This window comes from Collinsella tanakaei YIT 12063 (assembly GCF_000225705.1).
Classification (GTDB): domain Bacteria; phylum Actinomycetota; class Coriobacteriia; order Coriobacteriales; family Coriobacteriaceae; genus Collinsella; species Collinsella tanakaei.
This window is the reverse complement of record NZ_JH126467.1, coordinates 637,202-684,565: the sequence shown is the minus strand read 5'-3', so window position 1 is coordinate 684,565 and position 47,364 is coordinate 637,202. Positions and strand designations below refer to the sequence as shown.

The following is a 47,364-nucleotide window of genomic DNA, read 5'->3' as shown; positions in this document are numbered from 1 at the left end:
GGCTCCATCATAGGAGACGACGTCCTGCCGCGCGTCGCCGGCGGCCTGGGGGACAGGTCCCCCGCCGCGATGTACTTCCTCACCGTCGGGCCCGAGACGCCGGTCGCGGCGGCTATGCCGCTGACCGACTCGCCCCTCCTGGCCCTCCTCCTGATATCCTCTACCTTGTCCACGCCGATCATTTCCTTTCCGGACCTCCTAATGTCGAAATCGGATCGCATCGACAATTGTCGGTCCAAGGCGGCGGTCGGCGCGGGCCTTACCATTTCGGAAAATTTTCGTTTACCGGAATGGAAAGCGGCCTTTACCATTTTCGTAAATCAGACGTTACCAAATACAGCCCGGCCTCACCGGCTACTGGCAGGTGGGCGGGCGCTCGGACCTGGACTTCGACGACATGGTCGAGCTCGACCTGAAGTACATCCGCGAGCGCAGCCTTTGGGTGAACCTCAGGACCATCCTGCAGACCGTCAAGGTGGTCGTTACCGGCGAGGGGGCGTACTAGTGGGGCGCCCTCTAAAGATCGCGATGATCGGCCAGAAACACTACGGCAGTCGCGAAGGCGGTGTCGAGGTGGTGGTGACCGAGCTCGCGCGGCGCATGGCGGCGCTGGGCCACGAGGTCACCTGCTACGACCGCTCGGGTTCGGACGTCATGACCGGCGGCGCCGCGGACACGCGCGAGCGCGTCGTGGACGGCGTGAGGGTCGTGCCAGTCAGGACCATAGACAAGAAGGGGCTGGCGGCGCTGAGCTCCTCGTTCTTCGCGACGCTCGCCGCAATCCGCCAACGCCCCGACGTCATTCACTACCACGCCGAGGGCCCCTGTGTGCCGCTGCCCCTTGCGCGCATGGCGGGCATCCGCACGGTGGCGACCATCCATGGCCTTGACTGGCAGCGCGCAAAGTGGGGCAAGCTTGCCAGCGCGTACATCAAGCTGGGGGAGAAGGCCGCGGCTAAGAAAGCCGACGGCCTTATCGTCCTTTCAAGAGCTGCAGAGCGATATTTCAAGGATGCGTACGGTCGCGATTCGATGCTGATCCCCAACGGAATGGATCGAAAGTTTCCGAGTTCGGCGGACCTCATTGCGTCCGCGTGGGGCCTTTCAGAAGGGGGTTACCTCCTGTTCTTGGGTCGCCTGGTTCCAGAGAAGCGTCCCGAGTTGCTTATCGAGGCGTTCAAGGGGCTCGATACGGATAAAAAGCTGGTGATCGCTGGAGGAGGCTCGGATACTTCCGATTTTGAGTCGCATCTTCATGAGCTTGCTTCGGACGACCCGCGCATCGTGTTCACGGGTTTCGTGAACGGTGAGCCGCTTGAGGAGCTCTATTCAAATTGCTTCGCATATGTGCTGCCTTCAGATGTTGAGGGCATGCCCATGAGCTTGCTGGAGGCGATGGCGTACGGTCGATGCTGCGTGACGAGCGACATTCCCGAGTGCGCGGACGTGCTCGCCGGCAACGGCGTGACGTTTGAGAAGGGTAGCGCCGAGTCGCTGCGAACCGCTCTGCGCGCCCTGCTGGTAGACATCGGGCGCGCCGGCCAGCTTGGCGCCGCCGCGAGGGCGCACGTTGAGAAGACGTACACCTGGGATTCCGTTGTTGGGCGGACACTTGACCTGTATGAGGGAGTTCGACGATGAAGATAATCCTTGTTAACAAGTTCCATTATCTCAAGGGTGGATCCGAGACCTACTATTTCGGCCTTGCCGAGGGGTTAAAAGCCCTTGGTCATGAAGTCCATTTTTTTGCGATGGAGGGACCGGACAATGTTCCTTGCGAGGATGAAGATCTCTTTGTTTCCTCAAAGGACTACAATGGCCCTACTTCCTTTGCTCAGAAGATAAACGCCGCTGCTTCGCTGATATATTCTAAAGAGGCGAAGCATAAGTTCCAGGCACTCTGCGAGCGCGTTCAGCCAGATATCGTGCACATGAATCTTGTGCACCGTCAGATTACGCTTTCAATTTTGGACGCTCCCTATCTTAAAACGCATCATGTGCCCGTGCTGTTCACCTCGCATGACTACATCCTCGTCTGTCCGAGCTATGTGATGCTCGATGGCGCTAGCAACGTTTGCGATGCTTGCCTGGACGGCAAGTTTACTAATTGCTTTAAGCGAAAGTGTGTCAAGGGCTCTACCGCAAAAAGCGCCATGGGTGCGCTTGAGGCTGAGTACCTTAAGCTTCGCAAGTCATATCGTAAAATCGATCGAATCATCGCTCCGTCTGAGTTTATGAGAGGGAAGCTCATCGAGGGTGGCTTTCCCACCCAGCAGGTTGTTTGTATGCAGAATTTCGCCAAACAGGAGTTTTTGGATAACGCCTCGAAGGCTACCGACAAAACCAGCCGGGAAAACCCTTACCTGTTGTTTTTTTGGGCGCCTTTCTAAGGAGAAAGGTATCGATGTCCTCGTCGATGCGTTCATCGCGGCCATCCCATCGCTCCCCTCTAATGTCAGGCTTGTCATAGCTGGTGATGGGCCGGAGCGTGAGAGCATCGAGGAGAAGATTGCTTCTGCGGACTCTTGTATTAGAAGTCGAATCGAGCTTGCCGGCTATCAGGCCGGCAGCGCCCTTCAAGCATATGTCGAGGGAGCCTCTCTCGCCATCGCGAGCTCGCGATGGCGAGAGAACATGCCGTACTCCATCGTGGAGGCGTTCGCGGCGGGTACTCCGGTGATCGGCACGAATATCGGCGGTATTCCCGAGCTTGTGATCGAGGGGGAGACCGGATTTATTTGTGATCCGGACAGTTCACCATCTTTGACAGAGGCAATCATACGTGGCCTTGCAGCTTTCAATGATGAGGCTCGATACGCCTCCTTGCAGGCCAACTGCCGAGCATATGTCCTTGAACGTTGCTCACAAGGCAAGTACATGAAAGAACTTACGGCTCTTTACAAAGAGCTCATTGATAGCAAGAAGGGAAACTAAGCCCCATGGCAGAAAAGAAACTCAACGGTACCGTCATCGTCACGTACCGCTGCAACGCCCGTTGCACCATGTGTAACCGCTACAAGGCGCCTAGTCGCCCCGATGAGGAAATTACCCTTGAGACCATTAAGAAGCTTCCCAAGATGTATTTCACCAATATCACGGGTGGCGAGCCGTTCGTCCGAACGGATCTCAAGGACATCGTGCGTGAGCTCTACAAGAAGTCCGACCGCATCGTGATCTCCACCAACGGCTTCTTCACCGATCGAATCATTGATTTGTGCGAAGAGTTCCCTAAGGTCGGTATCCGCATTTCCATCGAGGGCCTCCAGGAGACAAACGATGCCATTCGTGGGATCCCGGATGGCTACAAGCGCGGTTATGCGACGCTTAAGAAGCTCGTCGAGCTCAATCATCCTGACGTAGGCTTCGGTGTGACGGTGCAGGACCTCAATGCCCCAGATCTTGTGCCGCTCTACAAGATTGCCAATGAGATGGGTATGGAGTTCGCAACCGCATCGCTCCACAATAGCTTCTACTTTGTCGAGGCCAAGAACATCATCCACGACCGTCCCATGGTTGCCAAGAACTTCGAGGCGCTCATCAATGAGCTTCTCAGAAGCAACGAGCCGAAAAAGTGGTTCCGTGCTTACTTCAATCATGGTCTCATCAACTACATCTACGGCCAGCCTCGTCTTCTGCCGTGCGACATGGCTTTCGACACGTTTTTCATCGACCCTTATGGTGACGTCATGCCCTGCAACGGCACCAAGGATAAGGAGGTTATGGGCAACCTCAACGTGCAGACCTGGGACGAGCTCTGGAACTCCGATGCAGCGGAGAGGGTCCGCTCCCACGTGCGCCATTGCGACCGCAACTGTTGGATGATCGGCTCTGCCTCGCCTGCCATGCACAAGTACATCTGGAAGCCCACATGGTGGGTGCTTAAGCACAAGGCCAAGGCTCTCTTTAGCAAGAAGCCTTACGACATGCACGAGCTCAAGATTGTTCGCGACTACGATGAGGGCCGTGTGACTAAGGAACAGCTTGACGCTTGCTCGACCTGCGACCTGTGCGCCAAGGTTAACGATGGTCTTTCGGAAGCGTCGAAGGCGGACGCGCACGTCTACGAAGCGCACGAGGCTTTGTAAATCTTCGAATAGCACAGTAATTAGAAGGGGGAGGACGATGGCGGTGCAGAAAGACAAGAGATACGCATCAATTGATGGCTTGCGATCCTATGCTTCGATTGGCATTATATCAATGCATGTTATGACGAATGGCCAATACGCTCTTCCCACTCCATTGAGCCTTTTGATAAGTCCGATGGGCGAATTTGTATACCTGTTTATGGCCGTCAGCGCTTTTTCGCTGTGCTGCGGCTATTACGAACAATTTATAAATGGCAGCTTTTCTATCAGCTCTTTTTATGGAAGGCGCTTTGCAAGGCTGGTGCCATTCTTTGCGCTGCTTTGTCTCATCGATTTTATTTCCCATCCAAGTTTTGACTCGCTATACGAAGTGTTCGCAAATGTAACGCTCTGCTTTGGCTTGCTACCAAACTCATCTATGTCTGTTGTGGGCGTTGGGTGGTTTATCGGTCTGGTGTTTGTTTTCTACATTGCCTTTCCGTTCTTCTGTTTTTTGATGGGGGACAAGAGGCGGGCATGGCTCGCGCTTGCTATCGCTCTCATTTATAACGTGGTCTGCCGGCTATATTTCTTCGATGCGAATCACGTCGTTGTCGGATATGATTTTAGAAGCAATATCTTATTCTGCAGCGTCTTCTTCATTGTGGGGGGATTGGTTTATCTATATCGTCCAGCCGAAGCGGGGAGAGCGGCGAACTCGATCAGGTTCCTTCTATTAGCAGTTGCGGCGCTCTCGTTTGCCATTGTTGCAGTCTTTGGTACAAATATTCTTCTGCTCCTCTTATTTGTTGTTGCCCTTCTCGTCTACGCAGTTATTTCTGAAGAGCCTAGCTGGCTTGTTAATAAATTCACCATCTTTGTAAGCGGTATCAGTTTAGAAATATACCTGTGTCACATGGCTGTATATAGGCTTTTGGACAAATTGCTACCAATGGATCAGCTGCCTTATGCCTTTGCGCTGTTTTTGGTGCTGGTGGGTGCGGTAGCTTGCTCGTGTGCATTTAAGCGGTTAAGCCGGTCTTTAATATCTGTGTTAGGGGATCGCTGCAAGAATGTGGCTTCAATCAAAGGATGAATACATGAAAGTTCTTTTAATAAACCCGATCATGTATACCAGCGAGACCTCTAGCGTTCCACGTACGGTATCGATAAAAGACTGCATGGCGTATGACTTATGCCTCGCTTTTAAAGAACTGGGTTGCGAGGTCACCCTTGTTGCTGCGGAGCCTTTCAAACCCTACGCTGAAGAAGAATACCCTTTTGAAGTCGTGTGGATGGATTGTCTCTGTCCGCGTATCTTCAAGCCTAATTGTTTGCCCTTTTTGTCAGGATTGAGAAAATTTCTTCGCTCCGAAGGCGACACTTTTGACTTGGTGATCTCGAGTGAGGTCTTTTCGATAAACAGCCTTATTGCTTGCCGTTCGCTAGATGGGAAAGTTGCAATATGGCATGAGTTGTCAAAGCATAATGCCATCTTCAAAAAGATTCCCTCTATTATTTGGTATAACCTTGTGGCTCGCTTTGCCATGCGAGATGCAACGGTGGTTGCTCGCTCAAAAGAGGCTCAATCATTTATTGCCCGCTATTGTAAGAATGTTTCGGGTAAGATCATCGAGCACGGCGTTAACCTGGATGTATTTACAACATCGGATGCCGTGCGGAATCAGTTTATAGTTTGTTCTCAACTCATTCCGAGAAAGCAAATTGATGGAATCATAAAGTGCTTCGCGGAATATACCAAGCATTACGATGCGAACACGTTTTTGTATATTGTCGGGGACGGCGAAGAAAGGGAAGCGCTTCAGATGCTGTCGCACGAGCTGAAGCTGGATGAGAACGTTGTCTTTACCGGAAAACTGCCGCACTCGGAGCTTTTAGGTATTTTGAATGCGTCATGGGCTCTTTTAGTAAATACATCAAAAGACAACAATATGGTATCGATCGTTGAGTCTATAGCTGTGGGAACACCTGTTGTGACGACCGACGTTCCCTTAAATGCCTCCTATATAAAAAGGGAGTCACTAGGAATCGTAAAGGCTCGATGGGGTGAAGACGATCTTAGAGAAATCGTCGTTAACCATGAGACTTTTCGGGCCAACTGCCTTCGCTATCGAAACGGTCTTTCAACGTCATGCAAGGCGCAAGAGTTTCTGAATCTGTGTGATAGATAATCGAAAGGTGCAATGTGTATTCGATTGCATATGTTGTCCCCTATTTCGGGAAGTTTCCTAAGGGATTTCAGTTTTGGCTCATGAGTTGTGGCTGCAACCCATCAATTGACTGGCTCATCTTTACCGACGATCGAACCGATTATGATTATCCCGATAACGTAAAGGTTACGTACTGGACCTTTGACCAAATGAGAACCCGCGTCCAGAGCATCTTTGATTTTCCCATTTCTCTCGAGCGCCCGTATAAGCTCTGCGACTATAAGCCGGCGTACGGGGAGATCTTCGAACGGGAGCTTCGGGGGTACGACTTCTGGGGCGATTGCGATATCGACCTCGTCTGGGGGGATATCAGAAAATTCTATACGGATGAAGTACTAGAGAATTATGAAAAGGTCGGCTTCAATGGCCACTCGATGTTATTCAGGAACACTCCGCAAGTTTGCTCCCGTTATCGCACCTGCGTCGAGGGCGCATTAAGCTATCGGGATGTCTTCAGCGTAGATCAGGGCTTCGCGTTCGACGAAACCGGGATGGACGCGATATATGAGGCACTCGGCATCCCCGTCTACAAGGAAATCGACTTCGCAAATCTCCTTAAGTACGATTACGGATTTTATCTTGATTGGCAGGATGAGGAAGATAGGGAGAAGAACGAGGCGCAGGTCTTTACTTGGTCCCATGGAGTCGTGACCAGGCACTACCTATATAAAGGACGCATAGAGACCAAGGAGTATCTATATCTGCACTACTGGTGCCGTCCGACGTCTTTCAGGATTCATGAATATGATCCCAACAGGCAATATCTGATCTACCCCGATGTCACGACTGACAAGCCCTTTCACATGGATGAGGAGCTGATACGTCGAAAGAGCAAGCGAAGCAAGGTGAAATACTACGCTAAGTCGATATGGTTCAACAGGCACAAGATCACGTTAGAGCGAATCGTTTTTAACGTGAAGGGAATGCTGGGTTATAAAAACGGGTGTTAAGTATGCAGATCTACAAAACCTTTGATACCCTCAGGCGCTATTGGCGGCAGATGAGGTTGATTACCATTAGAGATGGCTGGAAGAAGATGGCGTTTATGAAGCGCCATCATTACTTTGCATCTGTAGGAGAGAACTGCTATTACCAGTCGAACCTTCTGCCCGCGGAGCCGTTCCTTGTCTCGTTTCACGATAACGTGGCTGTCTCGGCGGGGGTTCGGATAGTTACGCATTCCGCATTGAATACGGTCTTTAATCATGCTGAGGGCAGCGATCGATATCTCTGCCGGTACGGCAGGGTCGAGATCGGGAGTAACGTTTACATCGGTGCTGATGCAATCATCAATTACGGGGTCACAGTTGGCGACAACTGCATCATCGCAGCAGGGGCAGTTGTGACCAAGGACGTCCCTTCCGGTTCCGTAGTGGGCGGTGTCCCTGCAAGAATAATCGGGACCTATGAGGAGTCAAGAAGAAAACTACTTGCCTTCTCGGAGCCCTATCTTGAAAAGGGATTGCGAGAGCCTTGTACGGTCGAAGAAATGGTTAGCTGTGAAAATGAATACCCTGATAACGGAATCCAGTCCAAAGAAAACCCGTATTGATAGGGTTGTCTGGGTGGACTCTCTGAAACTATTTGCGTGCCTGCTTGTTGTTTTCGGGCACTTATATATGTCAATGGCTTCTTCCGGACTGATGGATGGTGATAGCGCTGTTTATTTGCTGCCCATACAGACCGTCTACACTTTCCATGTACCGGTTTTCTTCGTTTGCAGCGGATTTCTTTATCAATACAACAAAGGAGGATCCTCCTTTTCGAGCCATTTGATGTCACTGAAAAGGAAGATTATCAACCTCGGCGTTCCCTACATAGTTTTTTCTTCGGCTACGCTGCTTTTGAAAAATGCATTCGCTTCTGAGGTGAACAATCAGGCAACGCCATTTCTTCGTACTATTTTGTTCGAACCTATCGCTCCCTACTGGTATCTCTATACGCTACTGTTGATCTTTTGCATCATTCCAAGACTTGGCAGCCCGCGTGCCATTTTGAAGTTGCTGGCCGTTTCGCTGGCCATCAAAGTGGTATATGTCTTGTTGCCAGAAACCATAGTGCTTCCAGACCTCATCGGAAAGGTTGCCTCAAATTTAGTATGGTTTTCCTTGGGGATGAGCTTGACGGTCGCCGGCTTTGGGAAACTTATGATGCATCGAGCGATGGCAATCGTGCTTTTCATTGCAGCGGCTGTCGCTTCTTTGGTGCTGTACGGCAAGGAGAATACGGATAAAATCACTCAATTCTTAATCGGGTTCGCTTTCGTATATTCCTTGGTGGATTTGTTTATGTCAATCGATGTAACCAATGAATCGCGGCTGCTCAGGCAGATGAGTGCTTATTTTTTGCCGATCTATGTATTGCATACGATTTGCGCTGCATGCATGCGCGCTATTCTTTTTAAATTTGGATTGGATTCCCTAGCGATCCATTTGACAGTCGGGTTTATAGCGAGCGTCTTTATTCCTGTCGCAATCTATGAAATTGCTGAACGTCGCTGGTGGCTGTTCATCTTGTTTGAGCCTACACGAGCCTTGAAAATGAAAAAGGGGGAGTGTAATGAGCGGGTTTAAAGGGCGAATACGTAGAAGCATTCAGTCTAGAACGCTTATTGGCGATACACTTTCTTACTGTTTAATACCTCTTGGGTTCGGAGACAAGTATTTAATCGGCTTAAACAGTATGTATAAGGCATATTCGTGGGTAGCAAAGAAGCTCGGCCCCTTTTATAAAGATTATCTCAATTCTGCCAGGTCATTGTCTGGGCAAACATCTTCTAGCGGCGGGGCAAGCAAGACCGTATGGGTATGTTGGTTTCAAGGGATTGAAAACGCTCCCGCTGTTGTTCGTCAGTGCTATGCTTCTCTTGAGGAATGGCTTAGCGATTGGGATATCGTGACGATCACTTCGGAGAATTATGACCAATACGTCTCCATTCCAGATTACATTGTAGATAAATGGAAGCGTGGGATTATATCCCATACTCATTTCTCTGATATCTTGCGTGTTGCGTTGCTTGTGGAACACGGCGGCCTTTGGGTTGACGCCACCACATTCATGACTGGGCCACTCCCAGATTACGTATTGGATAACGAGCTCTTTGTCTATCGCAACGGATGGATGGACAGCGACATGATCAACATGGAGAGTTGGTTCATTTATTCTAGGTTCGGTGGAAACCGTTTTCTCAAGCAGGTTCGAGACTTGCTATTCGAATACTGGAAACGCTATAGCTTCCTCAAGAATTATTTCTTATTCCATATGATTTTTCGCATAGTCGAAGATGAGAATAGGTTGGATTGGGAGAGGATTCCCTACTTCCATCAAATCGATAATCACCTACTGATGCGGGAGCTGCAACAACCATTCAACCGTGCCCGCATAGAGCAGATCAAGCGAATCACAACGGTTCACAAGCTTACTTATAAGTTACCGGAATGCGGTTCCAGCTGCACGGTACATCACTTAATGGAGATAAATGAGCATTTCAAATAGCGCTTCAGAAACAACTAGTGTATTGTCGGCTGGCAATCAAAACTCTCAATTAACGGGACCATTGAAGCCCAAGCGGTCATTAAAGCCCATTGCTGCGTTTTTCATTATTTCCGTTTTGATTTATATGGAACTAATTGGTGGCCGTAGCTTTTTCGATGAGGCTCTTTCGATCGTCTCCGTTCTCTATCTCTTATTTCTTGCTATCAGGGATGAGCTTTCACGTTATGACTCAGTTTCACTCTTCATACTCATGGTTGTCATCTTTATTGGGCTGGCTTCGAATGTTTTCTCTGGGATTAGCAGGCCGCTGACTTCCGTTCTCATCGATGTCGTCGCTGAGACAAAGGTTCTTTGGGCCTTTTTTGCAGCAAAATATATGTTTCGAGGGCAAACTGGAAAAACGTTTGCGACAGCCTTAGTCTTTTTGGCTAAGGCTTACATTATTTCAGCCTTTGTTTGCTCTATCGTCAGCCAGGTGGTTAATATTGGAATGACCGAATCGCAGCGATACGGTTTGCAAGGTTTTCGATTCGTATTTCCTTTCAGCTTTCAATTTATGGCTGTGTCGCTATTGGCAATTGCTATCCTGATAAAGGGGAACGCGAAGAATCGTAAAGTTTATTATGTACTGGCATCGATAAGTCTTATGTTGGCTACAAAAAGTGCGCCACTTTTATTCGGCTTGCTCTTTCTTGTTCTTTTATATTATTTCAATCACTTTAAAAAGCTTAATGCATTCGTTGTTGCATTGCTGTTCTTAGGTGTTATTTTTGTCGGTTCCTATCAGATTCAGACTTATCTCATGAACGTAAATGCTCCGCGTTACTTGTTTTTCCTTCATGGAGCTGAACTTGCGAATCGCTTCTTCCCATTAGGTGCTGGGTTTTCAACCTTTGGATCTGACCAGGCGGCTCGCTTATATTCACCTCTGTACTATGAATTTGGTTTCTCGTATCTTTTTGGTTTGAATCCTGAAGATGGTTCCTTCTTGAGTGATACATTTTGGCCGATGGCAATCGGCCAGTTCGGGTGGATTGCATTTGCCTTGCTCGTCATCCTGTACTTGAGGATAGTATTAGGGTTCAAGGGGCCCGTAAAGCATGAGTTTGAATCAAAGGCGTTCCTCTATGCCGCTTTTCTTTCGTATATGATCCATGCGGTTGGTTCGGCTATCCTATCTTCGTCTGCAGGGGTAATTGGTTTTATTGCCCTTGGATTGGTCTGCTCTTCTTACGATGACCAATTGATCGGCGGTAAGCGGCTCGGCAGGGTCGGAGGTATCTGAAATGAGCAGATATAGTTATCTCCTCAAAAATATCGGCCTTATGACCTTAAGTAATTTTGCAAGCAAAATTCTTGCGTTCCTGCTGGTGCCCCTTTACACAAGCGTGCTCTCGACATCAGAGTACGGCTTATATGATATCTACACTACTACGGCATTCTTGCTTGTACCACTCCTGTCCGGCGCCGTTTCCCAGGCAACTCTGAGGTTTTCTCTTGAACCTGACAAGGATCGTTGCCTCGTTTTTACGGAGTCAATGCGTTCCTTTGTAAAGGCAAGCTTGGTGGTGGTTTTCGCGATTGCCATTAATGGCGCTCTTAATGTTATTCCGCTGTTTAATGAATACCCTGTCTTTTTTGTTGTCTATTACGTCCTGTGCCTCTTGTCTGACATCCTTCTGTCTTTTGCAAGGGGCGTTGAGAGGATAGCCGACGTTGCTATTGCTGGGCTTTTAAGCTCGGCTGCCATTATCATTTTTAATATCGCGCTGTTGGTCGTTTTTCCTTTGGGTATTTCAGGGTACTTTATCGCCAATATCTCTTCTTTTGCGATTGTAATCGCGTATCTGACAATTCGATTGAAGCTGTGGAATTACCTTCGTGACGGTGATGTCAGGGAGCTTCGTTGCGAAATGCGCAGCTACAGCCGACCTCTTATATTTGATCAGATTGCTTGGTGGATTAACAACGTTTCTGATCGTTACGTTGTTGCTTGGATTTGTGGCGCGGCGGCAAACGGAATCTATTCGGTTGCCTTCAAAATCCCCTCAATCCTGAATGTCTTTCAATCGATTTTTAATCAGGCATGGACTCTTTCAGCGGTAAAGGAGCTGGATGAAACATCCGGCGAATTCTACTCCCGCATCTATTCAGCATATAATTGCGCGCTCGTGCTGTTGTGTTCCCTTCTTATTGCGGGGGATAAGCTGATTGCTAGAGTTTTATACGCCAACGATTTTTATCAGGCGTGGCGATATGCTCCTTTGCTAACAATATCGGTAGTGTTCAGTTGCCTGTGCGGTGTCTTCGAAGGTATCTTTGCGGCAGCTAAGGAGACAAAGATACTCGCAACGTCTACAGTTGCGGGGGCAGCGGTTAATATCCTGATGAATCTGGCATTGGTTGGAGTTACAGGGCCAATCGGCGCAGCTTTTTCAACCATGGTGTCTTATGGGCTCGTTTGGTTTGTCCGGTTAAAGAAGGCGAGCGGCATTGTCAGTCTTTCAATTAATCTTGGTCGCGACATAGCATCTTATGCGCTTCTGTTTGGCCAGTCGCTAATTCTATTCTTATCGCTTGGCAACCTGGTGGTCCTTGCAATCCAGATGCTCTTTTTTCTCTGCCTACTATTGATATACAGACACGATCTCTACAACGTTGCCAGTTTGCTTTTACGAAAGATTGGAAGGTAATGTTGCCGACTACTGGGGAGGGTTTTGTGGCAACGAGTAGGAATAGCAGCATTGAGCTGCTCCGCATCTTCGCTATTTTTGGAATTGTCACAATGCACATCAACGGAGAGTTGATGTCGTCTGCGCAGGGGTCTACGGCGGCGTGGATTCAACTTGAGAACAGTCTCTTTAACGCTGGCGTTTCTGTTTTCGTGTTGATTTCTGGATACTACGGTATCCGTAGGACATGGCATAAGGCAGCCGTGCTCGAAATTACCGCGATTGTTTATTCTGCACTGACGGCTCTCCTTTCGAGTATGCAGGGGGGGGGTACGTCACTGAAGGTCGTGTTGCAAGCCTTTATACCAATCTCCACCAATCAGTACTGGTTTTTGTCGTGTTATATGCTACTCATGCTTTTTGCACCATATATCAACGACGCCGTACAATGCTTAAGGAAAGATGACCTAAAGCGGTTGATCCTTTTAATGGTTGCCGTTTTCTATGTCCTTCCAACTGTGATCTACTATCACGTGTTGGGGACGGGGAAAAATGCAATCAACATGCTTACTTTGTATCTGTTGGGTAGTTATTTGAGGAAATATGCTTCGGACGAAGATGTATCTAATAAGGCACTTGTAGCTACATATGCTTCCTCAACCTTTGCTATCCTGCTGTTAAACTGTGCCGCGAGCGCAGTTACGGGATCTGTTCATATTCCCTTTGCCAGGGATTGCAGCATTTTCGTCCTATTGCAGGCTGTTTCTTTATTCATCATGTTCAAACGTTATAACTTTGCATCCGTCAGCGTAAATGGTGTTTCTAGACACGTTTTGGCTGCCTACCTGTTTGAGGGGGCGTTTAGGGCCTCTGTTCTTCCGTTAATCATTGATGTGGGGATGTATCAGGGTTCTGAAATGTGGCCCGCCTTGTCCATTCTCATTTCCTTGTTAACTATTACAGCGTGCGTATTGATAGACGTGCCCATTCAACGGGTTGTCGCATTGGTAGTCGACGTATTGCAATTTTTAGTTAATAGGGTCCTGCGCGCTGATTGACGTTCGCTCACAGTCCCTCATCGTTGTATTGCCAGCGGATACGTGATGACTCATCAATCATTAATTCCATTAGGAAAGGACTTCTTATATGAAGGCTATCATCCCCGCAGCCGGCCTCGGCACCCGCTTCCTGCCGGCGACCAAGTGCACCCCCAAGGAGATGCTCCCGGTGCTCGACAAGCCGGTCATCCAGTACGTGGTCGAGGAGGCGCTGGAGCCCGAGGAGGTCGACGGCGCCGTCATCGTGACCTCGCCCGGCAAGCCCGAGCTGCTCAGCTACTTCCAGCCCGACCGCTCGCTGGAGGCGCTGCTGCGCGAGCGCGGCAAGGACGGCTACGCCGACGCCGTGGCCCAGGCCGGCGACATGCCCGTGGACTTCCGCTACCAGTACGAGCCCAAGGGGCTGGGCCACGCCATCCGCTCGGTGGCCGACGCCGTGGCCGGCGAGAGCTTCCTGGTGCTGCTCGGCGACTACGTGGTCCCCTCGCGCGACATCTGCACCCGCATGCTCGAGGTCTCCCGCGCCCACGCCGGCGCGTCCGTGATCGCGGTGGCGCCCTGCTCGCCGGCCGACGTCTCGCGCTACGGCGTCATCGCGGGCGAGCGCGTCGACACCCTGGAGGGCCTCGGCGGGGTCGCCGACGACGAGCCCGGCGCGGTGTGGCGCGTCTCCGGCCTGGTGGAGAAGCCCGCCGCCGAGGAGGCCCCCTCCAACCTCTACATCGTGGGCCGCTACCTGCTCTCGCCCCTGGTCATGGACCTGCTGGCCGACCAGGAGCCCGGCAAGGGAGGGGAGATCCAGCTGACCGACGCCATGGCCCGCTCTCTCGAGCGCGAGGCCATGTACGCCGTGGTCATCGACCCGCTGTCCGGCTACGACACCGGCACCCCGTCGGGCTGGATCGCGACCAACGCCCTCATGGCCGCGGCCGACCCCCGCTTCGCCGAGGAGTTCTGGGAGGCTGTCGACGAGCGCGGGGGATTGGTCCGTCGCTAGGCGGCCTCGTCCAAACGCTCGTTCTTGAGCGCCAGAGCCTCTTTACCTTGCTGTGCATTGTCACGTTTCACGCGGTTGACTGGAACCTCTCTAGTCGACCGCGTTTCGCTTTTAGGGGAGGGGATTGAAGTATGCTAATGCGCAAAACTATGTTTTGGATCTCTGTTGCCTTGGCGATCGGAGTCTTTAGCATCATATTCGTTCTTACCGAACAGACCCCTGTTCAGACATCAGTGCTCTCGTCTGCCGTGAATGAAGCGGTTGTTGCCCACCATGACAATGGAATGGGCGACGGCGCTGAGGCTTCTTCCAGTGCCGGCCCCACTGCGTCCTTGGGTGTTATCTCTGATCTTGGGACGGCACTGCTTTCCTATGCCAGTGTTCGCAAATGGGCTCATACCGTTGAGCTTCTTGCTCTTGGTATTCCCGTTTCTTTGGCCTTCGTATTCTGGTGGGGAAGGCCACGCGGGTTGCTATCACGGGTTCCGCTCTCATTTCTGCTCTGCGTTTTCGCATCCCTATTCGATCAGACGCATAAGCTTTTCGTTCCCGGTAGGGAGTTCGACGCCGGGGACCTCCTATTTGATCTCCTGGGCTATTCGATTGCGATTCTCGCATGCTTCTCTTGCGAGAGATTGGCCTGGTCTTTAATCGATAGGCGATTTCCCAAGATACTTTGGCTTTATCTATAATCTTAATACCAAGAGTTTGATGGCTGACGAAGTGCGGGTATTCGGCTTGCACGGGTTGGTAGTGCCGCAGATTCTTCAAGTCGGGGCGCCCTGCGTAGTGAGCGCGCAGGGCGCCTCTGGCTGCGGTCTCCGCAACGCATAGACGAGGTGGATTTTCCTGGTGCTTGTGAGACCCTGCGCCACGACGCTCTGGCCTCGTTCAGTTTCCGTCTGAGGCATTGTTCTTCGATAGCTTGGCGCACGCAGCCTGGTTGAACCGTAGGTTGAAGGTGACTCCGCTGCGTTCGCGCTGATGCGGAAATCACGAAATGACCTGTACCCGCAGCGCGAAATAATAATCGACTCCTGCGAAAGCTGAGTATTTGAAGGGCTGGGACCGGCGAAACCAAATAGGTACACGCTCTCCATGGGTTCTAATGTAACGTGAATAGAGCGTAGACTTCTTTCTGAATGCGTTTACGCACTTCGTTGTGTATATAGGCTTTGTCAGTTAGCAACGTGGACCCAAGCAGGATTGACTCTTCGTAGCCATTTCCTGGTCTTCCCAATAGCCTTGCTGTTTGAATGTAGTTTTGTATGCGCTCCTCAATTCCAACAAAACCTGAATCATTGTAAAAGCAGTTTTCAACAAATATCAATTCTATCTGGTCTTCGTCTTCGATAGGAAATGGGGATATGCAGATTCGCCTATCTGGAAGCATGCTGTTTTCGTTGGCAGGTATAATTGTTGCTTGCAAAGAAAATGGCCCATCTGCATAACCAGGAAGATATTCTCCAATTTCTTCCATGAAGGTTCGGATGAAAAGCCTGTATGACTTTTCGCATTCGGGAAGTACGGTCTTGCACCATGATTCGAAGGTTTCGTCTGTATAGCTCTCCCAGACTCTGCAACGGCCTTTGGTAAGATTGTCAGGATTGGGGGGTAGGTACTGCAGATGGTTTTCTGGGCCGATCTCAAGCATCTTAACAAGATAGGGCAGCAGCGATAATGGAATGCTAGTTTCGCAAACTTTGATGTTGTAATTACTTTTTTCAGCTAGCAGCATGCTTAGTTCATCGGCGCTGCAATTTCGAAGATTTAGATACTCACGACTTCCAATGCTGCCTTCACGTAAAATGCGACTGCACCTGAGGGCCTCCTCTGTGAAAGCGGCTTTCATTCCCAATGGTTCGCTGAGAACGGGCTCTGCCGATTCGAAAAACCCTTCAAGGTCATCGACGATCATTGATAAAGCCATTTCCCTGGCACAATCGATGCCTTCGTAAAGAGCCCCAATCCGATAAGTATGAGCTTCGGGTCGATTGGACAGCCTTATCGAGAATATGGGAGTGGTGGAACCGTCAGGCCCTTTTATTACCGGCCCATGTTTATCGTCGGACAGCTTAACGAGTATGCGGTCGTCTCCGGGTCGTTTTTCTGATAGCACAATATGGGCAACTGTGGTTGTGGCACTGTAGCTAATCACCATTCGAATGGGGGCTTCGGGCGTGGAAAGTGTTCGCCAGAAAGGAATGTGTGGTTTCGCTTTTTTCAAGTAGCGATTCGTTATGTTTGTGTAGGTTGTAATGGCTTGGAGGGCGATTGTCGTTATGTCGGTTTTGCTGAGCTTTCCCTCCAGCTCATCGGAAAGGTTCATTCTTCCACGTAAGCAGTCCATATAGAGGCTTAAGTTGTTGTTTTCAAGTTGATCGAGGATTAGTTTTTGCTTGGTTGCGCTTGCTGTGCAACCGCAAAGTATCACAAAAAAGTTTTTCAGCAGCGGATCCCTCGAATGGTTTTTGCAGAACACCCTTACTTCCTCATCAGGCAGGCTGTTGAGGAAACTCGCTGCTAAGTATTCCTGTAGAACTGTATGAGAGAATCCAACCGCTCCGTCTGCTATGACGAGAAGGCCGGAATACTTGCCCATTTGTTCTATCAACTCTGCTTCGGTGGGAGCGCATTGCTGGAGCAAGTAGCTTCTGCATGGAAGAGCCTCCTGATTTATCAGGCATTCCAATGCGTAGTTTCCCAGCTCTCGCTGGAGGTAGTCAGCGTCTAGGTCGCAGTCGGGGTCTAGCTTCGCTTCAATTAAGGATGTGATACATGTGCTGTAGATCGCTGCAAGATTCCGAGGCGTTGCACCGTCTCCTTTGGTGTGAAGATACTCAATTAAACAGTTGAGATGCAGCGGGTTTCCCATAAGCTCACGACCTGCTTCGTTGAGTCTGCGCATGACATCCAGCGGTGAGCGTATGCCTCTTTCGCGAAGGTGGGAGATCACTTCATTTTCAGATAGACTCTGTAGGGACGCGCCTTCAATGCCGATTCGCTTGCGGTCGCTACTGAAGCGGGAGGAGCAGATGAGTCGTCCTTTATCGCTGTTAGCGAAACGAGCTAGCTCGGCCAGGAGGAGGTCTCTATCACATCGAGCTTCATCGAGGCCGTCAACGATGAGGCAATAGGAGGCGGGATTTTCCTTTATCAGTGATACTGATTCTTCGGTCGTGGAACCCAATAATTCTTTCGCGACGGCCTCTTCGAGGTTAGAGTATTGGCGCGACCATTTTCGCGCTTCGAGAAGCACTGGTATACTGTTATTTTTTCCGGTGATTAAGTCCATTGCCAGTTCAGAGGCTATTTGTTTCAGCAGTCTGCTTTTGCCCATGCCGGGGTCGGCGTAGATAAGCAGAGATCGCTCACATTTTAGGAGAGCCGACTGCAACAGGAGATCTCCTGATTCTTCCATTGTCATTTTCCTTGGAATCGCTGTTTCGCTGTAGCATTGGGCGAGCTCGTTGCAGTAATCTGCCAACTTCTTTTTCCAGATCTCGCAATTGGTTGGGTTGGATAGAAGGGCTTTGGCAAGATTGTCAAGTTTGTTGTTAGCGGCTTCGAACCCCTCAACCGCCTTCCTGTCTGCTAACGATTCTTCACCGACGGCCAAGATGGCGTTCGTTGAGTCCCAGAATTGCGAGACAAACTCATATGCGGGTTCGTCATAGCCCTCGCCTAAAAATGTGCGTATTGCTTCATCCTTGCTTATATCGAGCAGAGATCGATGGGCGAGCAGTTCTTTAACGAGGTGAGGGTTTTTGACTTTCTCTTTCAAATTAACACACGAATGAATAGCGGGAGCGCGCATGGTAGTTTCAGTTATATGGCGGATTATTGCTTGCCTTTTTGTCAGGTAGCTTATTTTGGTTTTAGCCCAGTCGATCAACCAAGAGAGCAATTCTTCTCTAAAGAAATCTAGCAAGCTTACGCACCTCATCATAGTTTTCGGAGAGACAGGTAGTTATTATTAAGGTAATTATAAAGTCCGAGCTTTTCAGAGAACGTCAACTTAATGATGGGTTGGCTGATTCCATGGGCTTCGCTTGCCCGTTTGCCATCGCCCTGTTTTTTTACCTGTTCTCATAGATTATTGCTTCTAAAGTGTGATGCCCCAACCGAATAGTACATGTTTGTAAAAAGGTTTTTCCAGACTGATCAGCAATGACGCTATTGTTGTGCGTTGTTAACATCTGTCGGTCGTTATCTAGCGGCGTTCTTTAAACTTTATATAGCATGAGGGGCTTGCCAGATGGCGAGAAGAAGATAATATCGCAACACTATTCTATTGAATGCAATAGTTGTCTGTATAGTAGTATTCAATATTGGCATTTTCTAGTAAAGTTGATCGGACGCACTATCAACCATCCTCTCATCCAAATAGGCACCATGCTGAAAAAGGCGCCAATTAATGGGGAGAGTCATGCTTCTGAGTGACAATTGAGCTCTCCTATGATGGCGCGTTTGCGGAAGAGTTTGGCTATGGGGGGAGTGGGTTGAGGCGGCGGCTTTTTGCGGGCGCGCCTTATACTATAGCCAGGCTTATAGAAAGGCGTTTTGTGCCTACGATTTACTTTGGCGATTTGGGCGGCGCTTTTTACAGCACGTCCGTTTGTATGAGCTGGCCAACGTAGGGACTTGATAGCAGCCGGCTGGGAGGTTTTGCCGTGGCATGCGGTTTTGCGCTGAACAACATTCTTGTTACCGGAGGGTGCGGGTTTGCGGGCCCCGCCTTTGTGCGCCATGTGGTGCGCGAGCATACGGGCGTGCACGTGACGGTTCTTGACGCGCTTACGTATGCGGGCAACCCGCAAAACATCGCTGGGCTGCCACGGGATCGCGTTGAGCTTGTGGTGGGCGATGTGTGCGATGCTAGGCTGGTGCGCGATTTGGTTGCCAAGGCGGACGCCGTGGTGCATTTTGCCGCGGAGACCCATAACGATAGGTCTATTGCAGACCCCGCTCCGTTTGTGAAAACCAACGTTGAGGGCACGTATACCTTAATTGAGGCGTGCCGGCAGCTTGACGTTCGCTACCACCATATCTCGACCGACGAGGTCTTTGGCGACCTTCCGCTTGATAGCCCGGCGCGCTTTACGGAGGAGTCTCCCTACAGGCCCTCGAGCCCCTACAGCTCTAGCAAGGCGGCTGCCGACATGCTTGTACGGGCATGGGTGCGCACGTACGGTCTGCGCGCTACCATCTCTATATGCTCGAACAACTACGGTCCCTACCAGCATGTGGAGAAGTTTATTCCCCGCCAGATCACAAACCTCATAGATGGGGTGCGGCCCAAGCTGTACGGCGACGGCAGGCATGTTCGCGATTGGATCCACGTTGAGGACCACAGCTCTGCGGTGTGGCAGATCCTTACGTGCGGCACCGCGGGCGAGACCTATCTTATTGGTGCTGATGGCGAGCGCGACAACCTGTCCGTTTTGCCGAGCTGCTGCGGGCGTTTGGGCGCGATGGGGATGATTTTGACTGGGTGCGCGACCGAGCGGGTCATGACCGTCGCTATGCGATTGACAGTTCTAAGCTGCGCCGTCTTGGGTGGACGCCTACCTATACGGATTTCTCGTCCGGCCTTGCCGATACTATAGCGTGGTACAAAGCGCATGAAGATTGGTGGCGTCCTGCCAAAGAGGCTACCGAGGCGCTCTATCGCGAGCGGGAGGATGTGCGCGCCGGCTGCTGCGGATGATTGCTCGCGCGGCGCCGCATCCCTGGCTCGCCTGGCGCCAGATGCAGGATATCACCATCAATCTGTACCATATGATGGATTTTGGCAACCGCAGGTTCACGGCGCGCATTGCCAATACGGGGGAAATCATCCACGCCATGGACGAGTTTGTTCTTGTTGCGGCGGGCGTCCAGAAGTTGTGATAGCGGAGGACTCGAACTCCGGCTATGAGTTTCACCGTGCCCTTTGCGAGAAAAGCGGTATTCGCTGCGTGAGCGCCGATTTCTTTAGCTGGGAGCAGTTCTTCACAAAGGAGCTTATTAAGGTAACGGCAGACACGTATTTGGCGTACAGGAAGAAAAGCCTCAATACTGCCTACCATCAGCCGAAGGAGATGGCGGCGTTCAAAAAGGCGTTGCCCGATTTGGGGCTCTAGTGGCTCTAGTGGCTCTAGCAATCGATAGCTTCACTTTGATCTGCCTGCTGGCTGGTCTTAGCAAAGAAAAACCGTCCCACGTGAAGAACACAATTGATTCAGATGCCTTTTCTCAAGCAAAAATCAAAGCTGATGTCGAGCGCGTGCTTATGTGCTCTTGTTTCTGCGGTTTCATAATCTTCAACAAAAGATGTAAGGTCAATTGCGGTCATGTGTTCTCCCTTCTTGCGGGTAGGTACCGTCTCACGGTGTCATCTCACCAGTGTAAAGAGTTTGCATATATGCCGCCGTATGGGTGCGCGCTGGTATCATGTTTCTGTTACCGCGCATGCGCGGGTAGCGGCGAGATTCCACGGCGGCGAGGTCGCCATGGTTGCGAATCGCCAAGGCTGCTGGCATGTGCGCGTGCCGTATCAAACGGAAGGATTTCATCTATGAAGTATTTTGGCACCGACGGCTTCCGCGGCCGTGCGAACGAGGGCCTCAACGTTGACCATGCATTCAAGATCGGCCGTTTTGTAGGCTGGTACTACGGCGCCCGCCGCGGCAAGAAGGCCCGCGTCATCATTGGCAAGGACACGCGCCTTTCGAGCTACATGTTCGAGTCCGCGCTGGTCTCCGGCCTGGTCGCCAGCGGTGCCGACGCCTATATGCTGCACGTCATCCCCACGCCCGGCGTCTCCTATGAGGTTGTCGACGGCGGCTTCGATTGCGGCGTCATGATCACCGCCAGCCACAACCCCTACACGGACAACGGCATCAAGCTGGTGAACCATGAGGGCTACAAGATGGACGAGGACGTTCTCGAGCTCATCGAGGACTACATCGACGGCAAGAGCGAGGTTCCGCTGGCTACCGGCGAGAACATCGGCTGCACTGTGGACTACATGCAGGGCCGTAACCGCTACATCGCCAGCCTTATCTCTAGCTGCGGCTTCTCGCTGCAGGGCATGAAGATCGGCTTGGACTGCGCCAACGGTTCGGCCTCCAGCGTCGCCCGCCCTGTCTTCGACGCCCTGGGTGCGGAGACCCACGTGATCAACAACGCCCCCAACGGCTACAACATCAACGTCGCCTGCGGCTCCACCCACATCGAGGGCCTGCAGCGCTTTGTTGTTGAGAACGGCCTGGACATTGGCTTTGCCTACGACGGCGACGCGGACCGCTGCCTGGCCGTTGACGAGCGCGGCCACCTGGTGGACGGCGACCTGATCCTGTACGTGTGCGGCACCTACCTTAACAAGTACGGCCGCCTGGCCAAGTCCACCGTGGTTCCCACCGTTATGGGCAACTTCGGCTTCTTCCGCGCGCTGGAGGCCGCCGGCCTTAACTACGAGAAGACCGACGTGGGCGACAAGTACGTCTACGCCTGCATGCGCGAGAACGGCTACAACCTGGGCGGCGAGCAGAGCGGCCACATCATCTTTGGCGACCTTGCCAAGACCGGCGACGGCATTCTCACCTCGCTGCGCATCATGGAGGTGCTGCGCGCCGAGCGCGAGAAGCTCTCCGAGCTCACCCGTCCGGTGAAACTCTACCCGCAGCAGCTGGTGAACGTGCGCGTCTCTGATAAGGACGCCGTCATGAACGGCGAGGACATCAAAGCGGCCATCGCCCAGGCGGAGGAGTACCTCGAGGGCAACGGCCGCGTGTTTGTGCGCGCATCCGGCACCGAGCCGCTGGTCCGCGTGCTTACCGAGGCTCCGGACGAGAAGCTCTGCACCAAGGCGGGCGCCATTGTCTTGACTGCGCTTGAGAAGTACAAGCTCGACGAGTAGCGAGTTTGGCGTATAGCACGGCCACCTTCTAACTTGCTTGGGGCTCCTGCGGCGATGTCGCGGGGGCTCTTTTGTTTGCGAGGGGTTTGCGCTGGCATGGGCTTTGCGTGGGCGAAGGCCTTGCGCGGCGCGCGAAGCCGCCGAGGGGTGCGTGGATGCTGGCATGCGCTATGGGGAGCGCGAGCGGGCTTATTTCACACTATTGTTACAAGTGCCAGTGCACAATATGAATTGTTGTGGATGACACGTGCATCATGGCATAATCTCACATTGGATTATTCTGATTTCCAGATGAGGGGGATTATGTCGACATACGTACTTACAACCTGCTCAACCGCGGATTACGAGCGCGATTTCTTTGCGCAGCGCACTATACCATATGTTTGCTTTCATTACGAGATGGACGGCCAGGAGTACGTGGATGATCTCTACGAGTCCACCACCCCCGCAGAGTTCTATGGTCGCTTGAAGGCGGGTGGCCAATCCAAGACCTCGCAGGTGGGAGTGGGCGAGTACCAGGAATTCTGGGAGCCCTACCTTGCCCAGGGCCTGGACGTGGTGCACGTGACCCTTTCTTCCGGCATCTCCGGTTCCTATAACTCTGCCTGCCTGGCCGCCTCCGCGCTTGCGGAGCGCTACCCGGATCGCACTATCAAGGTTGTCGACTCCTTGGCTGCGAGCTCTGGCTTTGGTTTGCTGGTGGAGTACATGGCGGACCTTCGCGACCAGGGCGCCACGCTTGACGAGCTGGTCGACTGGGCGGAGACCAACAAGTACAAGCTCAACCACTGGTTCTTTGTGAGCGACCTCGACTGCCTTAAGCGCGGTGGGCGCGTGAGCGCTACCAGCGCCGTGCTCGCGACCGCGCTGAAGATCTGCCCGGTGATGGATATCAACAACCAGGGCAAGTTGGTTCCGCGCGAGAAGATCCGCACCAAGCGCCGCGCTATCGCCGAGCTGGTGCGCGTTATGGCCGAGCGCGCCGACGGCGGGCAGGATTATGACGGCAAGTGCTGTATCTGCCACTCCGACTGCCTGGAAGACGCGCAGGCGTTGGCCGGTCTTATCGAGGAGCATTTCCCCAACGTGAGCGGCGGCGTCTCGATTCACAACATCGGCGCCGTGATCGGCTCGCACACGGGCCCGGGCACCGCCGTCGTGTTCTTTATGGGGCAGGTCCGCGGGGAGTAGACGGCTCGCCGCTTGAGACCCTCCTCGACCAAAGATTGAGAAAGAGGTTTGCGCAAGAAGAAGCGCGAGCTTATGGCGCGAGAAGCGTTGCAAAAGAATCGACCCCGCTCGTCCGGAAAAAGACGAGCGGGGTCGTTTGCGTTTGGAGCCTATGAGACGCAGCGCCGTGCATTGCCGTAGCGGTCGCAGCGCCTGCACTGGTTGTGGCTGTGCACCGGTTGCGACGCGCGCTTACACGAACTTGTCTGCGATTGCCGCGATCACCGGCAGCAGCGCCAGGCCGGCCTTGCCCTTGCCGCGGGGGAAGAAGAAGCCGCCGGGACGGCTCTTGCGCAGGCGCTGGCGCGGGGAGTGGGCCTTGGCCAGCTGCTCGTCCGGAATAGGAACGTCCGCGCGGGCGCTCTCCATGGGGTTCTCCGCGCTCGCCTTGATGGGGTCCAGGATGGGGCCTTCTGGCGTGGCGCCCATCTCGCGGTAGCGCTTCATCATGTCCGCCTGCAGCTGCTGGGCCGAGGGCGGGGTCCAGATGACCGCGTTGGCGCCCGCCTCGCGCGTCTCGCGGATGGAGAGCGAGGAGCGGCCGCCGGATGCGATGAGCGGCATGTTGGGGTAGTGCTCGCGGAGCTGGCGCAGCACGGCGGGGGTGTCCTTGCCGGCGGCGACGTTCAAGATCTTGGCGCCGGCCTTGACCTTGGCGTGTGCCACGTCATCGCAGCGCACCACCGTGGCGATGACGGGGATGTCGACCATGCTGGCGATCTGCTCGACCATCTCAGGCGATGCGGGGGAGTTGACTATGACGCCCGCAGCACCCTGCATCTCCGAGACAGCGGCAAGCTGCACGGCGCGCTTGCCCGCGGTGGTGCCGCCGCCCACGCCCACGAAGACCGGGCACTCCGCCACGGTGAGCAGCGCCTGCGTGATGGCGGGCTGCGCGGTGAAGGGGTAGACGGCGAAGATGGCGTCCGCGTTGGAGTTGCGGATGACGGCTACGTCCGTGGTGTAGAGCATGGACTTGATGCGACGGCCAAAGAGTGTGAAGCCGCTGCACTCGTCCATCTCATCCGGAACGCTGAGCGCCGCCTTGCGGAGCCTGCCCTCGATGGGCGCGGGCTCGAGCGGCAGCACGCCGCCGGGGGTGATGGCGGTGACGGGTTCGGCGAACTCCTCGGCGAATTCGACCTCTGAGAAATCGATGGTGGCCTCGATGGACTCCGGTACCTCTGCGGGCACCTGCACGGGAGCATCGGGACGGGGGTCTGGCACGGGAGCGCCTGCGGCTGCCGTGGAGGCCTGCGGCTGTTGGGCGCTGGTCGCCTGCTTAGTCGCATCCATGGAATCCATAATCGTCCCCCTTCATGGTGATAAGGCGAAATGTGCCTTGTGGTAACACGAAATAACGCTCGAGATATTACCCGAGACGCTGTAGCTTATACCGATTTGGCTTTCGAGTCCACGGCTATTTCTTAGATGTGGATGCGGCAGGCGGGGAGCGGTCGCCTCCAGCGCGGGCGCGGTTGGGGGCGCTGGGCGCGCGGGCGGACGGGTTCCGGCCGGCAGCTGTGGTGGATTACGGAGGACGGAGCTCTCGCGGGCGGAACCCGCGCCTTGCGATGGATACCGCTTTGATGGTTTTAACGCACGGCGCGCGTATATCTGTTAAGCTTTGCAGACAGGCGCGATGGTTGCGCTTTGATGGAACTGTGCGATTAGATTGGCGGTGCCGATATGGATGTCATGACCATTGTGGGTCCGGTTGCCCTTTGCATCGGCGCTATCGCCGCTGTCGCGGCGCTCTATGCACTCTTCACCTTTATTAAAGACCGCCGCAGGGAGAAGCGCGAGACGCACGCTCCCCGTCATCGCAAACAGTAGGCCGTCGTCGCGGAGTTGACGGCGCCTTTGCCTGCCGGCGCGAACTCGCTTGACCAGATGGTGCGCTGCTGCGGGTTGCCGGAGTCGCCCTGCCTCCCCGAGTGTCAAATAGTCGCTTAGTGCGGAATCCAGTTGGGACAAATATTGAGTTAGTGCGGGGCTTAGGACAAATAGTCGCTTAGTGCGGACCCCAGCGTGAAAAATAATGCGTTAGTGCGGAAGCGAAGAGATGTAGCAAGGGTACCTTATGAATAGGCCGCTCGCATCGCCCAAGCTAGAGGGCTCAGGCGATGCTGCCTGATGAATAGGGAAAGCTTGTTGGAGCCCCTCCAGTCCGCACTAACGCACTATTTGACCAAACTTCCGCACTAAGCCCTTTTTTGACACGCTGTCCTTTCCGCACTAAAGCGTTATTTGGCACAGCAAGAAGGATGTGGCTGGTTTTGCCGGTATGGGAAGGGTATCACAGCGATGCATGCGGTTATGCACGCTCCCGTGCGCGTGAGGTCCTTGCGGTAAATAGCTTGTGCCCGCGCTAAGGCGGGCACAAGCGGTGGGTTGCGAGCTTTAAGGCGGCTTCGCCTACGCTTTCTTGATCGCGGCGATAAAGAAGCCCTCGAACAGGCGGGTGGGGCGCACGGTGATGGTGCCTTCCAACCCGTTCGGCAGGCAGGGAAGGGCGAGCTCCGGGTTATCCGGAGCGGCTGCGAGCGCTTGAGGGTCGAGCGGGACCAGCTCGCAGTCGCGATGGCGCTTGAGGACCGAGGCGAGCATGAGCTCGTTTTCCTCGGGCAGGATCGAGCAGGTGGAATAGATGAGCGTGCCGCCGCGTTTGAGCACGGTGAGGCCGCGGTCGAGTAGCGCGCGCTGCGAACGGGTCACCTTCGAGAGCAGTTGCTGGGTGATGCGCTTCTCCGCTTTGGGATCGCCTGCGCGCACGGTGCCCGTGCCGGTGCAGGGGGCGTCTAGCAAGACCTGGTCAAAGCTGAAGAACTCGTCCAGCTTGCGAGCGTCGACGCGCATGATCTGCAGGTTGGTAACGCCCTGCTTATCCATGTTGTACTGCAGCTTCTCCGCGCGCGGCACGTTGAGCTCGCAGGCGCAGATGTGCGCCGCGCCGTGGGTGAGGGCGGCGATCTGCGAGGTCTTGCCTCCGGGTGCGGCGCACATGTCGAGGATGTCCGCCCCCTCTCGCGGGGCGAGCGCCAGCGGGGGCAGCATGGACGAGAGGCTTTGCAGGTAGATGCCTCCCTTTCGGTAGATGCCCATGCCCCAGACGTCGCGCTCGCTGGGCGCGTCCACCACAAAGGCGTCCTTATACCAGGGGACGTGTTCGTAGGGGATGCCCGCCTCATCGAGCGCGGCGGCGACATCGTCCGCGCTCGCCTTGAGGGTGTTGGCGCGCAGGGTGGTGGGCCGCTGGGCGGCTTGCTGGTATCCGTCGAATATCTGGTTCGCGATGTCCTCGCTGTATGCGGCCTGGACCTGCTGGACAAGGAAGGCGGGGATGCCGTCTGGTGTGCTCATGGTTATCTCCGTAACTAAAAAGGCGCCCCGGTTTGGGGCGCCTTCTATTGTGCCAGAAAGCAGTTTGAATGTGCGGCGGGGCCGGGGGGCGCGGTGCTCTTGGAGCGGCGCGGGCTACATGAGCGCGCCGGCGACTATGAGGGCGACCGCGACGGCGATGGCTGCGAAATCGAGCGCCTGCAGGGGGTAGCGCTTATAGGAGCTCTCACGCGTGCGCAGGTAGAAGCCGCGCTGCTCTGCCGCAAGGGCCGTGGCGTCGGTCTTGCCTACGGACGAGATAAGCAGCGGAATGCACAAAGGCAGCATGAGCTGGAGCTTCTTGATGGGGTTCTTGGTGTCGTACTCCACGCCGCGGGCGGTCTGCGCCTCCATGATGGCGTTCATCTCCTGGCCAAAGAGCGGGACAAAGCGAAGCGCCGTGGTGAACGCGAAGGCGTAGCGGTACGGCACGTGCAAGATCTCCACGCAGGCGTTCGCCAGGTCCGTGAGCTTGGTGACGGTGAGCACCAGCACTAAGGGCAGCGCCACGCCCAGCAGGCGCAGGCAGGCCTTTGAGCCGGTGACGAGTCCCTCGCTGGTGACAAAGCCCACCAGGCGCTCGCCTCCCTGCACAAAGATCATCTGCAGCACCAGCATGATGGCGGCGAGCGGCAGAAGCACCTTGAGAAGCGACGCCAGGCGGCTGAAGACGCCCGCATAGGCGCCCAGCGCCAGAGTGATGACAAGCAGCCCCACCAGCGCGGGGTAGGAGGCGGCTAGAAACGTGGCGATGATGATGCCCGATGCGAGCGCCAGCTTGGCGACGGGGTTGAGGCGGTGCAGCACGGTGGCGCCCGGTACGTAGTCGATGACGTTAACCACGCTCGATCAGCTCCTTTGCGGTGTCGACTATCTGGGAGACCTCGGTGATGGAGGCGAAGGCGGGCGACACGGTGTGCGCGAGCGCCTGGGAGAGGGCGACCACCTGAGGCGGGGTGATGCTCGCCTCGCGCATAAGGCCGGTGTTGGCGAAGACCTCCGCCGTGCGCCCGCGCTCCAGGATGCGGCCGTTCGCCATGACCGCCAGGCGATCGGCGAAGTCCGAGACAACCTCCATGTCATGGCATACCATCACCACGGCGCAGCCGCGCTCGGCCATGTCGCGCACCGTCTGCATGACCGTCATGCACTCGCGGTAATCGAGGCCGCTGGTGGGCTCGTCCAAAAGCACCAGCTTGGGCTCGATGACCACGACGGACGCCAGGGCCACCATCTGCCGCTGGCCGCGCGAGAGCGAGAAGGGGGCCTGGTCCGCGGGCAGGCCAAAGCGGTCGATGACCGCCTGCGCGCGCTCGAGGGCGTCTTCGCGCTCGACGCCGTGGAGCTCGAGGCCAAAGGCGACCTCGTCCAAAACCGTCTGCTTGCAGATCTGGCGGTCCGGGTTTTGGAACATCGTGGCCACGTTGGCCGCGAGTGCGGAGACGGGGGTCTCGCGCGTGTCCATCTCCGCGACCGTGACTGAGCCAGATGACGGGGTGAGCAGGCCGTTGATGAGCTTGGTAAGGGTGGTTTTACCGGCGCCGTTTTGGCCCACCACGCCCACCAGCTCGCCGGGGTAGACCTCCATGGCGAGGTCGCGCACGGCGGCGCCGCCGGCGGGGTAGGAGAAGCTCGCGTTCTCGATGCGAAGCACCGGCTGGGCGCCCCGGGCGTGCGGGCGTGCCGGCGCATGGGGAGAGGGCTGCAGCTCGCCGGCACGGCTTTGGTTGGGGGCGGCGTGGCCGTCCAGCGCGCGGGCGATCATATCGGCCGCTTCCGGAACGTTGAGGCAGGGGGCCTGGTCTACGGCGAGCAGGTTTTGGGCGCGCATGCTGTTGTAGACGCGGGTGACGCGCGGGCTGTCGACGCCTATGGCGCGCAGGTCCTCCGCGTGGGCGAACACCTCGCGCGGGGTGCCGTCCAGGGCCACGGAGCCCTTGTTCATCACGATGACGCGCTCGCAGAACTCGGAGAGCAGGGCGACCATCTGCTCGATGACCACCACGGTGACGCCCGCCACGCGGTTGACCTCGCGCAGCGTCTCGAACACCATGCGCGAGCTCACCGGGTCCAGCGCCGCGGTGGGCTCGTCCAAAACAAGCACGCGGGGCTCCAGGGCCAAGATCGCCGCGATGGCGACCTTTTGCTTCTGCCCGCCGGAGAGCGTGGCGATCTCGCGGTCGCGCAGCTGCTCTATTCCTACGGTGGCGAGCGCGCGCTGGATGCGGCCCTCTATCTGGTCATGGGGCACGCCGAAGTTCTCCAGGCCAAAGAGCATCTCGTCCTCAACCACGGAGGCGACCATCTGCGCGTCGATGTCCTGCGCCACGGCGCCCACCACGCGGGCGATGTCCGTGAGGCTGATCTCGCAGGTGTCGCGTCCCTCCACGCGGGCGGCGCCGTAGAACGCGCCCCTGTAATGGTGGGGGATGGCGCCGGAGAGCACGGCGGCCAGCGTGGACTTGCCGGCGCCCGAGGGGCCTATGACGCCGACGAACTCGCCCTGCTCGATGCAAAGCGAGACGTCGGTAAGCGCCCGGGAGGCCTCCTGGCTGTAGGAGAAGCTGACGTTTTCTAATTGGATGATTGGTTGCATGAGGTCTTCCTGGTGATGACGAACGAGCTTAACCGCGCTTGAGGACGGCCTTCAACGGGGTGTACAGCGCTTGTACCACGATAGCATTGAATACGGCCGTGCCCAGCACAACGGGGATTTTTGCGGTGACGGTAACAAGGGCGGCCCCCATAAGGACGGTGCCCAGCCCCGCGAAGAGCGCGCCGGAAACCAGCGTAGTCACAAAGCCGGCGATGAGCGGGGTGATGCTTCTGCCGGCGGGCGCGACCTCAAGGCGGCAAAGCAGCGCCATGACCAGGGCGCCCGCGACCTCGGTTACAAAGTTGAGGCCGGGGACCGACGTGCTGAGCTGGATCACCGCGGCGGAGATGAGGCCGTAGAGCACCGACTGGGTGAGGTTGGCGCGGGTGAGCAGGATGGCGAGCGAGTAGGCGGCGATGATGAACTGCGGCTTGATGCCGGTTATGGCAAGCGCGTTGCCCAGGGTGAAGTTGAGGATGAAGCCGGCTGCCAGCAGGACGGATAGCAGGACGATGGCGGAGATGTCCAGCGCGCCGCGGCTGGAGGCGGCGACGGTGCGGGTGCGGGGTTTCTGGTCCATGGTGTTTCCTCTCTTGGGTTTTTCGTCCGCATTCGCCCGGGGTCCTTGGGTGGGGAGGCGGCATGGCGTCTTGGCACGGCGGGGCCTATACCGCTTGCGGGCGGATGCTTTTGGTGCGTATTTGATTTGCGGGTGGTTTTTGGCGCGGCAGCGCTTGGAGAAAGTGCGGGCGACGATGCTGCGGTGCCTCGCCGACCGCGAGGATGGAAGGGCGGTTGGGTGGGATGAATCGAGGGGAGGGCGAAGGGCCTTTGAGGGCTAATCGTCCAGCTTAAGAGCCTTCTTGATGGGGATGTAGAGGGCCTGAACCAGGATGGCGTTGAAGACGGCGGTGGCGGCGACCACGGGCAGCATGGCGGCGGCGAGCTCTCCAGCGGCGCCCACCATGGCCATCTTGATGAGCATGAAGATCACGCCGGAGAGCAGGGTGGTGACAAAGGTGCCGACCAGCGGGGTGACCTTGGCGGCGCCGCCGCGCATGCCGGCGCGGACGATGACGGCCATGACCATGGCGGAGATGCCCTCGGCAGCGAAGTCGATGAAGGGCGAGGTGGTGGTGATCTGGATGACGGCCGCGGAGATGAGGCCTATCACCAGCGCCTGGCCGATGTTGGGACGGATGATGAGGATGGTGAGGCAGAACGCGGAGATGATGAACTCGGGGCTGATCATGCCGGCGGACATGGACGAGATGGCCTTGCCCACGGTGAAGTTGAGGATGAGGCCGGCTGCCAGCAGGATGGCGAGCAGGACCAGGGCGCGGATATCGAGCTTGCCGTGGTCGTTGGCGGTGACGGTGCGGGCGGCGGTGTTCTGGGACATGGTGTGCTCCTTTTGGTGCGTGCGCGTTTGCGCCGGTGGTGCAAGGTGGTTGCGGGTGCGCCGCTTGCGCGGGGCCGCGGTGCCGGTGGGCTGGTGGGGGTGGAGGCGCGCGATGCGCGGTGCCGGTCGATGTGGTTGCCGGGGTAAGAAAAAAGGCCCCCGGTCAAACCGGAGGCCTAAAAAGTTCGCTGCTAGAAGATTCTGGCGCGATAGGACTCACCGTCGACCGACAAAGATCGCATCGCGCCACCACCAGTTCATCACGGAGTTGTTGGCTGCGTTGATCATGTCGGCATCTCCTTTCGCGGAATCGAGGTTTGGGGCTGTCCCCATTTGTTGGAAGGAACTATAGCATAGCGGCGGGCGGGCGCAACGCAATTCGTTTTCTCGTTGCGAGTTTGTTACGGCGCGGTCGGGCGGCCATGCGGCGGTCGGGCTGCCATGCGGCGGGCGGGCGGACGCGGCTACTCGGTGAGGTTCGAGAAGCCGTCGATGATGAGGTCCAGGCACTGCGGGATCACGCGGGCGCTGAAGCTGCCGGCGTTGCTGTGGATGAGCTCGCCGTCAAACTGCATGCCCATGGAGGGGCTACAGGCGACGTGGGCCTCGCGGGCCTGGAACATGGTGAACTGCGGGCGCCCTATGGCCTTTCCGGTCTTGTCCAGCACGCCGGCGATCAGCGTGGGCAGAAGCTCCACAGTCTTGGCGGGCTCTATGACCACGATGTCGATCATGCCGTCGTTCATGCGGCAGTCCGGGAACAGGTTGATCTCATTTTGGATGACGGCGGTGTTGCCCACCATGCAGCCTATGCCGTCCAGCTCATGGACCTCGCCGTCGCACTCGATGGTGAAGTGCGCCACCTGCGGGGAGGGCGTCGCCAGCGCGGAGAGCATGTAGGCGATCTCGCCCATGTCGCCCTTGGTGGACTCCGCCTTCTCCATGATTGCGGCGTCGAAGCCCGTGCCGGCGATGATGATGAACGCGTGGCTGCGCTCCGTGCCCTCCTCGTCCGTCCAAGAGATCTCGCCCATGTCCACCTTGGCGGTCTTGCCGGCATGGCAGGCGGCGGCAAGGGCCGCGGCTTCCGGCGCGTTGCCGATGTTGTTGAAGAACAGGTTTGCGGTGCCGGAGGGGAACACCAAGATGGGCACGCCGGTGTTGCGCATGTGGTTGAGCACGTTGGAGACGCTGCCGTCGCCGCCGGATACCACCACGCGGTCGAATTGGCCTACGTCCGCGGTCGCGTCTTCCGGCTCCATGCCATCGCCCAGAAAGCGCATGACCACCTCGTCCCCTGTCTGGGAGAGGAATTGGGCAAAGGTGAAGATCTCGTCGGACTTGGGTCCTGAGGCGAGGTTGTGAATGATAAGACAGCGCATGCGGAATGTTCCTATTCTTGAGCGAAGCCGAGTATAGTTACAGTGTCGTAATCCTACCCCCGCGAGCGGGGCTCAAACCACATCTATGGGTGAGGCATGTATATCTCCACGTATGAAGAACTGTCGGCTTTTTGCGAACGCGCGGCGCGCTTCGACGCCATCGCGGTCGATACCGAGTTTTTGCGCGAGCGCACCTATCATCCGCGTCTGTGCCTGGTGCAGGTCGCCACGCCGGACGAGTGCGTGGTCATAGACGTCATCGCCATCGACAACCTGGCGCCTTTAGCGATCCTTATGCGCGATGAGGGCACCGTCAAGGTGTTCCACGCCTGCTCGCAGGACATGGAGGTGCTCAACTACACCCTGGGCGCCCTGCCCGCCCCCATCTTTGACACGCAGGTGGCAGCGGCGTTTTTGGGCGAGCGCATGCAGGCCTCGTACAACGGCATGGTGCACGCGTTTTGCGGCGTGACCCTGCCCAAGAGCGAGTCGCTGACGGACTGGTCCCGCCGTCCGCTCACCCCCGAGCAGATCGAGTACGCCCTGGACGACGTGCGCTACCTTATCAAGGCCTACGACGTGATCATGGAGCGTCTGGATAAATCCGGCCGCGCGTCTTGGGTTTTGGACGAGATCAAGCCGCTGACCGACCGCTCGCATTACGTGGTCGATCGCCGCGTCGCCTTCAAGCGCGTCAAGCGCGTCAACTCGCTTACCCGCCGCCAGCTTGCCGTGGCGCGCGAGCTCGCCGCCTGGCGCGAGGCCAGGGCTGAGTACTCCAACATTCCACGCAAGTGGCTTATGTCCGACGAGGTCTTGATCGCGCTGTCGAAGCGCCCGCCGCATGACGCCGCCTCGCTGCGCCGCGTGCGCGGAACCGAGCAGCTGTCTGACGCCGACGTGGCCGGCGCGCTTTCCGTTATCGCCCGCGGCGAGAGCTGCCCGGCGGACAAGTACCCCTTTATCGCCCGCACGCATAAGCCCGCATCGCCCGAGCTCGAGAGCGTGATCGACCTTATGTACGCGCTGATTCGCCTGGTGGGGGAGCGCTCCGGCGTGGCCACCGCCATGATCGCCTCGCGCGACGATTTGGTCGATTACGTCGACCACCCGCAGGATAGCCCGCTTCGCGAGGGCTGGCGCTTCGAGCTGGTCGGCACCCTGATCGACGACCTGCTGAACGGCGACATCGGCCTTACCGTGAAGGACCGCGCGCTCGAGATCTTATAGCGCCCGCGTTTGGGGCGCGACGAGCGCTATCCGGTGCGGCACGGCCCCGCCGCGTCCGCCCCGCGGGGTTTTGGGCTTCTGGTACGGCTCCTTGCCCGCATGCATAACTTGGGATGGCTGGGTATAAGCGTACCCATGTGAATATCCATGTGATCGCGGCCGCCGGCGTGCGGCCCAGGTTTATGGCAAGGAGCTTTTTCGCAAATGTATCCCATGTATTACGGCTTTGGCATGGACCCGGCGTATCTGGCGCTGGTCATTATCTCGCTGGTGCTGGGCGGGCTTACCCAAAGCTACATCAACTCGACGTATCGCAAGTGGTCGCGCGTGCCCTCCGGTGGCGAGACGGGCGAGCAGGTGGCGCGCCGCATGCTCGACTCGCTGGGCTGCGGCCGCGTTGGCATCCGCGGCGTCTCCGGCCACCTTACCGACCACTACGACCCGCGCGACAACAATCTGTACCTGTCGCGCGAGAACCTTTCCGGCGGCTCGGTCGCAAGCGTCGCCGTGGCGTGCCATGAGGCGGGACACGCCGCCCAGCGCGAGCACGGCTATGCCATGATGAAGTTTCGCTCCGCCCTGGTGCCGGTGGTCAACTTTACCCAGAGCATCTGGATGTTGGTGCTGCTGGCGGGCGTTTTTATGAACATCGCAGGCCTCACCACGCTGGCGATCGCCCTGTTCTCGTTCTCCGTGCTGTTCCAGATCGTGACGCTGCCCGTAGAGATCGACGCGAGCCGCCGCGCGGTTGCCTACATCGAGCAGTCCGGCATGGGCGAGGTTAACGTGCGCGGCGCCAAGAAGGTGCTGACCGCCGCGGCGCTCACCTACGTGGCCGCCGCGCTGACGAGCGTGCTGCAGCTTCTCTATATCATGGGCCGCACGCGCGACGACGAGTAGGGGAGCGTCTGGCGGCGCCGTCACCGCGGGCTTGCGGGCGGTTTGCGACGCGGTCCTGTGGCTGCGGGCTTTTCCGCGCTTTGCACATAGATGCTGCTTGCGGGCGTCCGAGTTTCGGGCGCCCGTTTTTTGTGCGCGCCCGCTTTGCGGCGGGTGCGGAGTTGGCCTTGCAGTTTTGCTTTCTGGTCTGTTCGCCGTTATGTACGTTGCGGCGCCCATCTTTGAGTTGGGTGCCCTTTTGTACCTAAGACCGTGCGTGGGTTGTACGTTTGGGCACCGGGTTTCGTTCTGGGTGCCCATTCGTGCAATAGCGTTGCTTGGGTTGTGCGTTTGGGCACCCAGATATGGGCCGGGCGCCCAAACGTACAAACACGCGGCCTCATGCGCACGAAAGGGCATCCGGTTTAAAGCTGGGTGCCCAGACGGACGTCGCCTTGCGCTTCGTAGACCGCCGTTCCGCGCGCGCATCGTTCACATCGGAATCGTCTGCAGCATCCGCAGCGGCTTGCCTTGTTAGATGTCTTTTTCAACATATGTCCGGGCGAGGCGGTAGACTGGGAACCATAAAGCGACGCCCCCAGCGGGCGCCTCGATGCGCGCGAGGGATCGGCGCGCGCGGAGGCGCGGGGACGCATTGATGTGCAACAACGTGAAAGGAGGGCTGCCCATGGATGGTTGGAACCTTACCGGAGCCTCGAGCGCGCCGGCTAAGGAGGAAGACGCCGTCTCCGTCTCGCAGGCGATCGACATCGCCGCCGGGGCGCTGGACCGCATTCCGCAGCTGTGCGTTTTGGGCGAGGTCACGGGCTTTCGCGGCCCCAACGCCCGCAGCGGCCACTGCTATTTCCAGATAAAGGACGATTCGTCCGCCATGGACTGCATCATCTGGAAAGGGACCTATCTTAAGCGCGCGTTCGATTTGCGCGACGGCATGCAGGTTCATCTCACGGGCTCGTTCAACCTTTATAAGGCCCAGGGCAAGATGAGCTTTGTCGCCCGTTCGTTCTCGCTTGCGGGCGAGGGCATGCTGCGCCAGCAGGTGGCGGCGCTGGCCGAGAAGCTGCGCCGCGAGGGTCTTATGGACGAGTCCCGCCGCCGCCGTATCCCCGCTTTTTGCTCGCGCGTCGCCGTGGTCACGTCGTTGTCCGGCGCCGTTATCGACGACGTCAAGCGCACGCTGCGCCGACGCAACCCGCTGGTGGAGCTTATCTGCGTGGGGTCCAAGGTGCAGGGCGAGGGCGCGCCCGAGGAGCTTATCGAGGGGCTCCGCCGCGCCGCGGCGATCACGCCCGCGCCCGATTGCATCCTGCTGGTGCGCGGCGGCGGGTCGTTCGAGGACCTTATGACCTTTAACGACGAGTCGCTCGCCCGCGCGGTGGCGGCCTGCCCCGTGCCCGTGGTGACCGGTATTGGGCACGAGCCGGATACCTCCATTTGCGACATGGTGGGCGACCGCCGCTGCTCCACGCCTACCGCGGCGGCGGAGTCCGTGGCCCCCGCCATCACCGAGCTCGCGGAGCTTCTGGCGGCTCGCGAGCATCGTTTGGTCCAGTCGTTCACGTCCATGGCCGCCTCCGCGCGCGCGGACCTGGACGCCTCCTCGATGCGCGCCGGGCGCGCCATGACGCAGTGCCTGGCGCAGATGGATGCCGCGCTTGCGGCCTCCGCGTCGCGCCCGTGCCTCATGCGGCCCGCGTTTATGGTCGAGCAGCGCTCGATGGACCTTGCGCGTTCCGCGGAGCGATTCTCGTCCGCGCTCGTCCAATCCCAACAGCGCTACGCCCGCGAGCTCGATGCGTTGTCGCCGCGCCTGGCCGCGTCCACGTCCGGTTTGGCCGCGAAGCGCCACGCGCTGGAGCTGGCGGCCTCTAGGCTTTCCGCGGCGGGTCCCGCCATGCTGAGCGAGCCGGCGGCGCGCCTGGCGCAGGGCGCCGCCAAGCTGGACGCGCTCTCGCCGTTGGGCGTGCTTGCGCGCGGTTACTCCATCGCGTACTCGCAAGATCGCGTGGCGACGTCCACCTCCGCCTTCGCCCCCGGATCGCGGCTGCGCGTTCGCTTGGCGGACGGCGACGTGTACGGCACGGTCGACCGCGTGGAGCCGTCCGGCACCGTGGACTAGCGCTGCCTGCCGGTGCGCCCCGCCGGTCGAAGCGGTTTGGGGCCCGCGTAGGCCCCCGAAGCCGCGCGTTGCCCGGGACCCGCATCTGGCCGCGGCCCGTGTTGGCGCTTGAAGGGCCTTTGTATTGAGAGATAATCGGTAGCTAGCAGATGATTGTTGGCTAGCAGATGGTTGATAGGAGAAAAAACCATGGCACAGAACAAAAGCGTTGAGGAGCTCAGCTACAAAGAGGCCTCCATCGAGCTGGAGGGCATCATCCGCAACCTTGAGTCCGGCGACCTTGAGCTCGAGGAGTCCCTGGAGGGCTACACCCGCGGCGCGGAGCTGCTCAAGAGCCTGCGCGCTCGCCTGGCCGCCGCGGAGCAGAAGGTCTCCGTCCTCATGAAGGATATCGACGGCGGAGATACCTTGGTCGCCGGCGAGTCTGCCGACACCACGGACGGCCTTAGCTTCTAGAATAGGGGCGTGGCGCCCGCGCCGCATACGGCACCATCGACCAAACCCGCTTAGAGAGGAACCGCTATGGACGATTGCATCTTCTGCAAGATCGCAGCTCACCAGATCCCTTCCACCGTTGTGTATGAGGACGATAAGGTTATCGCCTTCGATGACCTGGCACCTCAGGCGCCGGTCCACACGCTGGTCATCCCCAAGGACCATTACGCCAACATCATCGACGGTGTACCGGCGGACGTGCTGGCAGCCATGGTCAACGCCGTTTCTGAGGTCGCCCGCGCCAAGGGCCTGGACGACGGCTTCCGCGTGATCGCCAACACCGGCGAGGTCGCCGGCCAGACCGTTCACCACTTTCATATGCACGTCCTCGGCGGCAAGCCCTTGGGCGAGAACCTGGTCTAAAGACCCGGCTCAAGCGTGTGGCCCGGCATGGTCTTAAGCACATGGTTCGCTAGTCCATGGGCCACAGTCAAGCATTCCGCCTAAACGTGCCGCGCTCCAATCGCCGTATGGCGTATGATTAGGAACGGTATGCAATAGGCATGTCGCCCCGCGGGGCGAAGAGATTACAAGATGGGAGACACATGAACGTTCTCGTTGTCAATGCTGGTAGCTCCAGCCTGAAGTACCAGCTTCTCAACACCCAGTCCGGTGAGGTCTTTGCCAAGGGCAACTGCGAGCGCATCGGCATCGACGGTTCCTTCATTGGCCACGAGGAGAAGGGCGCCGGCAAGTCGACCCTGGAGGTCGCCCTGCCCGATCACCGCACTGCCATCAAGCACGTGTTCGAGATCCTCGAGACCGTTGACGCTCCCGTCGAGGGCATTGGCCACCGCGTCGTCCAGGGCGGCTGGTACTTCCCCGAGTCCGCCGTGGTCACCGATGAGACCCTGGCCCAGGTCCGCGAGGTCGCTCCGCTGGCCCCGCTGCACAACTATGCCGAGGCCGACGTCATCGAGATCTGCCGCGACATGTTCCCCGAGCTGGGCAACGTCATCGTCCCCGATACCGCGTTCCACTACAACATGCCCGAGCGCGCCTGGCGCTACGCCCTGCCCCGCGACGTGGTCGAGAAGCACCACGTCCGCAAGTACGGCGCCCACGGCACCAGCCACCGCTTCATCTGGCGCACCGTCAACGAGTTCATGGAGGGCAAGGCCCACAAGCTCGTGAGCTGCCACCTGGGTTCCGGCGCTTCCCTGTGCGCTATCGAGGACGGCCACTGCATGGATACCACCATGGGCCTCACCCCGCTCGACGGCCTGGTCATGGGCACCCGTTGCGGCACCCTGGACCCCGCAACCGTCTTCTATCTGAGCCGCGTCGGTGGCTACAGCATCGACGAGATCGACACCATGATGAACAAGCAGTCCGGCCTGCTCGCCGTTTCCGGCGTCTCCTCCGACTCCCGCGACGTCTGCGAGGGCGCCGATAAGGGCGACGAGAACTGCGAGATGGCGCTCGAGATGTTCTCCTATCGCGTGGGCCAGCTCTTCGCCGAGATGGCTGCCTCCATGGGCGGCGTCGACACCATGGCCTTCACCGCGGGCATCGGCGAGAATTCCGTTGAGCTGCGCCAGCGCGTCGCCGACAAGCTCGCCTGGTTGGGCGTCGAGATTGATCCCGAGCTCAACGCCGTCCGCTCCGATGACCCGCGCGTCATCTCCACGCCCAACTCCAAGATCACCTGCCTGGTTGTCCCCACCAACGAGGAGCTCATGATCGCCCTGGACGTCGAGGCCCTGCTCGGCTAATCGCCTTCTTTTATAGCGACCTATTCGGCCCGTCTCCGGTATACACGCCGGCGGCGGGCCTTTTGCGTGCGTTCAGGCAGCTATTCTGTGGATTCTCGCGGGTGCTGCGACCTTTTCTGTTGAGTTTCGAATGTATGTCATAGAGAATTAGTAGGATTAACCGCGGAAAAAGCGGATACACTGTTACCAATATCTGCCGAATGTTGTAGATAAACGTTCAATCAAGCGAAAGGATTCTCAATGACTCTTTCCGAGCACAGCATCTCCCGCCGTAGCGCCGTCGCTGCCGGCTTGGGTATCTTCGCTTCTCTTGGCCTTGCTGCTTGCGGCTCCTCTGAGACCGCGGGCTCTGCCCCCGCTTCCTCCTCTTCCACGGACGAGCAGGTGGACGAGACCGTTCAGATCGACGCGGACGCCTACGACCAGCTGATCGACTCCATCCCCGCCGCTGACGACGCCAAGATCGCTGCCAGCACCTGGGCTACCAAGGTGAAGGATGCCGGCGTCCTGCGCGTGGGCGGCGTTCAGACCTCCATGCTGTTCAGCCTGCTCAACGAGAAGGACGGCGTGCTGCGCGGCTTCGACGCCGGCTTGTCGCAGATGCTTGCCCGCTACATCATGGGCGACGCCGCCAAGATCGAGGACACCCAGGTCACTTCCGACACGCGCGAGTCCGTTCTGCAGAACGATCAGGTCGACGTGGTCTTCGCCACCTACTCCATCAACGACGACCGCAAGAAGGTCATCTCTTTCGCCGGTCCGTACTACACCACCCAGCAGTCCATTTTGGTGATGGCCGACAACAAGGACATCAACTCCGTGGACGACCTCGCCGGTAAGAACGTTGCCGCCCAATCCGGCTCCACCGGCCCGGCCATCCTGGAGGAGTTTGCTCCCAAGGCTACCGTCCAGGAGTTCAAGACGGATGAGGAGGCTCGCACCGCGCTGTCCCAGGGCCGCGTCGACGCCTATGTTATCGACACCAACATGCTGCTGGGCAGCATGGTTCGCCAGCCCGGCAAGTACCGCCTGGCGGGCGACCCCTTTGGCCCGGTGGACGCCTACGGCATCGGCCTGCCGCTGGATTCCGACGGCGTTGCGTTTGTGAACGAGTTCCTCCAGAAGATCGAGGACGAGGGCATGTGGGCGGACCTCTGGCAGGTCTGCATCGGTGACCGCGCCGGCATCGACGACGTTCCCGAGCCCCCTGCGATCGGCGCATAGCGCTCGCTGAAAGCACATCTTTGCCCGCATCATCGCGGGCGGTGTATTGACGAGTATGGGCCTTCCGCGCTTGCGGTGGGCCCATGTATGTATAAGGAGGGGATACATGGGGATTTCCGAGCTCTTGTCCACATACGGGCAAGACTACCTCAACGGCCTTTTGGTGACGTGGGGCATGACCGCGGCCTCGTTCGCCATGGTGATGGTGCTGGCCGTGCTCATCACCGTTATGCGCGTGTCGCCCTTTAGGCCCTTGCGCATGGTGGGAGACCTGTACGTGCAGGTGTTTCGCAACATCCCGGGCGTGGCGCTGCTCATCATCATCGTCTACGCCCTGCCCAACCTGCGCGTCGTGCTCGATTACCGCACCTGCGTGGTGGCCACCACGGTGCTCATGGGTTCGGCCTTTGGGTCGGAGAACTTCATGAGCGGCATCAACACCATCGGCGTGGGGCAAATCGAGGCCGCTCGCTCCATCGGCCTCTCCTTTGGTCAGATCCTGCGTAAAATCGTGATTCCGCAGGCGCTGCGCACCACCGTGCTCCCCATGACCAACCTGCTGATCGCCGTCATGCTCACCACCGCCCTGGGATCCCAGGTACCGCTTAACCCGCGCGAGCTCACCGGCGTGGTGTCCTTTGTCAACACGCGCGCCACCGGCGGCATCCTGGCCTTCCTTATCTCCGCTCTGGCGTACGTGGGGTCCGCCTTTGTGATCGGCCTGGTGGGTAACCGCATCGACAAGAAGGTGAGGATCCTGCGATGAGCTCACACGGAAACGCAACCTCTATGCGCGATGCGCTCTACGAGGCCCCGGGTCCCAAGACCAAGCGCAAGATCATGGTGGGCACCGCCGTGTCCGCCGTGGTGGTCGCCTGCATCTTGCTGGCGATTTTGGAGCGCTTCTACGCCACCGGCCAGTTGGACCCGCGCTACTGGACGTTCTTTCTCGAGTGGTCTACCTGGCGCTTTTTGCTGCAGGGATTCGCGGGCACCGTCCGCGTGGCGCTTACCGCGGGCGCCATCTCGCTGGTGCTGGGCATGTTGCTCATGCTGGGCCGCGTCAGCAAGATCAAACCCCTTTCCGCCGCTTGCCGCGTGGTCATCGACTTCTTTCGCGGCGTTCCCAGCCTGCTATTGATCTACTTCTTCTTTTTGGTGGTTCCGCAGTACGGCATCAAGATGTCCTCTTTTTGGATGCTGACGCTGCCCGTGGCGCTCGCGGCCTCCGGCGTTTTGGCCGAGGTCTTTCGCGCGGGCGTCAACGCGGTGCCCAGGGGCCAGGTCGAGGCGGCTATGTCCATCGGCCTGTCGCCGGCCAAGACCATGCGCAAGATCGTGCTGCCCCAGGCCGTCCGCTACGTCATCCCTTCGCTGATCTCGCAGCTGGTGGTCGTTGTCAAGGACACCACCGTCGCCTACGTGGTAAGCTACCCGGACCTCATGCAGAACGCGCGCGTGCTCATCACCAGCTATGACGCGCTGGTCTCCGTCTACTTCACCATCGCCCTCATCTATATCCTCATCAACTACGCCATCAACAAGGCGTCCGTCGCGGTGGCCAACCGCACCGGCGTCAAGATCATCCGCTAGGCATTCTGGAACGGAAGAGCTATGACACAGCAAATCTCAACTGAACCCATCATCGAGCTGCGCCATGTGGACAAGCACTACGGCGACCTGCACGTCCTTAAAGACATCAACCTCACCGTCCATAAGGGCGAGGTGCTGGTTGTGGTGGGTCCCTCGGGCTCGGGCAAATCCACCATGTGCCGCACCGTCAACCGCCTGGAGACCATCGATTCCGGCGAGATCCTCATCGAGGGCGAGCCGCTTCCGCAAGAGGGCCGCGAGCTCACCCGTATGCGCGCCGAGCTTGGCATGGTGTTCCAAAGCTTCAACCTGTTCGCCCATATGAGCATCTTGCAAAACGTCACCTTGGGTCCCATCGAGGTCTTAGGGATGAAGAAGGACGAGGCCGAGGCCCGCGCCATGGAGCTGCTCGCCCGTGTGGGCGTGGCCGAGCAGGCTGCCAAGTCGCCCGCCCAGCTCTCCGGCGGCCAGCAGCAGCGCGCCGCCATCGCTCGCTCGCTCGCAATGCATCCCAAGGCCATGATGTTCGACGAGCCCACCAGCGCGCTCGATCCGGAGATGATCAACGAGGTCCTGGACGTTATGGTGGAGCTTGCCCGCGGCGGCATGACCATGGTGGTTGTCACGCATGAGATGAACTTCGCGCGCCGCGTGGCGGACCGCGTGGTCTTTATGGCGGACGGCCAGATCGTGGAGGAGGGGACGCCGGCGGAGTTCTTCGACCATCCCAAGACCCAGCGCGCCCGCGACTTCCTGGATTCCATCAAGGGCCACTAGCTTTTGCGCCCGCTTGAGGCTTGGCCCGCGCGAGCGCCTGTCGCAGTCCGGGCCGCACAAATCCATTGTTTGCTTTCTACTTGCATGGAGGTACTCCCAGCATGACTACTTTTGCGCCAACTATGACTACCGCGTCCAGCGCGAACGGCGCGCCCGGTGCGGCCGACGCGCCCTCCAAGCGCCCCGTGATCCTGGTCGCCCCGCGCTGGCAGGAGATGGAGCGCACACTGGAGGTTCCCGAGCAGCTTGCCCCGGAAGAGGCCATGGCGTGCGTCTTTGCCGACGCTATCCTGGCCGCCGGCGGCCTGCCGCTGATGATGCCGCTTACCGATGACGACGACGTGCTGGAGACCATGCTCGCCATGTGCGACGGCGTCGCCGTTCCCGGTGGCCAGGACGTGAACCCGGCACTTTGGGGCGATGAATCCCCGTATGATGAGTCGCTGCTGTGCGGCGTTCGCGATGCGTTCGAGCTCAAGCTGGTGCGCCGCGTGCTAGAACTTGACAAGCCGCTTTTTGCCACTTGCCGCGGCATGCAGCTGCTCAACGTGGCCCTGGGCGGCAGCCTGTGCATGGACGTGCCCGGCATCGCCCCGCTTGAGGGCACGGGTCTGTGGCGCCACGCCATGGTGCTGACCGATCCCGCGCACCCCGTGGACGTTGAGGACGGCACGCTTCTGGCCCGCTGCATCGGTGGCGCCGGGCAGATCCAGGCCAACTCGAGCCATCACTGCTGCGTGGACAAGATGGGGGAGGGCGTCCGTCTGGTCGCCCGCGCCACCGATGGCATCCCCGAGGCGATCGAGGTGCCGTCCGCCCGCTTCTGCCTGGGCGTGCAGTGGCACCCCGAGTACACCTGGCAGCGCATTGCCACGGACTTCGCCATTTGGCGGGCGTTTGTGGAGGCGTGCAGGTAGGGGTGCGTGCCGGTAGGGACGCGTTGGCGGTTGCGGCAGCGTCGGCGCTGCGATGGGGATGCATCGCGCGGCTCGTCCTCGTCCAGAGACGCATAGGTAGATGCATGCGCGAACCCGTGGGGGCATGCATGAAAAAAACGGAGGCCCCGTCTATGAGGGGGACCTCCGTTTTTGGTAGCTATCGAGCGTGGTTTCCGCGAAGCTAGTCGCGCTCTAGACGCGATCGCGCGGGCGGATGCGCTAGTTGGCCATCTGAGCCTGGACGGCGGTGATGGCGACAACGCCCACGATGTCGTCTGCGGAGCAGCCGCGGGACAGGTCGTTCACCGGCTTGGCGATGCCCTGCAGGATGGGGCCGTAGGCCTCGGCGCCGCCGAAGCGCTGGACCAGCTTGTAGCCGATGTTGCCGGTCTCGAGGTTGGGGAAGACCAGGACGTTGGCATGGCCGGCGACCTTGGACTCGGGGGCCTTGAGCTGGGCGACGGAAGGAACGATGGCGGCATCCAGCTGCAGGTCGCCATCGATGGCGAGCTCGGGAGCCTTCTCCTTGGCGAATGCGGTTGCCTCCTGGACCTTCTTGGCGGTGTCGCCGCCGGCGGAGCCCATGGTGGAGTAAGAGAGCATGGCGACCTTGGGCTCGACGTCGCCCATGAAGGTCTTGAAGGAGTTCGCGGAAGCGATGGCGATCTCGGACAGCTCGTCGGAGGTGGGGGCGATGTTGAGGCCGCAGTCAGCGAAGACCAGGGTGCCGTCTGCGCCGAACTCGGGGGTCTTGGTGCACATGATCATGAAGGCGGAGACCAGCTTGGTGCCGGGGGCGGTCTTCAGGATCTGAAGCGCGGGGCGCAGGGTGTCCGCGGTGGAGTGGCAGGCGCCGGAGACCAGGCCGTCGGCGTCGCCCATCTTGACCATCATGGTGCCAAAGTAGGTGGCGTCCATCACCTGGGCGCGGGCCTGCTCGATGGTGACGCCCTTCTTGGCGCGCAGCTCGGCGAACTTCTGCGCGTACTCCTCATGCTTCTCGGCGTTGCGCGGGTCGATGACGGTGGCGCCGGGGACGTCGATCTCGTCCGGGTTTCCCAGGATGACCAGGTTGGCGAGGTCCTCCTCGACGATCTTCTTAGCAGCCTCGATGGTGCGCGGGTCCTCGCCCTCGGGCAGGACGATCGTCTTCTTGTCTGCCTTTGCCGCATTCTTCATACGGGTCAGAAAGTCACTCATCATTCTCCTCAAAATCTAGAGCGCCCTTGTGTCCAGTTGTTGTTCGGCTTGCCATCCCGCCCGCGTCGGGAACGGTGGTCTGCGCTGCGCGTCGCATTCAGCTAGGCATGTTGAGCTTTCCTTGTGTGACGTAGGTTATTATACGGCGGCAAGCGCTATAATCGCTCTGACAATACGCACAACTGTGCAACACGTAATTCGAGCGCCCGCCTTGCTGCGGGCCTGTCCAAGGAGTTTCGATGCAGATCACCTCTGGTCTTCCGACTGGCTTCAACCCGCATGAGTACGACATGATCGTTGTTGGCGCAGGATACGCCGGCGCCGTGTGCGCCCGCCGCCTTGCCGAGACCGTGGGGTTCCGCGTCGCCGTCCTTGAGCGCCGCGACCATATCGCGGGCAACGCGTACGATTATTACGATGAGAGCGGCATCCTCGTCCATATGTTTGGTCCGCACATCTACCACACGTACAGCGAGCGCGTTCATTCCTTCCTGTCCCGCTTCACCGAGTGGACGGACTACCAGCACAAGGTGCTCGCCAACGTGCACGGCACCCTGATGCCCGTTCCCTTCAACCACCAGAGCCTCAAGCTTGCCTTTGGCGAGGAGCGCGGCGAGCAGCTCTACCGCAAGCTGGTGGAGACCTTTGGCGAGAACAAGAAGGTCCCCATCATGGAGCTGCGCGTGAAGAACGACCCCGACCTGCAGGAGGTCGCGGACTACGTCTACGAGAACGTCTTTTTGCACTACACCATGAAGCAGTGGGGCCAGACGCCCGACCAGATCGACCCTTCCGTCACCGGCCGCGTGCCCGTGTTTGTGGGCGATGATGACCGCTACTTCCCCCAGGCTCCCTACCAGGGCATGCCCAAGGAGGGCTACACCGAGCTGTTCGCCAACATGCTGGAGCACGACCTGATTGACGTCTTCTGCGAGGTCGACGCGCGCGACCTGCTCACTATCGACGAGGGCCGCGTGCTGGTCAACGGCGAGGTCTACGGCGGCGAGGTTGTCTACACCGGTCCTTTGGACGAGCTGTTCAACCTGGACCTGGGTGCCCTGCCGTACCGCACCCTCGACATGAAGTTCGAGACCCTGGACGTGGACCAGTTCCAGCCCGTGGGCACCGTCAACTACACCGTGAGCGAGGACTACACCCGCATCACCGAGTTCAAGAACATGACGGGCCAGGTTGTCCCCGGCAAGACCACCATCATGAAGGAGTACAGCCACGCCTACGAGCCCGGTAGCGGCCAGACCCCGTATTACGCGATCATCGACCCCGACAACCGCAAGCTGTACGAGCGCTATCTTGAGCGCGTCTCCAGCGTGACCAACTTCCATCCGGTGGGTCGTCTTGCCGAGTACCGCTACTACGACATGGATGCGGTGACCAATTCCGCCCTCGAGCTTTCGGACGAAATCATTTCCTGCCATGCATAACAACCAAGACCGGCACTCCGTCGAAGCCGGGACCCACAAGGTCTTGAGCTTCGGCATCCCCAGCTACAACGCCGCCGCGGATATCGACCGCTGCGTGGAGTCCGTCCTTGAGGGCAGTGATTACGCCGCTGACATCGAGATCATCATTGTCGACGATGGCTCTAAGGACGAGACCCCGCAGAAGGCCGACGAGTGGGAAGCGCGCTATCCTGGTATCATCCGCGCCGTGCACCAGGAAAACGGCGGCCACGGCATGGCCGTGCTTGCCGGCCTGCGCAACGCTACGGGTACCTACTACAAGGTGGTCGACTCGGACGACTGGCTGGATGCCTCCGCGCTCTCTACCATGCTCTCCATCTTGCGCGGCTTCGAGGAGCGCGACACTCGCGTGGACCTCTTCATCTCCAACTACGTGTACGAGAAGGTGTATGAGGGGACCCGTACCACCATCAGCTACAAGACCGCCTTGCCGCGCAAGCGCGTTTTCTCTTGGGATGAGATCGGTCGCTTCCTGCCTAGCCAAAACCTGCTGATGCACAGCTTGTGCTACCGCCGCGACGTGCTTTTGGACGGCGACCTGCCCTTGCCCGCGCACACGTTCTACGTGGATAACATCTACGCCTACGTGCCCCTGCCGCGCTGCAAGACCATCTATTACGCGGACATCGACCTGTACCGCTACTTTATTGGTCGCGAGGGCCAGAGCGTCAACGAGGCCACCATGGTCAAGCGCTTGGACCAGCAGTTCCGCATCACCCGCATCATGATGGAGGCCTACCATCTCTACGAGGATGTTGAGAAGCCCCGTCTGCGCAACTACATGATGGGCTATTTCACCATGATGATGGCGATCTGCTCCGTGTTCTCCAAGCTTTCTGACGACCCCGCCGCACCGCAGAGCCTGAAAGATCTGTGGCACGACCTAAAGGTTTACGACGAGCGCATGTACCGCCACGCCCGCTACGGCGTGATCGGTATGGGTACCAATTTGCCGTCCAAGATGGGGGAGAAGACCACTATCGGCCTGTATCACCTGGCCGGCAAGATCTTCAAGTTCAACTAGCGCGGGCTTTGCGTGCTTGGCGCGGCTTTCACGGTCGGTGCGATTTTGCCCGCCTGGCGCGGTTTTCGCAGCGATGACGGCATGCTGAGTTGCGAATCGACATAACGCGTTTCTTTAGGAGCGGGTGGACGATAAAGGTCCGCCCGCTCCTTTCTTTTGTTTCCGCGACCCAGGCGGGGCTCATCAGGTGAGATAGCGGGGTGCGACCCGCGTGCGACGCCGAGCGCGAGCGGGTGAGCGCGCAAGCGGGCGGGCGC

44 protein-coding genes are annotated in these 47,364 nt (G+C 58.0%); 35 read left to right on the top strand and 9 right to left on the bottom strand.

Going from position 1 to position 47,364, the window contains the following annotated elements; translation table 11 throughout:
- Window positions 1–319: 319 nt before the first annotated feature.
- The 16 genes from HMPREF9452_RS11515 to HMPREF9452_RS12320 all read left to right on the top strand — a co-directional run bounded on the left by HMPREF9452_RS11515 (window position 320) and on the right by HMPREF9452_RS12320 (window position 15,209).
- Window positions 320–505: a sugar transferase gene (locus tag HMPREF9452_RS11515; protein ID WP_083821705.1), complete on the top strand. Its 186-nt coding sequence runs from the start codon at window positions 320–322 to the stop codon at window positions 503–505.
- Window positions 506–528: 23 nt separating this feature from the next.
- On the top strand, window positions 529–1,641 hold the full coding sequence (locus HMPREF9452_RS03310; RefSeq protein ID WP_040362143.1) for a glycosyltransferase family 4 protein: 1,113 nt from the start codon (window positions 529–531) through the stop codon (window positions 1,639–1,641).
- The gene (locus tag HMPREF9452_RS11740; protein ID WP_009140690.1) at window positions 1,638–2,390 is read left to right on the top strand and encodes a glycosyltransferase; all 753 of its coding nucleotides are present in this window, start codon (window positions 1,638–1,640) and stop codon (window positions 2,388–2,390) included. Before HMPREF9452_RS03310 ends, HMPREF9452_RS11740 begins: the two co-directional genes overlap by 4 nt.
- A complete protein-coding gene (locus HMPREF9452_RS12115; protein ID WP_232205010.1) occupies window positions 2,278–2,934 on the top strand; it encodes a glycosyltransferase family 4 protein in 657 nt (218 codons plus the stop codon). Before HMPREF9452_RS11740 ends, HMPREF9452_RS12115 begins: the two co-directional genes overlap by 113 nt.
- A gap of 5 nt (window positions 2,935–2,939) precedes the next feature.
- The gene (locus tag HMPREF9452_RS03295) at window positions 2,940–4,085 is read left to right on the top strand and encodes a radical SAM protein (protein ID WP_009140688.1); all 1,146 of its coding nucleotides are present in this window, start codon (window positions 2,940–2,942) and stop codon (window positions 4,083–4,085) included.
- A 37-nt stretch (window positions 4,086–4,122) separates the two neighbouring features.
- Complete coding sequence (locus HMPREF9452_RS03290; RefSeq protein WP_009140687.1) at window positions 4,123–5,160, top strand: acyltransferase family protein; 1,038 nt, start codon at window positions 4,123–4,125, stop codon at window positions 5,158–5,160.
- A 4-nt stretch (window positions 5,161–5,164) separates the two neighbouring features.
- Window positions 5,165–6,256: a glycosyltransferase family 4 protein gene (locus tag HMPREF9452_RS03285; RefSeq protein ID WP_009140686.1), complete on the top strand. Its 1,092-nt coding sequence runs from the start codon at window positions 5,165–5,167 to the stop codon at window positions 6,254–6,256.
- Between the two features lie 14 nt (window positions 6,257–6,270).
- Window positions 6,271–7,245, top strand: coding sequence for a DUF6625 family protein (locus HMPREF9452_RS03280; protein ID WP_009140685.1), 975 nt, complete (start codon window positions 6,271–6,273; stop codon window positions 7,243–7,245).
- A gap of 2 nt (window positions 7,246–7,247) precedes the next feature.
- Complete coding sequence (locus HMPREF9452_RS12255) at window positions 7,248–7,847, top strand: acyltransferase (RefSeq protein ID WP_009140684.1); 600 nt, start codon at window positions 7,248–7,250, stop codon at window positions 7,845–7,847.
- Window positions 7,848–7,860: 13 nt separating this feature from the next.
- Window positions 7,861–8,868: an acyltransferase family protein gene (locus HMPREF9452_RS03270; protein ID WP_009140683.1), complete on the top strand. Its 1,008-nt coding sequence runs from the start codon at window positions 7,861–7,863 to the stop codon at window positions 8,866–8,868.
- The gene (locus tag HMPREF9452_RS03265; RefSeq protein ID WP_009140682.1) at window positions 8,855–9,790 is read left to right on the top strand and encodes a capsular polysaccharide synthesis protein; all 936 of its coding nucleotides are present in this window, start codon (window positions 8,855–8,857) and stop codon (window positions 9,788–9,790) included. Before HMPREF9452_RS03270 ends, HMPREF9452_RS03265 begins: the two co-directional genes overlap by 14 nt.
- Window positions 9,774–11,075: a hypothetical protein gene (locus HMPREF9452_RS03260; protein WP_009140681.1), complete on the top strand. Its 1,302-nt coding sequence runs from the start codon at window positions 9,774–9,776 to the stop codon at window positions 11,073–11,075. Before HMPREF9452_RS03265 ends, HMPREF9452_RS03260 begins: the two co-directional genes overlap by 17 nt.
- Before the next feature lies 1 nt (window position 11,076).
- Window positions 11,077–12,483, top strand: a complete 1,407-nt coding sequence (locus HMPREF9452_RS03255; protein ID WP_009140680.1) for a lipopolysaccharide biosynthesis protein — start codon at window positions 11,077–11,079, stop codon at window positions 12,481–12,483.
- Between the two features lie 26 nt (window positions 12,484–12,509).
- Window positions 12,510–13,520 (top strand): acyltransferase, encoded by a 1,011-nt coding sequence (locus HMPREF9452_RS03250; protein ID WP_009140679.1) that lies wholly within the window; start codon window positions 12,510–12,512, stop codon window positions 13,518–13,520.
- An 88-nt stretch (window positions 13,521–13,608) separates the two neighbouring features.
- Window positions 13,609–14,517 carry a UTP--glucose-1-phosphate uridylyltransferase gene (locus HMPREF9452_RS03245; protein ID WP_009140678.1) on the top strand — a complete coding sequence of 303 codons (909 nt, stop codon included), beginning with the start codon at window positions 13,609–13,611 and terminating at the stop codon, window positions 14,515–14,517.
- A 131-nt stretch (window positions 14,518–14,648) separates the two neighbouring features.
- A complete protein-coding gene (locus HMPREF9452_RS12320; RefSeq protein WP_009140677.1) occupies window positions 14,649–15,209 on the top strand; it encodes a VanZ family protein in 561 nt (186 codons plus the stop codon).
- 413 nt (window positions 15,210–15,622) lie between these two features.
- Here the strand turns inward: HMPREF9452_RS12320 and HMPREF9452_RS03235 are convergent, their stop codons facing one another.
- Window positions 15,623–18,448 carry an NACHT domain-containing protein gene (locus HMPREF9452_RS03235; RefSeq protein WP_009140676.1) on the bottom strand — a complete coding sequence of 942 codons (2,826 nt, stop codon included), beginning with the start codon at window positions 18,446–18,448 and terminating at the stop codon, window positions 15,623–15,625.
- Window positions 18,449–19,190: 742 nt separating this feature from the next.
- On the opposite strand from HMPREF9452_RS03235, the gene HMPREF9452_RS03230 reads away from it, so the two are divergent.
- The 5 genes from HMPREF9452_RS03230 (at window position 19,191) to HMPREF9452_RS03210 (ending at window position 23,611) form a co-directional block, all read left to right on the top strand.
- Complete coding sequence (locus HMPREF9452_RS03230; RefSeq protein ID WP_009140675.1) at window positions 19,191–20,126, top strand: dTDP-glucose 4,6-dehydratase; 936 nt, start codon at window positions 19,191–19,193, stop codon at window positions 20,124–20,126.
- A gap of 97 nt (window positions 20,127–20,223) precedes the next feature.
- The gene (locus HMPREF9452_RS03225; protein WP_050797608.1) at window positions 20,224–20,409 is read left to right on the top strand and encodes a DUF4869 domain-containing protein; all 186 of its coding nucleotides are present in this window, start codon (window positions 20,224–20,226) and stop codon (window positions 20,407–20,409) included.
- Window positions 20,406–20,642: a hypothetical protein gene (locus HMPREF9452_RS03220; RefSeq protein ID WP_009140674.1), complete on the top strand. Its 237-nt coding sequence runs from the start codon at window positions 20,406–20,408 to the stop codon at window positions 20,640–20,642. Before HMPREF9452_RS03225 ends, HMPREF9452_RS03220 begins: the two co-directional genes overlap by 4 nt.
- A 434-nt stretch (window positions 20,643–21,076) precedes the next feature.
- A complete protein-coding gene (gene glmM, locus HMPREF9452_RS03215) occupies window positions 21,077–22,420 on the top strand; it encodes a phosphoglucosamine mutase (RefSeq protein ID WP_009140673.1) in 1,344 nt (447 codons plus the stop codon).
- A gap of 303 nt (window positions 22,421–22,723) precedes the next feature.
- A complete protein-coding gene (locus HMPREF9452_RS03210) occupies window positions 22,724–23,611 on the top strand; it encodes a DegV family protein (protein WP_009140672.1) in 888 nt (295 codons plus the stop codon).
- A 231-nt stretch (window positions 23,612–23,842) separates the two neighbouring features.
- Here the strand turns inward: HMPREF9452_RS03210 and HMPREF9452_RS03205 are convergent, their stop codons facing one another.
- Window positions 23,843–24,955, bottom strand: a complete 1,113-nt coding sequence (locus tag HMPREF9452_RS03205; protein WP_009140671.1) for a hypothetical protein — start codon at window positions 24,953–24,955, stop codon at window positions 23,843–23,845.
- 384 nt (window positions 24,956–25,339) lie between these two features.
- Here HMPREF9452_RS03205 and HMPREF9452_RS11730 point away from each other — a divergent pair, with 384 nt between their 5' ends.
- The gene (locus HMPREF9452_RS11730; protein WP_009140670.1) at window positions 25,340–25,486 is read left to right on the top strand and encodes a hypothetical protein; all 147 of its coding nucleotides are present in this window, start codon (window positions 25,340–25,342) and stop codon (window positions 25,484–25,486) included.
- 582 nt (window positions 25,487–26,068) lie between these two features.
- Here HMPREF9452_RS11730 and HMPREF9452_RS03200 read toward each other — a convergent pair.
- The 6 genes from HMPREF9452_RS03200 to HMPREF9452_RS03170 all read right to left on the bottom strand — a co-directional run bounded on the left by HMPREF9452_RS03200 (window position 26,069) and on the right by HMPREF9452_RS03170 (window position 32,411).
- A complete protein-coding gene (locus tag HMPREF9452_RS03200; protein WP_009140669.1) occupies window positions 26,069–27,013 on the bottom strand; it encodes an RsmB/NOP family class I SAM-dependent RNA methyltransferase in 945 nt (314 codons plus the stop codon).
- A 114-nt stretch (window positions 27,014–27,127) separates the two neighbouring features.
- On the bottom strand, window positions 27,128–27,874 hold the full coding sequence (locus tag HMPREF9452_RS03195) for an energy-coupling factor transporter transmembrane component T family protein (RefSeq protein WP_009140668.1): 747 nt from the start codon (window positions 27,872–27,874) through the stop codon (window positions 27,128–27,130).
- On the bottom strand, window positions 27,867–29,627 hold the full coding sequence (locus HMPREF9452_RS03190; protein WP_009140667.1) for an ABC transporter ATP-binding protein: 1,761 nt from the start codon (window positions 29,625–29,627) through the stop codon (window positions 27,867–27,869). The genes HMPREF9452_RS03195 and HMPREF9452_RS03190 overlap by 8 nt, the downstream gene beginning before the upstream one ends.
- Window positions 29,628–29,655: 28 nt before the next feature.
- Complete coding sequence (locus HMPREF9452_RS03185; protein WP_009140666.1) at window positions 29,656–30,207, bottom strand: hypothetical protein; 552 nt, start codon at window positions 30,205–30,207, stop codon at window positions 29,656–29,658.
- A gap of 258 nt (window positions 30,208–30,465) precedes the next feature.
- Window positions 30,466–31,029: a hypothetical protein gene (locus tag HMPREF9452_RS03175; RefSeq protein WP_009140665.1), complete on the bottom strand. Its 564-nt coding sequence runs from the start codon at window positions 31,027–31,029 to the stop codon at window positions 30,466–30,468.
- 464 nt (window positions 31,030–31,493) lie between these two features.
- Window positions 31,494–32,411, bottom strand: a complete 918-nt coding sequence (locus HMPREF9452_RS03170) for a diacylglycerol/lipid kinase family protein (RefSeq protein WP_009140664.1) — start codon at window positions 32,409–32,411, stop codon at window positions 31,494–31,496.
- A 96-nt stretch (window positions 32,412–32,507) separates the two neighbouring features.
- Between HMPREF9452_RS03170 and rnd the strand changes: the two genes are divergently transcribed.
- The 11 genes from rnd (at window position 32,508) to HMPREF9452_RS03115 (ending at window position 43,381) form a co-directional block, all read left to right on the top strand.
- A complete protein-coding gene (gene rnd, locus HMPREF9452_RS03165) occupies window positions 32,508–33,641 on the top strand; it encodes a ribonuclease D (RefSeq protein ID WP_009140663.1) in 1,134 nt (377 codons plus the stop codon).
- 204 nt (window positions 33,642–33,845) lie between these two features.
- Window positions 33,846–34,541 (top strand): zinc metallopeptidase, encoded by a 696-nt coding sequence (locus tag HMPREF9452_RS03160; RefSeq protein WP_009140662.1) that lies wholly within the window; start codon window positions 33,846–33,848, stop codon window positions 34,539–34,541.
- 667 nt (window positions 34,542–35,208) lie between these two features.
- Window positions 35,209–36,660 (top strand): exodeoxyribonuclease VII large subunit, encoded by a 1,452-nt coding sequence (xseA, locus tag HMPREF9452_RS03155; RefSeq protein ID WP_009140661.1) that lies wholly within the window; start codon window positions 35,209–35,211, stop codon window positions 36,658–36,660.
- A 189-nt stretch (window positions 36,661–36,849) separates the two neighbouring features.
- Window positions 36,850–37,116: an exodeoxyribonuclease VII small subunit gene (gene xseB / locus HMPREF9452_RS03150; protein WP_009140660.1), complete on the top strand. Its 267-nt coding sequence runs from the start codon at window positions 36,850–36,852 to the stop codon at window positions 37,114–37,116.
- Window positions 37,117–37,182: 66 nt separating this feature from the next.
- The gene (locus tag HMPREF9452_RS03145; protein WP_009140659.1) at window positions 37,183–37,518 is read left to right on the top strand and encodes a histidine triad nucleotide-binding protein; all 336 of its coding nucleotides are present in this window, start codon (window positions 37,183–37,185) and stop codon (window positions 37,516–37,518) included.
- A 182-nt stretch (window positions 37,519–37,700) separates the two neighbouring features.
- A complete protein-coding gene (locus HMPREF9452_RS03140; RefSeq protein ID WP_009140658.1) occupies window positions 37,701–38,870 on the top strand; it encodes an acetate/propionate family kinase in 1,170 nt (389 codons plus the stop codon).
- Between the two features lie 240 nt (window positions 38,871–39,110).
- Window positions 39,111–40,094: a glutamate ABC transporter substrate-binding protein gene (locus tag HMPREF9452_RS03135; RefSeq protein WP_009140657.1), complete on the top strand. Its 984-nt coding sequence runs from the start codon at window positions 39,111–39,113 to the stop codon at window positions 40,092–40,094.
- A gap of 106 nt (window positions 40,095–40,200) precedes the next feature.
- Complete coding sequence (locus HMPREF9452_RS03130) at window positions 40,201–40,860, top strand: amino acid ABC transporter permease (RefSeq protein ID WP_009140656.1); 660 nt, start codon at window positions 40,201–40,203, stop codon at window positions 40,858–40,860.
- Window positions 40,857–41,687, top strand: a complete 831-nt coding sequence (locus tag HMPREF9452_RS03125) for an amino acid ABC transporter permease (protein WP_009140655.1) — start codon at window positions 40,857–40,859, stop codon at window positions 41,685–41,687. The genes HMPREF9452_RS03130 and HMPREF9452_RS03125 overlap by 4 nt, the downstream gene beginning before the upstream one ends.
- A 21-nt stretch (window positions 41,688–41,708) precedes the next feature.
- On the top strand, window positions 41,709–42,464 hold the full coding sequence (locus HMPREF9452_RS03120; protein ID WP_009140654.1) for an amino acid ABC transporter ATP-binding protein: 756 nt from the start codon (window positions 41,709–41,711) through the stop codon (window positions 42,462–42,464).
- 101 nt (window positions 42,465–42,565) lie between these two features.
- Complete coding sequence (locus HMPREF9452_RS03115) at window positions 42,566–43,381, top strand: gamma-glutamyl-gamma-aminobutyrate hydrolase family protein (RefSeq protein ID WP_009140653.1); 816 nt, start codon at window positions 42,566–42,568, stop codon at window positions 43,379–43,381.
- Between the two features lie 240 nt (window positions 43,382–43,621).
- Here the strand turns inward: HMPREF9452_RS03115 and pta are convergent, their stop codons facing one another.
- Window positions 43,622–44,602, bottom strand: coding sequence for a phosphate acetyltransferase (gene pta, locus HMPREF9452_RS03110; protein ID WP_009140652.1), 981 nt, complete (start codon window positions 44,600–44,602; stop codon window positions 43,622–43,624).
- A gap of 239 nt (window positions 44,603–44,841) precedes the next feature.
- Here pta and glf point away from each other — a divergent pair, with 239 nt between their 5' ends.
- Together glf and HMPREF9452_RS03100 are read left to right on the top strand one after the other, a co-directional pair.
- The gene (glf, locus tag HMPREF9452_RS03105; RefSeq protein ID WP_009140651.1) at window positions 44,842–46,044 is read left to right on the top strand and encodes a UDP-galactopyranose mutase; all 1,203 of its coding nucleotides are present in this window, start codon (window positions 44,842–44,844) and stop codon (window positions 46,042–46,044) included.
- Complete coding sequence (locus tag HMPREF9452_RS03100; RefSeq protein WP_009140650.1) at window positions 46,037–47,107, top strand: glycosyltransferase family 2 protein; 1,071 nt, start codon at window positions 46,037–46,039, stop codon at window positions 47,105–47,107. The genes glf and HMPREF9452_RS03100 overlap by 8 nt, the downstream gene beginning before the upstream one ends.
- The last annotated feature ends 257 nt before the right edge of the window (window positions 47,108–47,364 follow it).

What these genes read in the sequence shown, in the direction of transcription:
- HMPREF9452_RS03265 (WP_009140682.1), top strand. Translation starts at nt 8,855, where the DNA reads ATGAGCGGGTTTAAAGGGCGAATACGTAGAAGCATTCAGTCTAGAACG.
- HMPREF9452_RS03210 (WP_009140672.1), top strand. Translation starts at nt 22,724, where the DNA reads ATGTCGACATACGTACTTACAACCTGCTCAACCGCGGATTACGAGCGC.
- HMPREF9452_RS03295 (WP_009140688.1), top strand. Translation starts at nt 2,940, where the DNA reads ATGGCAGAAAAGAAACTCAACGGTACCGTCATCGTCACGTACCGCTGC.
- HMPREF9452_RS03130 (WP_009140656.1), top strand. Translation starts at nt 40,201, where the DNA reads ATGGGGATTTCCGAGCTCTTGTCCACATACGGGCAAGACTACCTCAAC.
- rnd (WP_009140663.1), top strand. Translation starts at nt 32,508, where the DNA reads ATGTATATCTCCACGTATGAAGAACTGTCGGCTTTTTGCGAACGCGCG.
- xseA (WP_009140661.1), top strand. Translation starts at nt 35,209, where the DNA reads ATGGATGGTTGGAACCTTACCGGAGCCTCGAGCGCGCCGGCTAAGGAG.
- HMPREF9452_RS03120 (WP_009140654.1), top strand. Translation starts at nt 41,709, where the DNA reads ATGACACAGCAAATCTCAACTGAACCCATCATCGAGCTGCGCCATGTG.
- glf (WP_009140651.1), top strand. Translation starts at nt 44,842, where the DNA reads ATGCAGATCACCTCTGGTCTTCCGACTGGCTTCAACCCGCATGAGTAC.
- HMPREF9452_RS03285 (WP_009140686.1), top strand. Translation starts at nt 5,165, where the DNA reads ATGAAAGTTCTTTTAATAAACCCGATCATGTATACCAGCGAGACCTCT.
- HMPREF9452_RS12255 (WP_009140684.1), top strand. Translation starts at nt 7,248, where the DNA reads ATGCAGATCTACAAAACCTTTGATACCCTCAGGCGCTATTGGCGGCAG.
- HMPREF9452_RS03145 (WP_009140659.1), top strand. Translation starts at nt 37,183, where the DNA reads ATGGACGATTGCATCTTCTGCAAGATCGCAGCTCACCAGATCCCTTCC.
- HMPREF9452_RS03160 (WP_009140662.1), top strand. Translation starts at nt 33,846, where the DNA reads ATGTATCCCATGTATTACGGCTTTGGCATGGACCCGGCGTATCTGGCG.
- HMPREF9452_RS03200 (WP_009140669.1), bottom strand. Translation starts at nt 27,013, where the DNA reads ATGAGCACACCAGACGGCATCCCCGCCTTCCTTGTCCAGCAGGTCCAG.
- HMPREF9452_RS03190 (WP_009140667.1), bottom strand. Translation starts at nt 29,627, where the DNA reads ATGCAACCAATCATCCAATTAGAAAACGTCAGCTTCTCCTACAGCCAG.
- HMPREF9452_RS03125 (WP_009140655.1), top strand. Translation starts at nt 40,857, where the DNA reads ATGAGCTCACACGGAAACGCAACCTCTATGCGCGATGCGCTCTACGAG.
- HMPREF9452_RS12320 (WP_009140677.1), top strand. Translation starts at nt 14,649, where the DNA reads ATGCTAATGCGCAAAACTATGTTTTGGATCTCTGTTGCCTTGGCGATC.
- HMPREF9452_RS03170 (WP_009140664.1), bottom strand. Translation starts at nt 32,411, where the DNA reads ATGCGCTGTCTTATCATTCACAACCTCGCCTCAGGACCCAAGTCCGAC.
- HMPREF9452_RS03310 (WP_040362143.1), top strand. Translation starts at nt 529, where the DNA reads ATGATCGGCCAGAAACACTACGGCAGTCGCGAAGGCGGTGTCGAGGTG.
- HMPREF9452_RS11730 (WP_009140670.1), top strand. Translation starts at nt 25,340, where the DNA reads ATGGATGTCATGACCATTGTGGGTCCGGTTGCCCTTTGCATCGGCGCT.
- HMPREF9452_RS03175 (WP_009140665.1), bottom strand. Translation starts at nt 31,029, where the DNA reads ATGTCCCAGAACACCGCCGCCCGCACCGTCACCGCCAACGACCACGGC.
- HMPREF9452_RS03290 (WP_009140687.1), top strand. Translation starts at nt 4,123, where the DNA reads ATGGCGGTGCAGAAAGACAAGAGATACGCATCAATTGATGGCTTGCGA.
- HMPREF9452_RS03260 (WP_009140681.1), top strand. Translation starts at nt 9,774, where the DNA reads ATGAGCATTTCAAATAGCGCTTCAGAAACAACTAGTGTATTGTCGGCT.
- HMPREF9452_RS03185 (WP_009140666.1), bottom strand. Translation starts at nt 30,207, where the DNA reads ATGGACCAGAAACCCCGCACCCGCACCGTCGCCGCCTCCAGCCGCGGC.
- HMPREF9452_RS03225 (WP_050797608.1), top strand. Translation starts at nt 20,224, where the DNA reads ATGATTGCTCGCGCGGCGCCGCATCCCTGGCTCGCCTGGCGCCAGATG.
- HMPREF9452_RS03135 (WP_009140657.1), top strand. Translation starts at nt 39,111, where the DNA reads ATGACTCTTTCCGAGCACAGCATCTCCCGCCGTAGCGCCGTCGCTGCC.
- HMPREF9452_RS03205 (WP_009140671.1), bottom strand. Translation starts at nt 24,955, where the DNA reads ATGGATTCCATGGATGCGACTAAGCAGGCGACCAGCGCCCAACAGCCG.
- xseB (WP_009140660.1), top strand. Translation starts at nt 36,850, where the DNA reads ATGGCACAGAACAAAAGCGTTGAGGAGCTCAGCTACAAAGAGGCCTCC.
- HMPREF9452_RS11740 (WP_009140690.1), top strand. Translation starts at nt 1,638, where the DNA reads ATGAAGATAATCCTTGTTAACAAGTTCCATTATCTCAAGGGTGGATCC.
- HMPREF9452_RS03115 (WP_009140653.1), top strand. Translation starts at nt 42,566, where the DNA reads ATGACTACTTTTGCGCCAACTATGACTACCGCGTCCAGCGCGAACGGC.
- HMPREF9452_RS03245 (WP_009140678.1), top strand. Translation starts at nt 13,609, where the DNA reads ATGAAGGCTATCATCCCCGCAGCCGGCCTCGGCACCCGCTTCCTGCCG.
- HMPREF9452_RS03255 (WP_009140680.1), top strand. Translation starts at nt 11,077, where the DNA reads ATGAGCAGATATAGTTATCTCCTCAAAAATATCGGCCTTATGACCTTA.
- HMPREF9452_RS03140 (WP_009140658.1), top strand. Translation starts at nt 37,701, where the DNA reads ATGAACGTTCTCGTTGTCAATGCTGGTAGCTCCAGCCTGAAGTACCAG.
- HMPREF9452_RS03100 (WP_009140650.1), top strand. Translation starts at nt 46,037, where the DNA reads ATGCATAACAACCAAGACCGGCACTCCGTCGAAGCCGGGACCCACAAG.
- glmM (WP_009140673.1), top strand. Translation starts at nt 21,077, where the DNA reads ATGAAGTATTTTGGCACCGACGGCTTCCGCGGCCGTGCGAACGAGGGC.
- pta (WP_009140652.1), bottom strand. Translation starts at nt 44,602, where the DNA reads ATGAGTGACTTTCTGACCCGTATGAAGAATGCGGCAAAGGCAGACAAG.